This window comes from Amycolatopsis ponsaeliensis, from assembly GCF_030182635.1.
In the GTDB taxonomy this organism is placed as follows: domain Bacteria; phylum Actinomycetota; class Actinomycetes; order Mycobacteriales; family Pseudonocardiaceae; genus Amycolatopsis; species Amycolatopsis ponsaeliensis.
Genome location: NZ_JAPZLD010000048.1, coordinates 1 through 55,400 on the forward strand (window position 1 = coordinate 1; position 55,400 = coordinate 55,400).

Consider the following 55,400-nt stretch of genomic DNA (forward strand, 5'->3'; position numbering starts at 1 on the left):
GGGGGTCCGCCCGCGCGCCCCGGCCCGTACGTTCGCCGCGACCCCCGGCCCCCCCCCCCGGGCCCGGGGCCGCCCCGGCGGGACGGCGGCGCGGCCACCCCCCCCGCCCGACCTCCCAGGAGCATCCATGTCCACACCTCGCGCGATCACGGGGGCCGCCGTCTTCCTGGTCGCCTACCTGTCGGTGACCTTCGCCGGTGCGCTCGCCGACCGCAGCCTGCCCCTGCCCGACGCCCCTGCCTCCGACGTCGCCGCCTACTACAGCGCCAACCCCGCCGCCGCGCTCGTCGTCGCCGGGCTTCAGGTCGTGTCCGTTCTCGGGTTCGCCGTCTTCGCCTGGACCGTGGGGCGGAGGCCGGCGATGGTGGTCGCCGGCGTTTCCGTGCTGGCCATGGTGGTTTCGAGCGCGCTCACCGTCGCCCTGACGCTCGTCGCCGGCTCGGCGTCGCTGGACACCGTCCAGGCGTTGCGGCTGGGCAGCTTCTACGCCGGCGGGATCGTCAACGTCGTCACTCTGGGCGTCTTCGTGCTCATGACCGCGAACGGGCTCGCCCGCTGGCTCGGGTACATCGCGGGCGGCCTGGCGACGCTTTCGGTGCTGTCACTGGCCTTCTATTACGCGAGTGCGCTGCTGCCGGTGGGCCGGGTGCTGTCGATGGTGTGGACGGTCGTCGCCGCGATCGTGCTCGCCCGCACCCGGCCGACCGGACGAACCGTCAGCGGTTCATCGCACTGACCTCGTTCCGGACCCGCGTACGCAAAGCACTGTCCGACGAGAGTCGCGTTCGGACGGACGGCGTCGCGCTCCGCACCGGCCCGGTGACCGGGTACACCTGGTCCTCGCCGATCAGCGGGACGCCCGGGCACGTCGTACTGCGCGGCCGGGAATTCTTGGTGAGGAACACGTTCACGAGCCCGTCCACGCACGGGTTGCCCGCCAGTGCGTACTGGCCGTGGAACGGCGAATCGTCCACCGACACCAGCGGGACCCCGGCCGACCGCGCCGCCGCCGACGCCTGCTCGTAGCCCGTCTGCGGATCGAACTCTCCTTGCACCACAAGGATGTTCGCCGCCACCGAGGCAGGAAGCATAGGCAGTTCGTGCTGTGGCTTGTCCGACCAGAAGCCACACGTTTCACCGAGACCGTACGCCCAGCCGAACAACGGGTACCGCGGACCCTGCCGGTCGCTGAGCCGCTCGTACCAAGACGCCGAACGGGTGGGCTGGTCACCGCACGCGACGGCGTACCGGGTGCCGGGACGCTGGGTGTAGTCCGGCGCCGCGGCGGCTACCCGCTCCGGCGTAAGCGACGCGGCCGGGACGCCGAACGCCCTGCGCGACGCGGCATCCATCGACTCCGCCAGCGCCGCCGGGGGAGTGGCGGACGTCCCGTCGAGCGCCGCGGCGCCCTGGAGGAAGACCAACGCGCCGAGCAGCCACTGGATTTCGCTGCCGTTGCCGACGAAGATCCCGTCGAAGGTGTCGGGGGAGACGCCGTGAGTGCCGTAGTAGGCGCGGACGCGTTCCCACTTCGCCTGCACCTCCGCCGCCGTCCCGCCGAGCTGCGCCGCGAAGTTCCGGGCCAGCCACGGCACGTAGACGTCGTCGAACTGGCGCTGGTCGATCACCGGGAACGCCTCGAAGTCGGCCTGCAGCCGGCCTTCGAAGTTGACGCTGGAGTCGAGGATCACCCGCCCGGTGTGCTCCGGGAACAGCGACGCGTACTTCGCGCCGAGCCACGTGCCGTAGGAGTAGCCGAGGTAGTTCAGCTTCCGGTCGCCCAGCAGGGCGCGGATCAGGTCCATGTCGTGCGCGGTCTGCCAGGTGGTGACGAAGGGCGCGAGCGCGTCGCTCTGGCAGGCCTCGGCCACCGCCCGCGGCACCTGCTGGTGCGCCGCGACGCTCGCCGCCGAACGATCGCGCGCGTCGAGGGGTCCCTGCGGCAGGCGGCCGACCGGGACCTCGCACTGGAAGCCCTGGTCGTCCGTGCCCGCGTGGCCGGTGCCGCGCGGGTCCATGCCGACGAAGTCGTAGAGCTGGTGCACCGACGGCTCGAGTGCGGCGAGCGACCCGGCCAGCGGCGTGCCCTGGCCGCCCGGCCCGCCCGGGTTCAGCAGGAGCGCGCCCTGCCGCTCACCCGTCGCGGCCGCGCGGCTGATCGACACCTGGAGATCGGTGCCCGCGGCCGGGCTCGCCCAGTCCCGGGGCACGGTGACGAGCGCGCACTGCACGGGCGCGTCGCCGGTGGCCGGCTTGAACGGGCAGTCGCCCCACTGGAGCTGCTGCGTCGTGTAGGGCGTGAGCGGGTCCGCCGCCGCGGCGGGCACCGCGGCCGCGAAGAGGGCGGCCGTCGCGGCCGCCAGGCCTGTCCGGGAGATGCGCACCGAGGGTGTCCTTCCGTCGCCGGGTGAGGCACCCGAGCGTGGCCCGGTCGCGGCCGCCGGTGATCAGCCCGGGGGACGAAGTCGTGGCCCGCGGCTCGGTCCCGGGTATGAGACGGCTCAGCGCGCGCCCGGGCGCCGGGACCGAGATCATGGGCTCATGACCCGTCCGGGACTCGGCATCGTCGGGCGCCGCCTGGTGCAGTTCCTGCTGGACGAGATGCTCGTCTTCGTCCCCATGCTGCTGCTCGCGATCGCGGTGGTGTGGCTGTTCCACCCGCACGGCCCGGGGCTGCTGACGTTCCTCGAGGTCGTCCTCTACACGATGCTGGCGCTGGACTTCCTCGGTCTCGTGTTCGTCATGGTGTGGTGGCCCTACCGGCACGGCGGCCAGACCCCGGCGATGCGCTGGCTGCGCCTGCGGATCCAGACCCTCGAAGGCACGCACCCGTCGCTGGGCGCGTTCGTCGTCCGCGACCTGCTGATGCTCGTCGACGGCTTCGCGTGGGGACTCGCGGGCACCGTGGTCATGCTCGTGACGCGCCGCCGCCAGCGGTTCGGCGACGTCGTGGCGCGCACGGTCGTCGTGCGCGTACCCAAGTCAGCGGGTCAGACCGCTTTCCCAGGCCCAGATGGCGATCTCGGTGCGGTTGCGGGCGCCCAGCTTGCGCTTGACCGAGCCGATGTGGGTCTTGACCGTCGGCAGTGAAACCACCAGCGAGCGGCAGATCTCGTCGTTCGTCTCACCGCGGGCGACGGCTTTCACGACGTCGAGTTCGCGCGGGGTGAGCGGGCTTTCGGGCTCGGAGACGGTCCGGGGATCGCGGCGCGCGTAGTGCGCGAGCAGCCGCGTCGTGATCGCGGGGGAGACGAGGGCTTCGCCGTGCGCGGCCGCGTGCACGGCTTCGATGAGCAGGTTCGGCCCGGCGTCCTTGAGCAGGAACCCGCAGGCGCCGGCGCGCAGGGCCGCGTGCACGTTCTCGTCCAGCCCGAACGTCGTGACCATCACGACGTGCAGCGGGTCCGGGACACCCGGGCCGGCCAGCAGTTCCGTGGCGCGCAGCCCGTCCACGCCGGGCATCCGGATGTCCATCAGCGTGACGTCCGGACGCAGCTCGCGCGCCAGCCGCACCGCCTGGTCACCGTCGGCGGCCTCGCCGACGACCTCGATGTCCGGTTCGCCTTCGAGGATCAGCCGGAACCCCGCGCGGACCATCGCCTGGTCGTCGGCGATCAGCACTCGCGTCGGCAATCCCGTCTCCCTCGCCTCAGCCGGGTTCGAGCGGCAGCCGCGCGAGCACGCGCCAGCGCCGGCCCTCCGCCGGTCCGGCCTGCACCGTACCGCCCACCGCCGCGACCCGCTCCGCCATCCCGAGCAGGCCGTAGCCGCCCCGCCGGGCAGGCCGGGCGGCACCGTCGTTGACCACCTCGACGCGCAGTTCGCCGCGAGGTTCGTGGTGGACGAGCACCCGGACTTCGACGGCGTCGGGCGCGTGCCGGCGGACGTTCGTGAGGGACTCGGTGAGCAGCCGGTGCGCGGTGGTGACGACCTCCGGCGCGACGGCCAGGGTGGCCAGATCCGGGCTGACGTCGAGGTGGATCCGCTCGTCGTCGGGGACCGCGCGGTCCACGGCGGTGGCGAGGTCGGCGGGCGGCACGAAGAGGTCTTCGTCGCCGGTCCGCAGCGCGCCGACGAGCCGGCGCATCGCGGAAAGCGCTGTCGCGCCCGCGGTTTCGAGCTCGGCGAAGGTCGCGGTGTCGCCGCCGGAGCGCTCGGCGACGCGGTGCGCGGCCTGCACGCGCACGACGATCCCGGTGATCTGGTGGGCGACGAGGTCGTGCAGCTCGCGGGCCAGCCGGAGCCGTTCGGCGGACCGGAGTTCGAGGACGTCCACGCGGTGGCGGACCTCGGCATCGCGCAGGACCAGCCCGCCGGCCAGTGCGCCGCCCCAGACCACCGCGGCCCCGGCGGCGTAGAGCGCGGCGGGGGAGCCGGTGCCGTAGCGCAGGAGCGGGGCGAGGGTGGCGGCGGCGCCGCCGAGCACGGCCTGGACGGCGGCGGCTCGCGGGGAGAGCCGGTGGCAGCAGGCGCCGACCAGCAGCGCGATCGCGAGGGTTTCGGTCGCGCCGGGCTGCGGCGGGAGCCGCGTTCCGGCCGCCGCGAGCAGGGCCGCGATCGTCGAACCCAGCAGCGAAAGGCCCGACACAGCACTGGCGAGACCGGCGATGTGGTCGGGGAACCGGCGGCGCAGCACGGCCAGCAGCGCCACGACCGGGCCGACGCCGGGCGCGAACTCCAGGGCGATCGTGGCGAGCTGGCCTTGCCCCGGCACGGCCCGCGACGCGAGGACCATGTCGAGCACCACCAGCATGCCGAGGACGACCGCTTCGGCCACCAGCGGGCCGCGGCGGCCGGTCCACGGGATCCCCGGGTGGCGGGCGAAGGTCATCTGCCGATGGTGCCCCACCCGGCGTCCCCACGCTCCCTTCGCGGCGAGAGTTCGTACCTGGGTACGAGACGGCGGCGGAATCTCGTACCGCCGGTTGATCGCCCGCGCCGCGGTTCCCGGAAGGCTCGGAGCATGAACCGGAACGGAGAATTTCTCATGCGGGAGGCCGAACCCACGACCCGGCAGGGGAAGATCGAGGGCCTGCCGGGCTGGTACTTCGTGCTCGTCGGGCTCCTGGTGGCGAGCAACGACTTCAGCTTGCAGTTCAGTGACCGGTACTCGTGGGTCGTCTACCTGCCGCTCGCGCTCGTAGCGGTGCACCTGACACTGTGGTTCACACTGCTGTCCCGGCGCCGCAAGTACCTGCGCGCGGTGTGGCGCAGCAAGCAGGCACTCGCGCTCGTCGCCGTGCTCTTCGTGCTGCGGCTGGGCCTGCAGATCGGGCTGACGAAGCTGACCGAAAGCGCGGCGCCGCTGCACAGCTACACGCACCTGATCCTCGGCCTCGTCATGCTGGTCGTGACGACGGCAGGCGCGTGGTTCGACCAGTGGCTCATCCTGCGCGTGGTGAACCGGGACGCGTGAGCGTCAGCTGGTGCCGCGCACCACGAGCCGGTGCGGGGCGACGATCGAGCGCGGCGGCCCGGGTTCGGCGGCCAGGCAGTCCAGGGCGAGTTCGGCGATCCGGTCCTTGTCCGGGGACACCGTCGTCAGGGCCGGGACGCTGAACCGGCCGTCCTCGATGTCGTCGAACCCCACCAGCGCCAGGTCGTCCGGCACGGTCAGGCCGCGGTCGGCGGCGGCGCGCAGCGCGCCCAGCGCGAGTTCGTCGGTGAAGCAGAAGACCGCGTCTGGGGGCTCGGCCCGGTCCAGCAGCTCGAGCATCGCCCGGTGGCCGTCGGCCCGGTGCAGGCGCTGGACCGGGACCTCCAGCCGGGGCAGGTCCCCCAGGGCTTCGCGGTAGCCGGCGAGCCGCTGGCGGGCGGTCGCGTTGAGGGAGCGCGGCTGGATGCCCACCGCGGCGATGCGCCGGCGGCCGGTCGCCAGCAGGTGCCCGGTGGCCTCGCGCGCGGCGGCGACGTTGTCGATCGCGACGTGGTCGACCCCGGCGGTGCCGTCGTGCTCGCCGAGCAGCACCAGCGGGACGCTGTCGGTGCGCGCGGCCAGTTCCGCCGGGGCCACCGCCCACGGGCTGAACACGACGCCGTCGACGAGCTGGCTGCGGCGGCCGTGCAGCAGCTCCTTCTCCCGTTCGGCGTCGCCGTCGGTCTGGTCGATGAGCACGGTCAGGCCGCGGAGTCCGGCGATGCGGACCGTCCGCGCGGCGAGCTCGGCGAAGTACGGCGAGTCGATCTCCGGGACGACCAGGGCCACCAGGCCGGTCCGCCCGCGCCGCAGCGTCCGGGCGGCCATGTTCGGCCGGTAGCCCAGCGCGTCGATGCTCGCCTGCACCCGCTCCCGGGTCGCCGGGGCCACGTAGCGGAAGCCGTTGACCACGTTGGACACCGTCCGCACCGACACCCCGGCGTGCTCGGCCACGTCCCGCAACTTCGGGTTCACGTCGGCACCCTACCTCTTGCAACGTGGCATGCCACGTTGCAAACTGAAGTCGCCACGCCGTCGTGATCCCCTCGGAGGCCCGGATGACCACGAACCTGACCGCCGCCGACGTCGAGTCCCTGACCGCCCGGCTGTCCGAGGACGGCATCATCGGCCTGCCCCGGGCGTTCCCGCGCGACTGGGTGCGCCGGCTCGGCGAGGACATCGACGCGGCGTTCGCCGAGGCCCGCGCCCGGCCGGACGGCGCCGTCGGCCGCGGCCCGAACCGCTACTACGTCGAGATCCACCCCGAACAGCTGCGGGGGTTCGCCGACCTGGCCGGGCACCCGTGGATCACCGCGGTGGCCGAGGCCGTGCTGGGGCCGGACTACCGGATCGTCGAGGTCGGGTTCGACGTCCCGCTCGCCGGCGCGGTCGACCAGCCGTGGCACCGCGACTTCCCGATGCCCGCGGAGACGGCGCGCCACCGCAGGCTGACCTCGCTCGCCGTCAACGTGACCGCCGTCGACACCGAGCCGGACATGGGCCCGTTCGAGATCGCCCCCGGCACCCACCGGGACGACGGGGCCGCGTTCGAGCACGGCATGTTCCCGCCGCGCTCGGCCTACCCGCGCTACCGCTCGCTCGCGGTGCGCAAGTTCCCGCGGATGGGGGACATCTCGATCCGCTCGGCGCTGACCGTTCACCGCGGCACGGCGAACCACTCGGCGAAGTCCCGGCCGGTGCTGGTGCTGGGCCTCGACGCACCGGGCGCGGGCAACGACGAGCACCACGACATTGCCGTGACACAAGGCTTCCTGGCGTCACTGCCGGAGTCCGTGCGCGCTCACCTGCGCTGCCCGATCGTCGGCACCCTGGAGCCGATCACCCAGAAGCACACCATCGAGGGACTGGTGATGGGTGAATCCTGAACCGGATGTTTGCCGGGCCCGGTGTGCGGAAAACCTCCGGCATGGCTGATGCAGGGATCACCGAAATGTCGGGCCGGGCCGGGGTCATCGCGGGATTGCGCCGCGTGCTGCTGGCGTTCGGAGTGGGCGGCGCGCTGGCGTGCCTCGCCTGGATGGCGTTGTGGCTCGCGATGCACCTGTAGGAGCTAGAACTCGTCCGACTTCGTGAGGTCGTGCTCCAGCGAGTCCGCCCGCGCGACGACCGCCTTGAGCGGGCGCTCGAACTCGTGCTCGATGCTGAGGTCCTCCAGCGGCACGGTGTGCTTGAGCAACGCGACCCCGTCGACCACCGCCGCGCCGCCGACCGCCGACGAGCCGGCCAGGTCGAGCAGGCGCCGCAGGTCGATCTTGTCGGCCCAGCCGACCGGGGACGAGATCTCGACCCACGCTCCGCCGTGCAGCTCCTCAACGTGGTGCGCCGTCACCTGCTGCGTCCGGCCGTCCGGGCCTTCCAGGCGGAACCGGAGCCAGCCGTCGGTGTCCTCCAAGACCTCGTACCGCGTCCGGACAAAGTTGATCACATCGGTCCAGGTGGTCACCCGCTCCGCCTCTCCCTCGGGCCTGCTGCGCGGTCGCAGCATCTCACGAGCCCCTGCGTCAGATGATTCCGGCTTCGATCAGCTGTGGCCAGATTTCGCTCTGGTCGGCGACGGTCACGCCGTGCTTCTCCGCTTTCGTGAGTTTGGCGGCCCCGACGTCGGCGCCGGTGATGAGCAGGTCCGTGCTCGCCGAGACCGACGACGCGATGGTCGCGCCGGCCTTCTCGCAGAGCCGCTGGAACGTCGGACGGGGGACCTTCTCGCCCGAGCGCGGGTCGCTGATGGACCCGGTGACGACCACGGTCTTGCCGGCCAGGGGAGCACCGGCCGCGACGACCGGGGGCAGGTCCTCGTCGCGGACGTCGAGTGACACACCCCGCTCCCGCAGCCGTTCGAGCTCGGGCTGCAGCCGCGTGAGGTGCTCGATCAGCGACGCGGCGACCTTCGGCCCGATGTCCTCGACGGCGACCAGCCCGTCGGTGCCCGCCGCCGCGACGTCCTCCAGGGAACCGAACCCCGCCCGGCAGAGGCGCGCGGCGGTGCCTTCGGACGCCATCGGGATGGCGAGCCCGATCAGCGCCCGGCGCAGCCCGACCGACCGGCTGCTGTCGATCGACTCGATCATGCGGGTGGCCGAGACCTCGCCGATGCGGTCGAACTCCAGCAGCCGTTCCTTCGTCAGCCGGTAGAAGTCCGACGGGTGCTCGAGGTCGCCGGACTCGGCGAGCCGTTCGATCCAGACGCCGCCGATGGCGTCGATGTCCGCCGCGGCGCGCGACGCCCAGTGGATCAGCCGCCGCACGGTCTGGGCGGGGCAGGCGACGTTGGTGCAGAACAGTTCCCGGCTGTTGCCCTGCTCGGTCAGCGGCTGCCCGCACGACGGGCAGACCGAAGGCGGGACGATCTCCCGCTCCTCGCCGGTGCGCTTCGAGGCGTCGAGCACGCCGGCCACGAAGGGGATGACGTCCCCGGCGCGGCGGACCAGGACGGTGTCGCCGATCTTGATGCCGCGGGCCTTGATCACCTCCTGGTTGGCCAGCGTCGCGCGGGTGACGGTGGTGCCGCCGACGAACACCGGTTCCAGCCAGGCGACCGGGGCGATCTTGCCGGTCTTGCCGACGTCCCAGACGACGTCGGCCAGGACGGTGGTCTTCTCCTCGGCGGCGAACTTGAAGGCGAGCGCCCCGCGCGGCGAGCTCGACCGGGTGCCGGCGGCGGCGTAGGCGGTGCGGTCGGCGAGCCGCAGGACGGCGCCGTCGAGGTCGTAGTCCAGGTCGTTGCGCTGCTGTTCGATCTCGCCGATGACGGCCTGCGCGGCGGCCGCGTCGGCGCAGCGGCGCATGTCGGCGGCGGTGAACCCGAGCGTGTTCAGGGCGCTGCCGAGGTCGGTGTCGGCGCTGTCGGGGTCGGTGTCGAGGTCGAAGGCGAAGAAGCGCAGCCGCCGCTCGGCGACGGTGGCGGGGTCCTTGGCCCGCAGCGTGCCGGCCGCGGCGTTGCGCGGGTTGATCAGCGGCTTGTCGGGGTGCGCGACGTTGTAGGCGGCGAAGGTCGAGCGCAGCATGACGGCCTCACCCCGCACCTCGACCCGGCCCGGGGCTTTCACCCGGTCCGGGATCCCGTCGGTCAGCGCCCGGACGAGCATGGTGACGTCGTCGCCGGTCGTGCCGTCGCCCCGGGTGACGGCTCTCAGCAGCCGCCCGTCCTCGTAGACGACGGCGAGGGACAGACCGTCCAGTTTGGGCATGACGACGACCGGCTGGCCGGGGAAGCGGTCGAAGAAGGCCTCGACCTGCTCGGGTTTCGTGGCTTTCTCGAGGGAAAGCATCGGGCGCGAGTGCCGGATCGGGGCGTGCAGCACCGCGGGCGCGCCCACCTGGTCGAGCGGGTTCGGGTCCGGCGCCAGGTCCGGGTTCGCCTCGATGAGCCCGCGCAGCTCGTCTTCGACCGCGTCGTACTCGGCGTCCGCCACCAACGGCGAACCCCGGTAGTACGCGTCGCGGAGGACCACGATGCGGTCGGCCAGTTCCGTTATCCGGTCTCGAGCTTCCACGGGGGAGACGTTACCGGTCGGGTCCGACAGTTCCGCTACTTCGGGGTCGCTCGTCCGGGCGGCTCTCCGGCCCCCGGGTCCGGTGGGGCGCATCGGTTCCCGCGCGCATCTCCCTGCGTGCGGAATCGCCGCGTGATCCGCCTCAGCCGTCGCCGAACCGGTCGCCGATCTCCTCGACTTCCGGCAGCCCCACCAGCTCCGCGAAGTCCGTCAACCCAGGCAGCTCGCGAACCGCCTCGACCGGCGTCCCGTCACGCGCGATCCGGGCCAGCACCGCGCGCATCGCCTCCGTCGCCGCGAGCAGCGTCGAGATCGGGCAGATCACCAACCGGAAGCCGAGCTCGCGCAACCGCTCGCGCCCCAGCGGCGGAGTCTTGCCGCCCTCCGCCCAGTTGAACAGCAGCGGCACGTCGCGGAACGTCTCCGCCACCCGTTCGATCTCGGCTTCGGACTGCAACGCCTCCACGAACAGCATGTCCGCGCCGGCGTCCCGGTAGCGGCGGGCCCGGTCGATCGCAGCGTCGAAGCCTTCCACCGCCCGGGCGTCCGTGCGGGCGATCAGCACGAAGTCCGGGTCCGACCGGGCGGCGACCGCGGCCCGGACCCGGTCCACCATGGTCGCCGCCGGGACCACGCGCTTGCCTTCGAGGTGCCCGCAGCGCTTCGGGGCCACCTGGTCCTCCAGGTGGATCGCCGCCACTCCGGCCGCCTCGTACTCGCGGACCGTGCGGATCACGTTCAGCGCGTTGCCGTAGCCGGTGTCCGCGTCGGCGATCACCGGGACCTCCACCACCGAGCGGATCCGGCTCGCCGCCTGGACCATCTCCGTCATCGTCAGGAGACCGACGTCGGGACGGCCGAGCAGCGACGCCGTCGTGCCGAAGCCGGTCATGTAGACCGCCGGGAACCCGGCCGCCTCGACCAGCCGGGCGCTCAGCGCGTCGTACGCTCCCGGTGCGACGACGAGATCGTCGCCGGCGAGCAGCTCGCGCAGCCGCGCCGGTCCCGGGACGCGCGGACCCAGCAGATCGGCCACGTCGATCACCTCCTCGCGGGGGCGTTCCCGAGCTGTCCCGGAGCCGAACCCACCCGCTCGAACACGATCTTCTCGTACGGACCGGCCGCGCCCGTCTCGTACAGGACGCCGATCGTGGCCGGGTCGGCCTGTACCAGGTCGGAGTAGGCCGCCGGCCCGGTGGTCAGCGTGCGGCCCGCCTGCCACGTGTGCCCGCGGTCGGTGCTCAGCCGCAGCTGCAGCACCGCGCGCGTCGCGGGGTCGGCCGGCCCCGAATACAGCATCAGCCACGGGATCGTCGTCTGCAGGACGCTGCCCTCGACCTTCGTCCCGGACACCGACGGCTGCACCTGGTACGGCCGGACGAGCGTCTTGCCGCCGTCCACGCTGTAGCCGTCGACGCGGTGCTCGGCGGCGGAGCCCTGGTTGCGGCTGGAGAAGTAGAGCGTGCCGTCGGGCAGCTCGGTCGCCGACGTCTCGTTCGCCGCGACGACGCCGTCGGTCCGGTCGTCGGCGAAGCCGATGTGCCAGGTGCGGCCGTCGTCGTCGCTGTAGAGGTCGTGGCCGCCGTAGTACTTCGCCTCGGTGCCGACGTCGGGGGAGCCGGCCGGCGGGGAGCTGGAGTGGTTGGCGGGCACCACGATCCGGCCGGCGTGCGGGCCGTGCCGCAGCAGCGTGGCGTGCCCGGGGCCGGTGGCGTACCACCGCCAGCCCGGCAGCTTCGCGTCGGCGGTGATGTCCCGCGCCGGGGACCAGGTGCGGCCGTTGTCGCGGCTGCGCAGCACGAAGACGCGGCGGGTGTCCTGCGCGGACGCCTGCCCGGACATGATCTGCTTCTCCGACACGGGTCCGTTGTGGACGGTCAGCAGCACGAGCTCGCCGTCCCGCGCGAGCACCGGCGTCGGGTTGCCGGCCGTGGCGTCGCCGTTGCTGTCCACGACGGACAGCGGGCCCCAGGTGCAGCCGCCGTCGCGAGAGGTGCGCGACACCGTCTGGATGGCGCCGGAGTCCCCGGCCGAGTCACGCCGTCCTTCGGCGAACGCGACGAGCGCGCCGTTCGCGGCCCGGACCACCGCGGGGATGCGGAAGGTGTCGTAGCCCTCGGTGCCGGAGGTGAAGGCCACCGACGACGCGCATCCGTGCGCCGGGCCGGCCGTGGCCGCGGGGGTGAGGGACAGCGCGGTCGCCGTCGCCGCCAGAAGGATCGTGCTGAACCTGCGAACCACCGGTTCGACCTCCTCGTTGAGGTAGGACATGGGATGTCTGACGTCCTATGTCCCGACAACTTAAGGAGGCCGGCCGTATCAGTCAAGGACCACGCTGGGTGCCCGGATGGGCACGCGGTGGGGGCGCCGTGGGCCGAGTGGGCGCAGCCGTGGACGCGTGAAGTGTGCGAAATCGACTCTGCCACCGAATTCGGTGCCGGGAGCCCCGAAACGATCACCTGCCGGACGACCTACAGTCGGGAGGCGGGCTTCGACGGCGATTTCCCCGCGTGCCTCGGCGAGATCGACGCCGCGGGCCGGGCCTCGGGCTGGCACGAAGACCGCGGAGGGCGCCAGAGCGCGGTCGACTACTACCGGGTCACCGAGGCCCAGGCCGGCAAGGTCGACGCCGGGTCCGTGCCCGCGGTGAGCTACCTCGTGCCGGAGCCGGCGCCCGGCACGACCGGCTGTACTTCACCGGGCTACGTCGGCGAATCCTGGGTGGAGCGGACCGCTGCCGCAGGCGACGGCCACGGACCTCCTGTCCCGCCACCGGTACGTCATGGCGTTCACGCTGGGCACCGAGTGCCGGCTCAAGGTCGGCTGGCGCACGGCCCGAAGTACAGGCACTCGACGAGCGCGTGGACGTCGTGCGCCCGCGCGAGCGGCTCCAGCTCGTCGAGCATCGCCGTGAGCGTGACCAGGTCGACCCGGCCGTCGCCGGTGAGCGGGAACTGACGCTCACGCGTGTCGTGCTTCGCGCACCCGCTGCCGCGCAGGTTGCCCGCCGGGACGACCGCGAACACGACGTCGCCCTCGTCGCCGAAGGTGAAGTAGCACTGCAGGACGGCCGGGGTGGTGTCGGAGACCGGGTTGGTCCGCTCGCCGCCGAAGCTGGCCGGGTACGACCAGCCAGCGGTGGCGTCGTCGAGGAACTTGACGTCGGCGGGGCCGGTGTCCCCGTCGAGCCGCCAGCCGCGCGACAGCACGTGGTCGTGCACCTCGAGCTGGCGGGTGATGAGCAGCGTCGCGGTCATGGTCCCAGTGTGGCCCACGTCCTCGCCCACGAACGGGTGACCTACCAATGGGGCTGGCTCGCGGGCGCCGGGCCTGATAAGCCTCTGCGCGTGACGATGGACCTGCACAGCATCAACCCGTGGGAAGTGTCGTTCCTCCGCGAGGAAGTCGGCGGCTACTTCGCCCACGGCGTCGAGCTCGCCCCCGGCGCGACCGTCCTCGACGTCGGGGCCAACGTCGGCGTCTTCTCCGCGGCGGTCTACGAACGGCTCGGCGGTGACGTGCGGATCTTCGCGTTCGAGCCGTTGCCGCCGCTCTACGAGAAGCTGGAGCACAACAGCCGGGACTTCTTCGCGGGGCGGCTGAAAGCGCTGCCCTTCGGGCTCGCGGCCGGCGAGGACGAGCTCGACTTCAGCTACTTCCCGGGCGCGACGATCTTCTCGTCGTCGTGGCGGGACGAGGGGAACGTCGAGGCCGAGCGCAAGCGGGTCACCGCCAGCATCGTCGCCATGATCCGGCAGGGCGGCATGGGCCCGGCCGCGCGCCGCGTGCCGGCGCCGATCCTGCGTGGCCTGGTCGGCCGCCAGTTGAAGGTGATGCGCGACCTCGAGACGCACCGCGTCCGCGTCCGGCCGCTGTCCCCGGTGCTCGACGAGGAGGGGATCGACCGCATCGACCTGCTCAAGGTCGACGTCGAGGGCGCCGAGCACGAAGTGCTGCGGGGGATCGAAGAGCGGCACTGGCCACTGGTCCGGCAGGCGGTCGTCGAGGTCGAAGGGTGGGCGGAGAACCGCGACCGCGTCCGCGAAGTGTTCGCCACGCGCGGGTTCACGGTCGAGGCCGTGCAGGACCCGGTCCAGGAGGCCGCGGACATCGGGATGGTGTTCGCGCTCCGCTGAGCCTTGCCTTGACGTGGGCGTCACTGTTTAGCGTCGCCCGGTGTGAAGTTCGGAATCAGCTACAGCACGCCCCACTTCGGCGTCGACCCAGACAACCTCATGCGGTTCGCGCAGGACGCCGAAGACCTCGGCTTCGAATCGCTCTACGTGCCGGAGCACGTCGCCCTCCAGCCCGGCGCGAAGATCGGGCCGATGGAGCTGGACCCGGCGCTGCCCTACGGTGACCCGCTCGAGTGCCTGGCCTTCGTCGCCGCCGGCACGCGGCGGCTCCTGCTCGGTACCGGTGTCCTGCTGTTGCCCTACCACCACCCGGTGGTGCTCGCCAAGCGGCTGGCGACGGTCGACCTGCTGTCCGGCGGGCGCATGCGGCTGCTCACCATCGGCGTCGGCGCGCTGCCCGGCGAGGCCGCGGCCACCGGGGTCGACTTCGCCACCCGCGGCCGCCGGGCCGACGAGGCGATGGACGTCCTGCGGCTGCTCTGGGCCGGGGACGCGGACGGCGTCGGCCACGCGGGGGAGTTCTTCACGCTCGACGCCGTCTGCAGCTTCCCGAAGCCGGTCGGCGGTGGCCTGCCGATCCACGTCGGGGGTTCGAGCGCGGCCGCCGCGCGGCGGGCCGGGCGGCGCGGGGACGGCTTCTTCCCCGGCGGCCTGCTCGCCCCGGACGAGCGCCGCCGTCAGTTCGAGCTCGCCCGGGCGTACGCGAGCGAAACCGGCCGGGACCCGGATGCCTTGCAGTACACGCGATGGGGGTCGATCGGAATGTCCGAAGTGGACGCCGAGAACCTCGCGCGAGACGGCGTGACCCGCGTCGTCGTCAGCCCCACGGCCGCCGACCGGGACGGCCGGCGGGAGGAGATGGCGGCCTTCGCCGAGCGGTTCGCCCTCGTTCGTCCGGTTGGGGCTGTGACTTCGGGTGACTACTCCAGTCGGGTGACGGCGAAAGAGTCGTAAATTTTCTGATCGATGTCTACTTCTTGCGTGACGGCGCTCACTTGTTGCATGCTCGGGTGGCTCAGGCTCCCGTCCCCCGCCGTCTCGAAGAAGAGAAGACGCCATGACTCGTACGCGCCTGTCCCGGCTCATCGCCGGTTTCCTCGCCGTGGGGCTGTCCGTCGCCGGGCTCTCCCTCGCCTCCGCGGCGAGCGGCCCACCCGGCTCACCCGAAGCGGCGGCGGCCGCCCTCGCGGACGTGCCCCTGACCCGGACGGTGTCGGCGAGCAGCGCGCTGCCCGGCTATCCCGTCGCCAACGCCGTCGACGGGAACCAGGCCACCTACTGGGAGTCCGCGAACAACGCCTTCCCGCAGTGGATCCAGGCCGACCTCGGCTCCACCAAGTCCCTCTCGCGGATCGTGCTGAAGCTGCCCACCGGCTGGGAGGCCCGCACCCAGACCCTCGCCGTGCGCGGCAGCACCGACGGCACGAGCTTCACCGACCTCGCCGCGTCGAGCGGGTACGCCTTCGCCCCGAGCGCCAACACCGTGACCATCCCGGTGACGGCCTCGACCCGGTACGTCCGGCTGAACGTCACCGCGAACACCCAGTGGCCGGCCGCGCAGCTCTCGGAATTCGAGCTCTACGGGCCCGACACCGGCGACACGCAGGCGCCGACCGCCCCGGCGAACCTCGCGCTGACCGAGCCCGCGTCCGGCCAGGTCAAGCTGACGTGGTCGGCTTCGACCGACGACGTCGGCGTCACCGGCTACACCGTCTACCGCGACGGCACGCCCGTCACCACGGTCACCGCCACCACCTTCACCGAGACCCGGCCCGCCGGCGCCCGCGTCGAGTACTTCGTGCGGGCCAAGGACGCCGCCGGGCACGAGTCCGCCGACAGCAACCACGTCGTGCGCCAAGGCACCCAAGCCGGCCAGAACCTCGCCGCGGGCAAGCCGATCGAGGCGTCGTCGAGCGTCTTCTCCTTCGTCGCCGCCAATGCGAACGACAACGACACCGCCACCTACTGGGAAGCTTCGGGCCAGTCGAGCACGCTGACCGTGAAGCTCGGGGCGAACGCCGATCTCGACCAGGTCGTCGTGAAGCTCAACCCGGACCCGGTCTGGGGCGCGCGGACGCAGAACTTCGAGGTCCTCGGCCGCGACCAGGGCGCCACCGCGTTCAGCTCGCTCAAAGCCGGCGCCGACTACCGCTTCGACCCCGCGGCCAACCAGAACACGGTGACCATCCCGGTCAGCGGGCGGGCTGCAGATATTCGGCTGCAGTTCGCCGCCAACTCCGGCGCGCCCGGCGCGCAGGTCGCGGAGTTCCAGGTGTTCGGCACCCCGGCGCCGAACCCGGACCTCGTCGTCACCGGCACCACCTGGACCCCGGCGAACCCGACGGAGACGAGCCAGCTCGCCGTCTCCGCGACCGTGCGCAACGCGGGCACCGCCGCCGCGGCGGCCACGACCGTGAACGTGAGTCTGGGCGGGACCGTCGTCGGCACCGCGGCCGTCGGCGCCCTCGCCGCGGGCGCGTCCACGACGGTGACCGTGAACGCGGGCACCCGGCCGCAGGGCACCTACAGAGTGTCGGCCACGGTCGACCCCGCCAACACGGTCGTCGAGCAGGACGACACGAACAACACGTTCACCTCGCCGACGCCGCTCGTGATCGCGCAGGCGCCGGGTCCGGACCTCGAGGTCACCGGCATCACGTCGAACCCGCCGAACCCGGCGGCCGGCACGGCGGTGTCGTTCACCGTCGCGGTGCACAACCGCGGCACGAGCGCCTCCGGCACGTCGGTGACCCGGCTGACCGCCGGCGCCACCACGCTCACCGGCGCCACGGGCGCGATCGCGGCCGGGGCGACGGCGAACGTCGCGATCTCCGGCACGTGGACCGCCACCTCCGGCGGCGCGACCCTCACCGCGACGGCCGACTCGACGAACACCGTCGCCGAGACCAACGAGTCCAACAACGACCTCTCCCGGGCGATCGTGGTGGGCCGCGGCGCGGCGGTGCCGTACACCGAGTACGAAGCGGAATCCGCGCAGTACCAAGGCCAACTGCTCCAGACCGACCCGCTGCGCACGTTCGGCCACACGAACTTCGCGACCGAGTCCTCGGGCCGCCAGTCCGTGCGGCTGGCGAGCCAGGGCCAGTACGTCGAGGTCACGTCCACGAACCAGTCGAACTCGATCGTGGTGCGCAACTCGGTGCCCGACGCCGCGGCCGGCGGCGGGCAGGACTACACGCTCAGCCTGTACGTCAACGGCACGTTCGCGCAGAAGCTGACGCTGTCCTCGACCCACAGCTGGCTCTACGGCACCACCGACGACCCCGAGGGCCTCACCAACCGGCCCGGCGGAGACGCGCGGCGGCTGTTCGACGAGTCGCACGCCCTGCTGGCCCAGTCGTACCCGCCGGGCACGAAGTTCAAGCTGCAGCGGGACAACGGCGACAACGCGGCGTACTACGTCATCGACCTCGTCGACCTGGAGCAGGTGGCGCCCGCGCTGCCGAAGCCGGCCGAGTGCACGTCGATCACCCAGTACGGCGCGGTGCCGGACGATGGCGTCGACGACGCTCCGGCGATCCAGCGTGCGGTGACCGACGACCAGAACGGCGTCATCAGCTGCGTCTGGATCCCGGAAGGCCAGTGGCGGCAGGAGTCCAAGATCCTGACCGACGACCCGACCGTGCCCAACGGCGGCGGCCAGTACAACCAGATCGGCATCTCCAACGTGACGATCCGCGGCGCCGGCATGTGGCGGTCGCAGCTGTACTCGCTGATCCAGCCGCAGGACGCGGGCACCATCAACCACCCGCACGAAGGCAACTTCGGGTTCGACATCGACAAGAACGTCCTGCTCTCGGACATCGCGATCTTCGGGTCCGGCCGGATCCGCGGCGGGGACGGGAACGCCGAGGGCGGTGTCGGGCTCAACGGCCGCTTCGGCACCGGCACGAAGATCTCGAACGTCTGGATCGAGCACGCCAACGTCGGCGTGTGGGTCGGCCGCGACTACAGCAACAAGCCCGAGCTGTGGGGCCCGGCCGACGGCCTGGAGTTCAGCGGCATGCGGGTCCGCGACACCTACGCCGACGGCATCAACTTCACCAACGGCACGCGCAACTCGCGGGTGTTCAACTCGTCCTTCCGCACCACCGGGGACGACTCGCTCGCGGTGTGGGCCAACCAGTACGTGAAGGACCCGTCGACCGACATCGGGCACGACAACGTGTTCACCAACAACACGATCCAGCTTCCCTGGCGCGCCAACGGGATCGCGGTCTACGGCGGGTACGGGAACCGGATCGAGAACAACCTCGTCTACGACACGATGAACTACCCGGGCATCATGCTGGCGACCGACCACGACCCGCTGCCGTTCTCCGGGCAGACGACGATCGCCAACAACGCCCTCTACCGCTGCGGCGGCGTCTTCTGGGGCGAGCAGCAGCAGTTCGGCGCGATCACGTTCTTCGCGCAGGGCAAGGACATCCCGGGGGTGACGCTGCGGGACACCGAGATCCACGACTCGACCTACGACGGCATCCAGTTCAAGACCGGGGGAGGGGTCGTGACGGCGGCGGTCTCGAACGTCAAGATCGACCAGTCGAACAACGGCGCGGGGATCCTCGCGATGAGCGGCGCCCGCGGCAGCGCGACGCTGACGAACGTGACGATTTCGGGCTCGGCGAAGGGAGACGTCGTCATCGAACCGGGGTCGCAGTTCGTGATCAACGGCGCCCCGATTCCGGCGGTGGTCGCATCCGGCCGGCGTAACGGGAAGTGACGGAAGGGGGGTGCCTCGGCACCCCCCTTCTTCACGCGTCGACCAGGTGGTCCCGCAGCAGGTCCCGGCGCCGCTTGTCCGTGACCCACCACTTGCGGGCCCCGGGCTTGCGGGCCTCGTACGCCAGTTGCTTGACGGTGCTCGCGCAGACGAGCTCCTTGACCTTCGCCCCCAGCCGGCCGCCGAGGTGGAGCCGGATCGCCGTGTCGTCGCGGCGGGAGAACTGGAAGATCCCGGCGCGGCGGCCGAGACTCAGGCACTGGCCGGCGAACCCGACGTCGGCCGGGGCGGGACGCGTGCCCGCGAGCCGGCTGAGCACCGTCTCGGCGGCCTGCGGGCCGAGCTGGACCGCCGACTGGCAGCCCATCCGGTACGGCAGGTCCGACGGCGCCGCCGCGTCGCCGGCCGCCACGATCCGGTCGTCGTCCACGCTCGTCAGCGTCTCGTCCGTGCGCAGGCGGCCCAGGGCGTCGGTGCTCAACCCGCTGCGCGCGGCCAGGTCCGGTACGCCGAAGCCGGCCGTCCAGACCGTCACCGCGCTGGGCAGCTCGCGGCCGTCGGCCAGCCGCACGGCGTCGCGGGTCACCTCGCTGACCACCGCGTCGGCGAGCACGGTCACGCCCAGCTTCGCCAGCCGCGCGGCCACCACGTGCCGGCCCTTCGGGTGCAGGTACGGCCCGAGCTCACCGCCGCAGATGAGCGTCACCGCGCGGCCCGCTTCCGCCAGCTCGGCCGCGGTCTCGATCCCGGCCGGGCCGGCGCCGACGACCGTCACGGCGGACGCGGCGTCGAGGACCGGCCGCAGCTGCCGGGCCTCCTCGAAAGTCGTGACGGGATAGGCGAATTCGGGGACCTTCGCGCCGGCGCTGCCCACGGCGTAGATCAGGTAGTCGTAGCCGAGGGTGCCCCCGTCCGCCAGCGTCACGTGGCGTTCGGCCGCGTCGATCCCGGTCACGCTGTCCACGACCAGCCGGACGCGCTCGGCCAGGACGTCGTGGTAGGCCACCGCCGCGTCGCCGGAGCCGGCGGCGAGCTGGTGCAGCCGGATCCGCTCGACGAAGTGCGGGCGCGGGTTGACCAGGGTGACGGCAACGTCGTCGCGCCGGGTCAGACGGTTTGCGGCCATGACGCCGGCGTATCCGCCGCCGATCACGACGACCTCGGTGAGCTCGTTCATGGTGTCTCCTTCGATGCCGGGTTCGGCATGAAGACACCGGGTGGCCGGGTCCTGTGACACAACCGCACGGTGACAGCTGTGGTTCAGCTCACGCGCCGGTCGGGGACTTCGTCCACTGCAGAGCCGCGTGCCAGGCGGCGATGAGCGCCTCGTCGTCGGCGTAGCTCGGGCAGGTCCCGACCGGGACCCACGCCTGCTCGACCGGCTCGCCGTCTTCGACGCGCAGGACGGTCACCCCGGCGTATTCCAGCACTTCGCGGCCGTGCCCGGCGGGGACCGAGACCGCGCGGGTGCCCAACCGCAGCCGCACCTGTCGTTCGCCCGTCATCGACCCCCGCTCTCCCCGTGATGCTCGACGGTGGTGTCGCGCAGCGGCCGTGATCTGTAACAGCCCGGCCCCCGCGTGCGGTAAACGGCAGGAATGACCCGGCCAATGGCAGCGGTGTGGCGAACGGGTGCGTCCGTTCGCGCTAATCCGGGTGTAAAGATCTCCCGGGCCGGTCATCCCAGGTCGCGGGGGGAATCGTTCTGGGGGAGGTGCCGAAGACATGACGCGGGAAAGTTTCGAGTTCGAGGCGGATCCGGCGCAGATCAGGCTGGTGCGGTCCTGGGTGCGCGAACAGCTGGCCGTAAGTGACGTGCCGGCCGAGGTGGCGGCGGACGTCGTGCTGATCACCGGCGAGCTGGCGACGAACGCCGTCCGGCACGCCGCCGGGCCCCTGCGGGCCCTGCTGATCTGCGCGGACGCCGCGGTGTGGGTCGGGGTGGAGGACGCCGGCGGGTCCGCGTGGTTCGACCCGGTCGTGCCCGACGCCGCGCCGGCGGGCACCGGGCTCACCCTGGTGGCCGCGTGTTCCGACCGGCGCGGGCACTTCCACCGCCGCGACGGCGGCAAGACCGTGTGGGCGGAGATCCCGTTGGCGTCGTGAGCCGGGCCTGACCCCGGTCAGCCGGTCTGCTCGCGGATCCAGTTCGCGACCACGTCGACCCGGGCGATCGTCTCCGCGCCCGGCTGGGGGCACGGCGGCCCGGTGTTCACGATGGCGATCAGGCGCGCGGTGCGGTCGTTGTCGTCCGAGACGAAGAACGGGCCGCCGGAGTCCTCCGGGCAGGGGCCGTTGTCGACCGTGCGCGTGCCGATCGGCAGGGCTTCCAGGGTCGAGGAGGCGATGCCCGAAACCCGGAACCGCCCGCGCTTGAGGTGGTCGGACGGGCCGAGCACGGTCGCCGAGTGCGAGCCCCAGCCCGCGAACTGCAGCTCCTCGCCGACCGACGGGCGCTTCGTGGCCAGCTCCACCGGGGTGATGTCGTCCACCGGCGCGCTGAGCTTCGCCACCGCCAGGTCGTTGACCGGCGACTGGCGGACGTCGACGACCACCGCCGTGTGCCCGCCCGGGTCGCTGTCCTTGAGCCTCCCGATCGTGACGGTCATCGTGTACGGCGGCCGGCCGCCGATCCGCGCGTCCTTGATGTCGTGGAAGCAGTGCCCGGCCGTGACGACCCACTGCGGGGCCACCAGCGAGCCGCTGCAGGCGCCGTCGCGCACGCCGCCGCCCTCGACCGGAATGTCGTCCGACGTCAGTTTCGCGTTGAACGGCAGGATCGGGTTCGGCGCGGGCTTCGTCGACGTCGGTGGCGCGGGCGCCGGGTCACGGCCCAAAGCGGTGGTGTCGGGCAGGCTGTGCCCGCCGAGCGCCGCGGCCAGCGCGGGCCCGGCCGGCGCGCCGATGGCGGCGTTGGCGAACGCGATACCGGCCCCCACCAGCACCGCGACGGCCACGGCACGCGCGCGGAAGCGCCGCCGTCGATCCGGAATCGTCCTCACACTCTTAATGCACGGATGAGAGCCCGGTTTGGTTGTGAGGAGTCGGTCATGTCACCGCCGTTTGCGGGACGCCTTCGCCGTCGCGATCGCCGGCCACAGCACCGAAACGACCGCTTCGGGGATTTCGTCCCGGCTTTCGCCCCGGTAGAAGGCGGCGAAGTAGCTGCCGAAGCACATCGTCGCGATGGTGTGCTTGTCGATGTCGTCCTGGACGGCGCCGCGTTCCTGCAGCTGGGTCAGCACGTTCTCGACCAGCGTGACCCGCGGTTCGACCGCGTGCTCGCGCAGGATCCCGAGCAGCTCCGGCGTGCGGATCGCCTCGCCGGCGAAGTTGCCCATGAGGACCATGGCGTCCGGGTTGAAGTAGGTGGGGTCCAGCCGGCGGACGGCTTCGGTGAACGCTGCCCGCGGCGCCAGGTTGCTCAGGTCGACCGCGTAGCTGTCCCGCTGCTTGCGGAAGCCGTAGTCCAGCGCGTCGACGACCAGCTCGAACTTCGTGCTCCACCGCCGGTAGAGCGTCGGGCGGCTGACCTTCGCGTCCGTGGCGATGTCGCCGATGGTCATGAGCGAGTAGCCGTCGCGGACGAGGCGGTCCCGGGTGGCCAGGATGATCGCTTCGTCGAGCGCGGCGTCGCGGGGGCGGCCGCCGGGCCGCGGTGCGGCTTCCTCGGGAGTGGGCGCCATGGGCCGAGCCTAGCGGATACGTTACGACCAGTCGCTGTTAAGTTACGATACTTGACTGTAACGAAACATCGGCTTACCGTCGGACCACCGGCCGAAAGGAGCCCCCGATGACCACCGCCCAGCAGCTGATCGACCGCAGTGTCCCGTTCCTCGACGACGTCAAGAACCGGACCGCGGGCGGGGAGCTGGAGACCTGGCTCAACGAGCACCACGGTCCCGGCAGCCCGCTCTACGACGACCTCGCGCGCATGATCACCGACGGCGTCCGCGCCGGCTGGGCGGCGAACATCGAGGTCGACGGCCCGAAGTACCGCCGCTCCCGGATCGCCGACCCGCAGGACGTGCTCAACTACTTCAGCGTCACCGCCGTCTACATGGACAGCGTCGAGCCCTACCGCGGGCAGTACCACCAGCACCCGTACGGCGAGCTCAACCTCGTGGTGCCACTCGACGCCGGCGCGAAGCTGATGGGCCCGCGCGGCTGGAGCGGCCCGGGCTGGACCGCGCCGGGCCCGGGCAGCCACCACTACCCGGAGGTCAAGGGCGGCGCGCTGATCGCCCTCTTCTACCTGCCGGCGGGCCGGATCTCCTACGACATCACCCCGCCGGCCGAGTGAGCACCACCGTCGAGGAGGCGCTGCTGACGCGCCGCAGCTGCCGGGCGTTCCGGCCGGATCCGGTGCCGCGCGCGGAGGTCGAGCGGCTGCTGGCCCTGGCGGCCCGGTCGGCCAGCAACTCCAACTGCCAGCCGTGGCGGGTGCACGTGCTGACCGGCGCGGCGAAGCGGGCGCTGAGCGCGGACCTGCTGCGTGCGCACGACGAAGGCCGCCGCTCGGCGGGGGAGTTCGCCTACCAGCCCGGCGCGGACCAGTGGCGCGAGCCGTTCCGCTCGCGCCGCCGCCGCTTCGGCGAAGGGCTCTACCGCGACGCACTCGGCATCGAGGCCGGTGACACGGCCGGCCGCCTCGGCCACCACCGGCGCAACTACGACTTCTTCGGAGCACCGGTCGGCCTGGTCCTGACGGTCAGCCGGCTGCCCCTGCAGGGTGCGCTGATCGACGCGGGCCTGTTCCTGCAGGCGCTGATGCTGGCGGCGCGCGGAGCCGGCCTGCACACGTGCGCCCAGGCGTCGCTGATCGACTACCACCCGGTCCTGCGCCGCCACGTGGACGTGCCCGGCGACCACGTGATCGTGTGCGGGGTGGCGCTCGGGTACGCCGACGAAAGCCACCCGCTCGCCGGTCACCGCACGACCCGCGAGCCGGTCCCGGCGTTCGCGACCTTCCACGATGGCCTCCCAGGCCCGGGCTGAGCTCAGGGGCGTTGCCCCACCTCGTCGACGTAGGTCTTCACCATCACGGCGCTGTCCTCGGTACCCAGGAACTGGTACGTCGTGGCGTCGAAAACCAGCACGATCGGCTGCGCCTTCGGCGAGGAGCCCGGGGGCACCGGAAACCTGATCCCGACGCCCGGACGGCCGGCGCCGTCGGTGACGTGGTCCAGGGCCGTCAGGCCCGGCACCTTCGCCGCCGCCTCGAACAGCGCCGCGTAGGACGCCGGCTGGAGGACCTGCTCGTAGGCGAGGGTGTAGATGGCCTTGCCGATGTAGGTGGCTCGGCCGTTGCGATCGGCCTCCTTTTCGTAGAGGTAGGCCAGCATCGCGTCGGCCGTCGTCGGCAGGTCCGTCCGGTAGACCGACTTGGGTGCGCAGTCCTGGAGCGTCCCTTCCGCGCGCGGGTCGTTCGTGCCGTACATCGGCGCCTTGCCGTTGCGGCAGCCACCTTCCTTGGCGCTGCCGATCAGGCTGTCCCGGGTGCCGTCGACCGAGAGCCAGACCTCGCGGTCGGGGGGAATGGCGTATTCGGTCTTCACGTACAGGAACTGGTCCGGACGCGGCGGCTTGGCCGGCTCCTTCAGGGCGGTGCTCGCCGCTTCGGTCAGCACCTTGACCGGATCGGCGTGCGCGACGCCGGGGCCGATGCCCACCTGCTCGGCCGGGGCGAGCGCCACGACCGCGGTGATCGCCGCGGCCAGGCCGATCGAGGCGCCGGCGGCCCAGAACAGGCGCCGGGACCGGTGCGGCCGTTCACCGCGGGCCGCGGCCAGCAGCCGCTCCCGGGCCGGGGTGAGGTGCTCCGCCGGTGCGAAGCCGACGGCCTCCGCGCGGTCGCGGATCAGGTCGAGCTCATCCATGGCTGAAGGTCTCCTTCGTGAGGTCGAGGGCGCCGAGTTCGGCGCGGACGCGGGTGCGGGCGCGGTTCAGCCGCGATTTCACGGTGCCGACGGGGATGCCCAGTGCTTCGGCGACCTCCTGGTAGCCCAGCCCTTCCGCGGCGACGAGCAGCAGGACGTCCCGCTCGCGTGGGCGCAGTGCGGCCAGCGCCCGGTCGAGGTCCGGCCCCAGCGCCTGGGCACTGACCCGGTCGGCGACCCGGTCGGCGTGGCCGTCGTCCACCGCGGGCGGCCCGACGGCCAGGCGGAGCTTGAGTTCGCGCACTTCGGCCCGCCACCGGCGCGAGACGAGGTTGGTGGCGATGCCGTAGAGCCAGGGCCGGGCGTCCGGCCGCGCCAGGTCGAACTTCGCGCGCTTGCCGAACGCGATGAGGAACGTGTCCGCGAGGACGTCGTCCGCCGCGGTCGGGCCCAGCCGCCGGACCAGGTAGCGGTGGATGTGCCGGGCATGGCGGTCGAAGATGACCGCGAACAGGCTCGGCTCCTGCCGCGACCGCGCGATCACGCTCGCGTCGTCGTCGGCTTCGGTGTCTTCCGGGGTCATCGCCCGCCTCTCGCTGCGCAGAGTGTCATCTGCTGTTCTCACCGGCGCGGGAACGGGTTCCGGAGAGAGCGGTGAAAGTGACCCAGGCCACATGGGCGGGCCGACGCTCGGTATTTGGAAGGTTACTTTACTAAGTGGCGGTCGCGTTGTATGTTCGGTTGACCGCCGCCTTCAAGCAGTCCTGGTGAAAACCAGTCAGCTACGGAGGAGCTCTTGATCAGACAGTCGATCGCCTTTCCCGGCGCCGTCTAGCATTCCCGCGTTCACGGCCCGCGTCCGGCCGTAGTCCTCGCCGGACGGTCTCGCCGGCGGCCTGCCGCACCCGCCGGCCCTTCCTGTCACGCCCGAGCCGACCACGGCCCGGCGTTTCACCGACCCCATTTTCCGGAGGTTTCCTTGTCACGCAAGACAACCGTCGCGATCGTGGCCGTCGCCGCGTGCGCCGCGGCCGGCTTCGGCGGCCTGAGTCCGTCAGCCGCGGCCCCCGGCCCCGGCGCCCTCACCACGCTCGACACGTCGGCGGGCAACCGCGCGGCCCCGGTCCCCGGCCTCTACGACTGGAGCAAGGCCGGCTTCCGCGGCGGGCAGAACCTGCCCGGCGCCGACGCGGTCAACCCGAGTGCGAGCTGCCGGATCACCGCGGCGCAGCTCGCGAGCACGTACCAGGTCAAGCCGGACGACGGCGTCGACGACACCGCCGGCATCCAGTCGGCCATCGACAAGATCCACGCGTCGTGCTCGCCCTCGGCGAGCTACACCAAGCTGAGCCTGATCACCTTCCCGGCCGGCACGCTGAACGTCACCCACGAGATCCACGTCGACGCGAACTACCTGATCCTGCGCGGCGCCGGCATGGACAAGACGAAGTTCGTCTTCAAACCGGACAAGAACACCGAGTACGACGTCGTGACACCGGACGGCGACCAGTGGGACCAGCACGAGATGACTTACGAGGACGGCTCCGGCGGCTGGCTCTGGCCGGGCCGTGGCCTGTTCCGCGTGCAGTCGCGCGGCGTCGACCCCAGCTACGCCAGTCAGTACGCGAGCGCGCCGGCCAACCGCAAGGACATCTTCGAAGGCACGATCAACGTGCACTGGAAGGCGGGTGCGAAGCTGCGTGAGAAGCCCGGCGACCAGGGTTTCGCGGCGCGTACCGGTGACAAGACCGTCTACCTGGCCACCAGTGCCAAGACCACGACCATGAAGGTCGGCGGGTTCATCACCATCCGGGCCGCCAACACCATGAAGTTCTACCAGTCGATGAACGCCGTGCCGACGACCTGGCCGCTGCAGAACCTGCACATGCGCCAGCAGTGGTTCACCATCACCGCGGTCGACACCAAGAACCACACGGTGTCGGTCGACAAGCCGCTCGAGTACGACGTGCCCGTCGACTCCACTTCGGACGGTTCGGCGCCGATCGACGGCACGACGTACGCGTCCAAGGCGTCGCCGATCGTGGACCCGATCGTGGGCGTCGGCTTCGAGGACTTCTCCTTCACCCAGGACGCTCCGCCCGGGGTCACCCAGGAGCAGGCGAAGGACAACTACGGCAACCTCGCGCCGTCGCTGGCCATGCAGGGCATCGTGTTCAAGTGGGCCGCCGACTCCTGGGTCCGCGGTATCCACTCGATCATGACCGGGTCGCATCCGATCGTGACCGAGGAAGCCAAGAACCTGCAGATCGTGAACAACGAGCTGGACGGCTCCTGGAACAAGGGCAAGGGCGGCAACGGCTACTTCCGCGGGTCCCGCGTGTGGGACTCGCTCTACGCCGGCAACACGACCCGCGACCTGCGGCACTTCACGTTCCAGTGGTCGGCCTCGGGCAACGTGGTGATCGGCAACGACATCGACTCGGACTTCAACATCCACGGCGGCTACGAACGCAACAACCTGTTCGAGCTGAACACGAACCGGGTCTCCTTCGCCCACCGCTCGGGCAACTGCACGGCGCACTGCGGCGACGAAGGCGGCGACGCCCCGGACGACTCGACGTGGTTCCCGATCTACTGGTCGACCGGCCAGAAGGCGGTCAAGTGGGCCGGCTCTTCGGGTCCGCGCAACGTCTTCTTCGACAACACGATGACCAAGCAGGTCACCGCCGGTGCGGCGGACACGCCGTACTACCCGGACCACACGAGGATCTACCAGTTCGGCTGGGACGGAACCGCCTTCCACCACCTGGACGTCGGCGGCAAGCCGATCGCGGACTGGGCCCGCAACGAGCAGCAGGACTACACCGGCGGCCACGGCGTCGACGCGTCGAAGACCAGCACGGCGAAGTCGCTGTTCCTGAAGAACGTGAGCTGACGACCGCCCCGCCGTCCTCCGCACCGGGCGGGGGACGGCGGGGCGCTCACCATGTGGAACGCGCCCACGTCCGGGAATAGCTCCGCGAAGATCCGGTTGACCAGGTACGGACCACGCGCGAGCCCGGACAGCACGGAGCCACCCCATGAGATTCCAGGTTCTGGACATCCTGCCCCACCTGACCAACCCGGTGACCGGTCGCCGGGTCCGCACCGACGAGCGCTTCGCGCAGGCGCTGACCTCGGCGCGCTATGCGGAGGAGTTCGGGTTCGACGCCGTCGCGCTCGGGGAACGTCACGCCGGCCACTTCCTGAGCAGTGGCGTCACCGTGCTGCTCGGCGCCATCGCCGCGACGACCAGCCGGGTCCGGATCCAGACCGGTGTGTCCGTCCTGTCCGTCCACGACCCGCTGCGGGTGGCCGAGGACTACGCCACCGTCGACCAGCTCTCGCGCGGCCGGCTGGAGCTGGTGATCGGCAAGGGCAACGAGCTGCGCCAGCTGCCGATGTTCGGCATCGAGAACGGCGACCAGTGGGACGCGCTCGCCGAGAAGTACGAGCTGCTGCGCCGGCTCTGGCGCGAGGAGGACGTCACCTGGGAGGGACGTTTCCGCGGCCCGCTGACCGAAGTGACCAGCTTGCCGCGCCCGTTCGCCGGCGCCCCGCGGATCTGGCACGGCTCGGCGACCACGCTGACCTCGGCCGAGCTCGCGGCCCAGTGGGGTGACCCGCTCTTCTCGGCCAACGCGATCCAGCCGCGTGACAACTACACCGTGCTGATCGAGCACTACCGCAAGCAGTACGCCGAGCACGGCCACGACCCGCGGTTCGCCTTCGTCGGCGCCGGGGCGGGCTTCCTGTACCTGGCCGACACGACGCAGGAGGCGCGCGAGGCGTTCGGCCCGACCTACGAGAAGATCGTCGAGTTCTTCAACCAGCCTGGGAACCACACGCCGGGCAACGCGATGGAGTTCCCGACCATCGACGACGCGATCGCGCGCGGGCCGGTGCTCGTCGGCAGCCCTCAGCAGATCGCCGAGAAGATCCTCTGGTGGCACGAGGCGTTCGGGCACGACCTGCAGTCGTTCAGCCTGCCCACGATGATCCCGCACGAGCAGCAGCTCGCCATGCTCGAACGCTTCGCCGCCGAAGTCGTGCCCGTGGTGCGCGCGGCCGCGCCCACGGCACTCTGGACCGACCAGGACCCCTACGGCGGCCGCCCCGCCGTCCACGGCCGCACCGCCGCCGACGCGGCGGGCACCATCGAAGGAGCCGCGCTGTGACCGCAGATTCCCTGCACTTCAACGCCTTCATCTGGCCGAACGGCTACCACGAGTCCGCGTGGCGGGTCGTCGACGACGACGTCCGCGGGGTGCTCGGGCTGCCGTACTACGCGAACATCGCGCGCACCGCCGAGCGCGGCCTGATGGACTCGATCTTCCTCGCCGACAACATCGCCATCGCCGAATACCGCGCCACCCACCTGCCGCAGACCCAGTTCGACCCGATCTCGGTGCTGTCGGCACTGGCCGCGGTCACCGAGAAGATCGGCCTGATCGGGACCGGGTCGACGACCTACAACAAGCCGTGGGAGCTCGCCCGCCGGTTCGCCACGCTGGACCACCTCAGCGGCGGGCGCGCCGGCTGGAACATCGTCACCACCATCACCCCGCTCGCCGCGGCGAACTTCGGCGAGAAGGCCCACCCCGACCACGCGGACCGGTATGAGCGCGCCCACGAGTTCGTCGACGTCGTCACCCGGGCGTGGGACAGCTGGGACGAGGACGCGATCGTCGGCGACCGCGAGAACGGTGTCTGGGCCGACCGGGCCAAGCTGCACGCGCCGCGGTTCCACGGCCGGTTCTACGACGCCGAAGGCGTGCTGCCGTTCCCGCGGTCGCCGCAGGGGCGCCCGGTACTCGTCCAGGCGGGACAGTCGGCCGCCGGCATCGGGCTCGCCGCCCGGTACGCGGAGCTGGTGTTCTCCGGCCCGCCGTCGCTGGAGGCGGCGGTGAAGTTCCGCGCGGAGCTGGACGCCCAGGTCGTCGCGGCCGGCCGGGACCCGAAGCACGTGCGCGTCCTGCCCGCCCTGATGGTCACCCTCGGCGGCACCGAGGCCGAGGCGAAGGCCCGGGCGCAGCGGCTCGAAGACCTGGCCAGCCCGGAGTTCCGCTGGCAGAACGCGCTGTACACCGCCGGCCTCGACCCGGACGCGTTCGACCCGGACGCCCCGTTGCCCGCGGAGCTGACGGCCGAAGGCGGATCCAGCCGTCTGCAGCAGCTGGCCGCGGCCGCGCGGGAGCGTCCGGATGCCCCACTGCGCGAGATCGCCGCGGCGATCACCGGGGGAGCGGGGCAGGTCCACTTCGTGGGCACTCCGGAGCAGCTGGCCGACCACGTGCTCACCTGGCAGGACGCCGGCGCCGTCGACGGGTTCACCATCATGGGCTCGACGCTGCCCTACGAGCTGACCGCGTTCGTCGACCACGTCGTGCCGATCCTGCAGCGCAAGGGCCGGTACCGCACCGAGTACAGCGGCTCGACGCTGCGTGAGCACCTCGCCCCGTGAATCTCACCATGTGGTTTTTGTCGGTGGGGCTGGTTAGGGTCCTGACCGTCCGATCTTGACGACAGGAGTGTGGGACGTGGGCTGGACCCGGAACATCCGAGTGGCCGCGCTGGTGGCGGTGGCCGCTCTGGGCCTGACGGCGTGCGGCGGCGGGGACGACAAGCCCGCCGCGGCGGGCAAGGGCGGGGCGCCGATCGTCGTCGCGTCCTTCAACTTCACCGACAGCCAGATCCTCGCCGAGATCTACGCGCAGGCGCTGGAAGCCAAGGGCTACCCGGTGACGCGCAAGCTGAACCTGGGCTCGCGGGAGCTGATCTACCCGTCGCTGAAGTCCGGTGAGCTGCAGTTCATCCCGGAGTACCAGGGCTCGGCGATCGCCGCCGGGTTCGGCGCGGACCCGGTGAAGGACGCCAAGGGCGAGCACGAGCAGCTGGCCAAGCTGCTCGAGCCCAGCGGGGTGTCCTTGCTGGACTACGCGGCGGCGGAAGACAAGAACACCTACATCGTCAAGGCCGACCTCGCGCAGTCGAAGGGCCTCGCGAGCATCAGCGACCTCAAGAAGCTCGACAAGGTCGTCCTGGCCGGCGGCCCGGAGTGCGAGAAGCGGCTGACGTGCTTCAAGGGCCTCACGGACGTGTACAAGCTGACGAACGCGACGTTCCAGACCGTCCAGGAGCTCGGGCCGCGGGTGCAGCAGCTCGACTCCGGGGCCGTCACGGTCATCCCGGTCGACTCGGTGAGCCCGCAGGCCGGCGACTCGAAGTACGTCGCGCTGAAGGACGACTTGGCCATGGTGCCGACCGAGAACGTGGTCCCGGCGGTGACCAAGAAGGTCCTCGACGAGCGCGGCGCGGACTTCGCCGCCGCCGTCAACGCGGTGAGCGCGAAGCTCACCACGGAAGGGATGCGCGACCTGAACAAGCGCGTCGACTCCGACGGTGAGAAGGCCGCGGACGTGGCGAAGGACTGGCTGTCGCAGCAGGGCCTGGTCTGACGCGGGGCCCGGCGCCGGCCGGTGGCTCCCCACCAGCCCGGGCGCCGCCGCCGGGCGCGTGACGGGGGGGGGGCGCCCACCCCGCGTACTGCTCGGCGCGCATCCGCGCGAGCTCCTGCACCATGTCGAACGACGCGCCGCCGACGACGAGCCGGCGTGGCGGATCGTCCATGGCCGCCACTCGCAGCACGACCGGCGCCGCCGTCTCGGGTGCGGGACCGGCGTCGTCACCCCACATCTCCTCGAGCTCCTTGCGCAGCTCCCGGTAGGCGGGGTCGGGGGTGGTGAGCGTCGTGCCGGTGGTGAAGAGGCCGGTGGCGTAGCCGCCCATCTGCAGGTTCGTCACGTGCACGCCGAACCGCTCGACCTCCATCGCCAGTGCGTCGGTCAGGGCGTCGAGCGCCGCCTTGCCGGCGCCGTAGAACCCGACGGACGCCATCCCGCCGCCGCTGCCCATGGACGTGACCTGCAGCAGCCTGCCGCCGCCCTTCAGGTGGGGGAGCACGGCCTGGGCGACCCAGAGCGCGCCGAAGAAGTTGACGTCGAAGTGCGCGCGGACCTGCGCTTCGGTGGCCTCTTCGACCATCCCATAGAGCATCACCCCGGCGTTGTTGACGACGACGTCCAGACCGCCGAAGACGCCCGCCGCGCGCTCCACGGCCTCGAACACGGCGTCGCGGTCGGTCACGTCCAGCGGGATGTGGACGAACCGGCCCGGATAGGCGTCGGCGAGGGTGCCTTCGGTGCGCGACGCGGCGACCACACGGTGCCCGGCTTCGAGCGCGGCTTCGGTGATCGCCCGGCCCAGGCCGCGCGAAGCCCCGGTGACGAACCAGACCGGAACTTCGGTAGCCGTCATGGCAAACCCCCTCTGGTAGCTCGCGAGACGAATCGTCTCGTCTTGTCCGAGTTTGCGCGTCGTTGCTCGACGTGTCAAGACGGAACGGTTCGTCTCGCCGGGCGCTAGGCTGTCGCCATGGTCACCAGGAAGCCTGACGCCACCCGGCGCAGCGAGCGGTCCCGCCAGGCGATCCTCGCGGCGACCCGCGAGCTGATCGTCGAGCTCGGCTACGCCAAGGTGTCGATCGACGCGATCGCCGCCCGCGCCGGCGTCGGCAAGCAGACGATCTACCGGTGGTGGCCGGCCAAGGGCGCGGTCGTGTTCGACTCGGTCCTGGAGCTGAGCGCCGACCCGTCCGGCGAGGTCGCCGCGCTGCCCGACACGGGCGACCTGGAAGCCGACCTGCGCCTGGTCATGCGCGCGACGGTCGCCGAGTTCGCCGACCCGGTGTTCGAGGCGCCGATCCGGGCGCTCAACACGGAGATCGCGAACGATCCGGACCTGGCCGCGCTCTACCGCGAACGGCTGGCCGCCCCGATGGACGAGGCGAAGAAGGCCCGGCTGCGCAGTGCCCAGCGGGCTGGCCAGCTCGCGGCCGACGCCGATTTGGATCTGGTGCTCGAAGTGCTCTACGCGCCGCTGTACCAGCGCTGGCTGCTGCGCACGGGCCCGCTGACCGAAAGCTACGCGGACGCCCTGGTGGCGGCGGCGCTGAGGGCGTTCCGCCCGTAGGCGAGCGAAACCGCCTCCGGCCGGGCGAAGCCGCGTGGGTGCCTCGGTCGCCGTGTGCTGAAGCGCTCGACCGGCGGCCCCGCTCTCAGCGGAAGTCGACCCGGCCCATCAGTTCGTCGACGACGTCGGGCAGTGAGCGTTCCGCCGAGTCCTCCAGCCACAGCACGCTCGCGGTCCGCACCGCCGCGAGGAACGTCGCCGTCATGAGGCGTGCCAAGGGTTCGTCGAGGTCGTGGCCCCGGGCGAGCAGCACCGCGGCCAGGTCGCGCTCCAGGGTGATCTGGTCGCCGGCCTGCTGCGCGAGCAGCGACGGGTGCCGCCGCAGCAGGCGCAGCTGCGCCACCCACTCGCGGTCCGGGACCGCCCGCCCGTGGTACAGCTCGCGGCTGGCCGTGCGCAGCGCCTGCCACGGCTTCTCCTCGGCCGGCCGGCCGGAAACCAGCGACACGAGCACGCCCGTCCGCTCGCGGTCGGCGTGCAGGATCGCGTCTTCCTTGTTCGTGAAGTAGTTGGAGAACGTCCGGCGGGACACGCCCACCGCGTCGGCGATGTCCTCGACCGTCACGCCGTCCAGCCCGCGCTCCACCGCCAGGCGCAGCGCGGCCTCGTGCAACGACTGCCGCGTCGCCGCCTTCTTGCGGGTGCGGAGCGTGTCGAGGGTGTCCATGGGGTCAGCGTAGCGGCGGACTGTAATTGCTCATTGTGCAAGTTTGCCCATTGCGCAATGATGGTCCGGAACGTGCGAAGGGATCCCATGAAGTCCGAAAGAACCGGCTCGTCCGAGTCGATGCGGCACCGCGAGGTGCTCGAGTCGCTGTCCGGGCTGCTGCTCGCGCTGTTCGTGGCCATGATCAGCTCGACCGTCGTCTCGACGTCGCTGCCGCTGATCATCGGCTCGCTGAACGGCACCCAGACGCAGTACACCTGGGTCGTCACGGCCACGCTGCTGGCCGCCACGGCCACCACCCCGATCTGGGGCAAGCTCGCCGACCTGTTCAACAAGAAGACGCTGGTCCAGGTCGCGATCGTGATCTTCGTGGCCGGGTCGATGATCAGCGGGTTCAGCCAGGACACCGGGCAGCTGATCGCCGCGCGGGCGTTCCAGGGCATCGGCGTCGGCGGCCTGCAGGCGCTGGTCCAGGTCGTGATCGCCGCGATCATCCCGCCGCGGGAGCGCGGCCGGTACAACGGCTACCTCGGCGCCGTCATGGCCGTGGCGACCGTCGGCGGCCCGCTGCTGGGCGGCCTGATCGTGGACGTGCCGTGGCTGGGCTGGCGGTGGTGCTTCTTCGTCGGCGTGCCGATCGCGGTGCTCGCGTTCGTCGTGCTGCAGCGCACGCTGAAGCTGGAGACCGTGCGCCGCGACGACGTCCGGGTCGACTACCTCGGCGCCGGCCTGATCGCCGCCGGCGTGAGCGTCCTGCTGATCTGGGTGTCGTTCGTCGGCAACGCGTTCGGCTGGCTGTCGTGGCAGACCGCCGTCATGGTCGCGGCCGGGCTCGTGCTGCTCGTGATCGCCGTGGTGGTGGAGAAGAAGGTTCGCGAACCGGTGGTGCCGCTGCAGATCGTCGTGCAGCGGACGCCCGCGCTCGCGATCATCGCGAGCCTCGCGGTGGGCATGGCGATGTTCGGCGGCGCGGTGTTCCTCGGCCAGTACTTCCAGATCGGCCGCGGCTACACACCCACCGAAGCCGGCCTGCTGACCATGCCGCTGATGGCGGGCGTGCTGGTGTCCTCGACGGTGTCCGGACGGCTGATCAGCCGCAGCGGCAAGATCAAGCCGTACATCGTTTCCGGCGCGGCGATCCTGGTGCTCGGCTTCCTCGGGCTCGGCACGGTCGACCACGCCACTCCACTGTGGATCATCGGCATCGCGATGGCCGTCGTCGGCATCGGGGTCGGCATGACGATGCAGAACCTCGTGCTCGCGGTCCAGAACGACGTGCCGCTGCGGGACCTCGGCGCGGCGAGCGCGTCGGTGACGTTCTTCCGGTCGCTCGGCGGCACCATCGGCGTCTCGGTGCTCGGGGCGGTCCTGGCGAACCGCGTCTCGGCCGACCTGGCCGCGGCGCTGCACGTACCGGCGGGGCAGGCGTCGACGGGCGGGGTCAGCGCGCTGAACCTCAAGGCGCTGCCGCCGCAGGTGCAGGCCGTCGTGCACACTGTCTACGGCGACGCGACCGCGCACATCTTCCTGATCTCCGCGGCGGTGGCTGTGGTCGGCGTGCTCGCGGCGCTGCTGCTCAAGCCGATCACGTTGCGCACCACCATCGACGTCGCGGAGAAGGCGGACGAACCGGCTTCGGACGCGGTGGTGGGGTAGGGGGAGACAGCGATGGGCGGGCCCGGTGCCTTCGAGTCCACTGTGGAGCGGTTCGGCCCGCGCCGCGAGGTCGCGGCGCGGGCCATCCTGGCCGGGATCGACGGCACGGACACGGCCATGCGCGCGGCGGCGTTCGCGTTCGGCATGGCCCGTCGTCAGGGCAGCCGGCTCATCGTCGTGTTCGTGGCGTGCCCGGCACCGCTGGCCCCGCTCCGCCCGGCGGTGGCCACGGTGCTGGAACACGACACGGCAACGCACCTGTACGCCGAGCTGCGGGACCAGATGCGCGACGCGGCGGAGGAACTGCGGGTGCCGGTGACGCTGGTCAAGACGTACGGCGACCCGTACACGGCGTTGCGCGACACGGCCGACCGCTGCCAGGCCGACACGGTGGTGGTCGGCGCGTCCCAGAAGGCGGGCCACCGGTTCGCGGGCTCGGTGGCGACGAAGCTCATCAGGGCGGGCCACTGGCCGGTGCTGGTGGTTCCCTGACGAGAAAGAACCGTTCGAGTGACAGGGAAAGGCGAGCTCCGGCGCTAGCCTCGAAGCATGAAACGATCTTGGGTCGTCCTGGTCGTCGCCTTGCTCGCGCTCGTGTCGTCGTCGGTCCCGGCCGCCGCGTCCACCCGTTCGGACGTCTTCTGCCGCGGCAACGCGGTGGGCTTCCCCGGGAAGTGGGGCGCGGTGTCCAAGCCGTGCAGCTTCACCAGCCCGCCGCAGTGGCGCGGGTACCTCGAGGTCACCTGGTTCGTGGAGGCGGGCACGCAGCAGCGCGGCTGCGTCGACGGCCGGATGGCCAGCGTGCGCCAGCCGCGTCCGTGGGAGTCCCTGGGCTGCGGCAAGGGGGCCACGGGGCGGGTGAGCTGGCCCGCGAACACGTTGTCGCTCCTGGAGATCCGGGTCAAGAGCGTCAACGTCGGGCTCGCGATGGTCACCTACGAGATCTGACCGGCCCGGTACCGTCCGGCGAGTTCCGTGCTCTGGCCTCCGAAAGCGGCCAGGTCGGCCCGGAACACGGCGTCCAGCAGGCTGGTGTCCTCGACCCCGGGAGCGCAGACGACTTCGCCGAGCTCCAATCCGCGCAGCGAGGCGGACACGACGTCGGCCGCACTCATCCTCGGGATCGCGCTGAGGTCCAGGCCCTGGCGCTCGTGGAACTCCGTCGCGACCACGCCGGGGCACACGACCTGGACCCGGACACCGGTGCCTTCGAGCTCGGCGCTCAGCGTCTGCGAAAGCGTGACCAGGTGGGCGAGGGAGCCCGCGTAGACAGCGCGTCGCGGCATCTGCGAGTGGGGCGCCGGCCCGCTGAACGCGATCATGCCGGCCACGTTGACGATGGTGCCGCGGCCGCGTTCCTGCATGCCGGCGACGGCCGCGCGGGCGAGCATCGTCGGGGCCAGCACCTTGACCTTGACCAGTTCGCGGGCCTGGGCGGCGGGCAGGTCGGCCAGCGGCATGTAGTGCGCGACGCCCGCGTTGTTCACCAGCAGGTCCAGGGGTTCGGTGGCGGCGATCTCCGCGACGGCGTCGATGCCTTCGTCGGTGGAGAGGTCGGCGGCCACGACCCGGACCTTGACTTCGGTGTGGGCGGCGGCGAATTCGTCGAGGCGCTCCTGGCGCCGGCCGACGATCACCAGGTCGTGGCCGTCGGCGGCGAGGCGTTCGGCGAACGCCTGCCCGATGCCGGAGGTGGCGCCGGTGACGAGGGCGAGCTTGCTCATGCGTGGTTGTCCTGTTCGGTAGTGGTGCGGGCAGTGGCCGGAGGCAGGGCCGCGGAGCCCAGGAGAGCCAGCTTGTCGGCGGCGTCCGTGCCGGGATCGGGGTGGTAGACGGCGAGCACGAGCCCCGGCGCCTCGCTGATGAGGAGCTTTTCCCGGTTCAGCACCAGTTCGCCGACCACCGGGTGGTCGAACCGCACGGTCGCACCCCGCCGGTTCGCGACGTCGTGGCGGGCCCACAGTTCGCGGAACCGGGGGCTGGCCAGCGATAGCTCGCCGACGAGCTCGATGAACCGGGGATCATCGGTCTCGGTCCCGACGGACTGCCGGAAGCCGGCGACCAGCCCTCGAGTGGCGAGTTCCCAGTCCGGGAAGAGCTCTCGTTCGGCCGGGTCGAGGAAGACGTCCCGCAGCCGGTTCGCACCGGGCACGAGCCGAGGCGAGATCGCGGCGGCGAGCGGGTTGGCCGCCAGCACATCGAGGTAGCGGCCCTCGACGAAGGCGGGCAGCGCCAGCGCGGCGAGGAACTTGACGGTACTCGGCGGGACGGTCTCCTTGCGCCGCCGCCGTCGCGCGCGGCGAGGTTTCGCCTCGGCGAGGCCGATGAGGTAGGCGGTGGTGTCGTCGTCGAGCTGCAGAACGCGCGCGAGGGATTCGAGGACCGAGCGCGACGGGTTGCGGTCGCGGCCCTGTTCCAGGCGAAGGTAGTAGTCGGCACTGATACCGGCGAGCATCGCGACCTCTTCACGGCGCAGGCCGGGGACGCGACGGACGCCGGTGACCGGGAGGCCGGCTTGCGCGGGGGTGAGCAGCTCACGGCGGGCGCGGAGGTGGTCGCCCAGGAGGTTCGGCTCGTCGGTCATGGTTTCGACTGTAGGTCGCTGGGGGTTTGGTTGCCTGGTCCTGTCACTCCCAGGAGTGCTGGTCTTTTCAAGATGCGGCTTCGCCGGGGCGTGGAAATCGGCGCTTCGTGTCGTTGCTTCCTGCTCGGTGCGGGAGCGCCGATTCCCCACGCAACGGTGCCCCTGCCGCGGTCTCGCTTGATCATCCTTTCGAGTGATGACATGTGTTCGAATGTTGGTAATCTTGTTGTGTGGACAGTGAAGCGGTGTGGAAAGCGGATGCGGTGGCCCTGGCCGACCGCATCTCCGCCCTGCTCACTTCCATGCGCTCCTTGGATGCCGAGATCGGCTCGCTGCTGGTGGAAATCGAGTCCCGCGGTGTGATGGAACTCTTCGGCTACCGTTCTGCCGCAAGGCTCTTCGAACACCTCGCCGACATCCCCAAGTCCGCCGCCGAGACCATCGTCAAGCGAGCCCGAGCCCTCACTTCCACTCACACTCTCGACGGCACTCCCATCCCCGCTGTCGCTCCCGCCACCGGTCTTGCTGCCTCGGATGGCCGGCTAAGCACCCCGATGATCGACACGATCGTCGGCGTAATGACCCAGATCCCACCCGAGCACCGCGACGAAGCCGAGCAGCACCTGCTGACGTTCGCCTCCGAGGCCGGACACAAGCAGGTCGCAGCGCTGGGCGCCCGCATCGTGGCTCACCTGGATCCCGACGGAGCCGAGCCCGACGAGACCGAACCGGCCACACCCAGCCGCGAGTTGTCGTTGCGGCGCAAGAGAACGGGGTTCTGGGAGCTGAACGGCCGTTTCGACGACGAAACTGGCGCCCGAGCCAGCGCCCTGCTGGACTCCCTGGCGCAACGCCGCACGACCGACGAAGGCCCAGACTTGCGTTCGCCGTTGGAACGCTACGGCGACGCCTTCTCCGACGCCATCGACCTGGCCCTCAACTCCCCTGAGTTGCCGCTGCAGGCCGGCGAGCGGGCGCATGTGATGATCGCGGTGTCGTTGGCGGACTTGAAGTCCGGCCTCGCCACAACAATCCTCGGCAGCACCATGCCCAAGCCTGCTACCGGCCCAGCCACCTTCGCCGATACCGGCACCATGCCCAAGGCCGGCATCGGCACGGCAACCCTCGGCGCCATGTCCGCTGCCGGTCAGGCCACACTCGGCGAATCCGGCGCTATGCCCAAGCCCGCCTCCGCCCGAGCCATGCCCGGCAACACCGGCACCGCACCCAAGCCCGGAGCTGGTCCAGCCATCCCCGGCGCCACCGGCACCGCCCCCAAGGTAGGCCTCGGCCGGGCCACCCTCGGCGACCTCGGCACCATCTCCGCAGCCGAAGCCCGCATCCACGCCTGCGACTGCATGCTCATCCCCGCAGTCCTCGGCACCAACAGCGAACCCCTCGACCTCGGCCGCCAGCGTCGGCTGATTTCAACCCCACTCCGCCGAGCGCTCTACCTCCGCGATCGCGGCTGCGCATTCCCCGGCTGCCACCGCCCACCCCGGCACTGTCACGGCCACCACGTCCGCCACTGGGCCGATGGCGGCCCGACCGAGCTGGGCAACCTGGTCCTGATGTGCGCTCACCACCACCGGCTCCTGCATCGCTCCGGCTGGCAAGTGCGCATCGCGGCCGACGGGTTGCCCGAGTTCCTGCCACCGGCATTCCTGGACAAACGCCGAAGACCCAGGCGCAACAACCTCCACCAACCACTGCCATTCGCAGCATGAACGGGAAAGGCCCGCAGCCAACCGGCTACGGGCCTACACCCACGCCCAGGCCACGGCAGAGCGCTATCACCATCCCCGACGAGCCCGCAGCGCCCCATTCAACCCGGACCGCCGCGCCCGGCCTTGCGAACCGAGCGAACTGATCCCTGGCAGTGACAGCCACAGCCACGACCGCATCGAACCCAAGCACGACAGCATCCGAGCGAGGCAGTCTCCGGAATCGGCTGGCTGCGAACCTATGTCCATACCTGGGACCGGTTGAGCCGGTGACAACCCGCAGTCCGCCGCACCTCAGCGGGAGTGTCACCCTGCCCGCGCCCGGTGTCGACTGTCCGAGCGAGAGGTGAGTTCCGCGCCTGCTGACTTCAAGCCTGTACCCACACCTGGGAAATCGCGGAGCGGACGGTCGTCTCAGCAGCACGCGCCCGGCTCTGCCCAGCGCGGAAATTCTGGCCCGGCGCCGGCAGCCGCTCACACGAAAGGCAACCCCGAAATCACCCGAGCGACCCACCAAAGTCCTCGGAATCCTGCATACGACGATTGACCTCCTCAAGCCCCTCAGTCACCGCCCGCAGCTGCTCCCGGGTCAAAACGTCCACCAGCAACTCCCGTACCAGATCACCATGCCCCGGCTCCGCCCGCGCCAGCCGGTCCGCACCCTCCTCGGTCAAGACCGCATACACCGCCCGCACGTCACCCGGACACGTCCGCCGCCGGACCGAGCCCGTCTGCTCCAGCCGGTCGATCTGGTACGTCAACCCGCTCTTGGAACCGGCCACCGCGCACGCCAGCTCGGCCATGCGCAACTCGCGCTCCGGGGCCGCCGACAACCGGGACAAGATCTCGTACTGCAGGTGCGACAAGCCCGCGTCGCGCTTGAGCTGCTGGTCCATGCGCTGGTGCAGCAGGACATAGGTCGTCCGGAGCGCCATCCATGCTCGCTGCTCGTCCGTGCTCGACCCGCCCATGTCCTCGACCCTAGTTCAAATTCGAACCTGCCGAAGAAGCGATTTCAGTGTCGACACGTCGGTATTCGGCCGGAACCCACCGTGGAGTCGTGTGTCCGAGGTGTTGACCTTCGATCCCGGGGCGGCTGTCGCAGTGTGGCGACGCTGGCCCGCGGACTCAGCGTCGTGACGCGGCGGTCGCCAGCTCTTCGCTGATCTGCTGGAGCAGTTCGGAGGCCGCGTCGCCGAGCGCCTCGAGGTCGGCCAGCGTCGTCTCTTGGTTGTTCACAGTTCGTCCTCGAAGGCTTCGTGGCGGGCGATGACGGCTTCGGCGAAGGCGGCGTGCACCCGGAGGTAGTCCTCGAGGCCCACCGCGGTCTCGGCCCACGCGTGCCACCGGACGTGCGCCTCGGCGACGTCGGTCTTCGCGGCGGCAGCCACCGTCGCGGGGCTGGTGCCGGCGAGGATCGCGTGGTGCATGAGCGAGGGCGACGCATTCCGGGCGAGCTCGGCCAGCGCGGCGAGGCGGGCGAGTTCGGCGAGTGCGTCGGGCGCGACCGGACGGCGGCGCGGGACCGGGACGGGGTGGGCGTTCTGGAGAACGCTGGTCATCGAAAGACTCCTGGGCGGCAGCAGCTGAGGAACCTGAACTGCCGTCGTTTACCCGGCCTCGAACCGGATAAACGCGGCCGCTCGTGATCTCCATCTCACCGGTTCGGGTGGCAGAATCGGTGCCCTGATGACGAACGACGACCTCGCGGCCCACGCCCGCGCCCTGATCTCGGCGAACGCCTACCTCACCCTGAGCACGACCGACGCGGACGGCGCCCCCTGGACGTGCCCGGTCTACTTCGCCCCGGAAGACGATCACACGTTCGTGTGGGTCTCGGAGACCGGTGCCCGCCACTCGCGCAACCTCGCCGCGCGCCCGCGGGTGAGCCTGGTCGTCTTCGACTCCACGGTCGCGCCGTACCACGGGCGGGCCGTGTACGCGGTGGGCGAGGCGCGGGAGCTGTCGGGTGAGGCGCTCGGCCGCGCCTTGGCGAGCTATCCCCGTGGTGACGGCGACGGCGCTTCGGAGGTGACGCTCGACGACGTGTCCGGGACGTCGCCCTACCGGATGTACTCGATGGTCGCGGCGGAGCGGTGGGTGCTGTGCCCGCGGGATCCCGGGCAGCCGTGTCCATTGCACGGCGAAGCCCGGGACCACCGGGTTCAGCTGTAGCGGACCTTCCCGCGACACTGCGGGACGCGCTCCGGCCGCACGCTCTCCAGCGTCGGCGTCACCGGGACGATCGTGCCGTCGCGGCGGAAGGTCAGCTTGTCGATCGTCGTCTCGCGGTGGGTGCCGTCGCCGCCCGGGATGCCGAAGCGGTGGTAGGCGAGGTACCAGTCGTCCGTGCCCGGGACCTGCAGCATCGAGCTGTGCCCGGTGCCGAGGATGCCCAGGTGGGCGTCCTTGCTCAAGATCAGCCCGTGGTTGGTGAACGGCCCGGTCGGCGACGGCGCTGTCGCGTAGCCGACGCGGTAGTCCTCGCTGCGGGTGTCGTCGATCGACCAGCTCAGGTAGTACGTGCCCTTCCGCTCCGCCATGAACAGGCCCTCGCGGAAGCCGTCCAGCCCGGTCAGGCGGGTGATCTTCGCCGGGTCGAAGGAGACCATGTCCTCGTTCAGCGGCACGACGTACGCGTTGCCGTTGCCCCAGTACAGGTACGGCTGCCCGGTGTGGTCGACGAACACCGCCGGGTCGATCGCCTGGCCGCCGTCCGGGTTCGCCGCGATCAACGGCTTGCCGGAGTCGACGAACGGGCCGGTCGGCGAGTCGCTCACCGCCACGCCGATCTTGGCCTCCGCGCAGAAGTAGAAGTAGTACTTGCCGTTGCGCTGCGCGATCGTCGGCGCCCAGGCGTTCTTGTCCGCCCAGCTCACGTCCGGTCCGAGGTCGAGGATGACACCCTGGTCCGTCCAGTCCACGAGGTTCTTCGACGACCACGCCGAGAACTTCGTGCCGCTCCAGCCGTCGAAGCCGTCCGTCGTCGGGTACAGGTAGTACGTGTCGCCGAACGCGACGATGTTCGGGTCGGCGTTGAAGCCCGGCAGGACCGGGCTGCGCGTCTCGTGCGCCTCGACCGTCCACACGCGACGATCGCCACCGGCCCCGGTCACCGTGAACTTCCGCGGCTGGCTCAAGTCCACTGTCCGCGTGTCCGGCTTGATCGTGGCTCCCGGCGCCAGCCCGAACTTCGGCGACAGCCGGCGCAGGTCGGTCCCCGGCTTCACGGGCAGCACCACAGTCGACGCGCCGGAGTCGATGACAGCCGGTGTCTTCAGTGAAGGCAGCTCGACAGAGCGGATCGTCGTGCTGTTGAAGGGAAGTGCCGACACCTGGAGCCCCGTGAGCGCCCGGTTGTAGAGCCGCACGTCCTTCATCTTGCCGTGGAAGTACTTGTCGCTCGCGTACAGCGAGCGGCCGAGGTAGTTCGCCGCTGTGACGCCGCCGCCGAGGTCCGACGGCTTGATCGTGGCGTTCGCGTTGCGGCCGACTTCGACGCCGTCGAGGTACAGCACCGCCACCCCGTTGCCGACGGTCAGCGTCAGGTTCTTCCAGACCCCGCGTGGCAGCCCGCCACTCGAGGCCACCTGCTGCTCGGTCGTCCAGTTCCCGGTCGCGATCGCGCCGCGCAGGCCGCCGCTCGCGGTGCCGCCGGTGGTGAACAGGTAGCCGTCGCCCGCCCCCGAAGGCGCGGTGTTGCCGAAGCCCCACAGGAAGTACGGCGTCTGCTGGGCCGGGTCGACCAGGATGTCGGCGGACACGGTCGCCGCGGCGGCGCCGGTGAGCAGGTTGTTCGGCAGCTGGACGTGCCCGTTCGTACCGCCGAAGCTCAGCGAGCCGTCGGCCCAGGAGACGTCGCCGGCGAGGGCGCCGTCGTAGCCGTGACCGGTGGTGTCGGTCGCGACTTGCCCCGACTTCGCGTCCAGCGGCCAGTGCGCGACGAGGCCGTTCGCGTCGGCCCGCACCGGCGCCGGGGGAGCGCTCAGCCGGGCCATTTCCGCCTGCGTGACCGGCAGGACGGTGCCGTGCCGCGGTGACGCGGGCAGGTGCGCGCCGGTGGACATGGTCCACTTGCCCGAGTTCAGGTCGGTGGACTCGAACGGGACGTAGCCGCGGCCGCCGAACTCGTCGATGAACAGGTACCACTTGTTCCCGGTGTTGGACTTGAACCCGGTGGGTCCTTCGCCCGCGGAGAGCCCGGGACTGGTCGCCGTCGCCTTGCCGATGCAGTCGGCGACGAAGCCGTAGTGCGGGTCGAGCAGGTCGGCGGACTTCTCCTCGGTGATGAACTTGCTGCACGGCGTCGAGGACGTGTTGTTGCGTTCGTCCTTCGTGAAGCGGTAGTAGGTGTCCTGGTCCTTGATGATCGTCGAGTCGATCACCGAATAGCCCGGGTCGTTCCACACCTGCGGCGCGCTGAAGGTGACGAAGTCGCGCGTGGTCGCGTACATCATCCGGTTGTAGCTGTCACCCGTGTGGTTCGGGTCGTTCTCGGCGTACAGTTTCGACGCCCAGTACACGACGTACGTCCCGCGCTCGGCGTCCCACGAGGCTTCCGGCGCCCACGTGTTGCCCGCGGTCGGCGGGGACACCTGGACGCTGCGCTGGCGCGACCAGTGCGCCAGGTCGGTGGACTCCCAGACCATGATCGACCGGCTGCCGGAGCGCTGGGCGGCGTCCCAGCCGCGGCCGGCGTAGATCCGCAGGTCGGTCGCCAGCAGGTAGAACTTGTCGCCGTCGGGCGAGCGCAGGATGAACGGGTCGCGCACGCCCAGCTCGCCGAGGCTCGACTTGAGCACCGGCCGCCCGTTGTTCAGCTCGGTCCAGTTCAGCGGGTCGTTGCCCTTGCTCAGCGCCGAGTAGATCTGCTCGCCGTCGGACGTGCCTTCGCCGGTGAAGTAGAAGAAGCTGTAGCCCGCCAAAGGTTCCTGCGCCGGCTTCGGGATGACGGTCGCGGTGAACCGTCGCGTGGTGCTCTCGCGGCCGAGGCTGACCTTCGCGGTCAGGACGACGTTCGCGGGCTTGGCGCCGGTCGGCGGCCGGGTGACCTCGCCGGTCGGGGTGATCACGGCGGGCGCGGACGACGTCCAGGCCACGCTCGTGCCGCCCGCGCCCGCCGTCGGCAGCGTGAGGTTGCCGCGGACGTCGTCGATGCCGGGCACCGACAGGGCGCTCGCGGCGGCGCGGGTGGTGTCGGGCGGGGGAGCGGCGCCGGCACCGGCGGTGCCCAGGGGGACGAGTGCGGCCACGACGGCCAGCACGACGCCGAAACGGCGCGGGGAGAACAACTTCATCGTTGTCGATCCTTCGGGGCGCGTCGGGACCAAAGTGATGTTAGCGTTAACATCAGGTGGGGCACGCTGACTTTATGGCCGGCGTGTCCGGTGGTCAAGGGGTCGGCGCCGGTCAGTCGAGGCCGGCGAACGCCGGCGCGAGCCGTTCCAGTACCGCGACGTCGGCGGTGAAGTCGTCCGTCGTCGGGGGCATGAGCAGGACGTGGTCCGCGCCCGCGGCGAGGTGTTCGCGGACCTTGGCCGCGATGGCGTCCGGGCTGCCGTAGGCCACGACCGCGTCCGCGATCCCGGCGAGATCGTCGAGCGCGAAACCCAAGCGGCGCAAGGCGTTCGAGAACGTCGGGAGGTTCACCGTCCCCGAGACCTTCTCGATCGCCGCCGCCTTCGCACGGTCGGCGTCAAGGTCGGGGACCACGGCCAGGCCGACGACCAGCAGCTTGTCCGGGCCGAGCACCGACCGGGCCTCGGCGGTGAAGGCCGGCGGCAGGTTGGCCGGGTACGCGCCGTCCGCGATCTCCCCCGCCAGGGCGAGCATCTTCGGCCCGTTCGCGCCGAGGATCCGCGGGTACTTCGCCTCCGGTGCCGGCGGCCAAGTCTCCGCGTCCATCCGCCCGACGTAGTCGCGCAGGGTGGCCAGCGGGCTGCCGAAGTCCCGGCCGGTGGTCTCGGCCTGCTGCGGGTAGCCGACGCCGATGCCGAGCGCCAGCCGGTTCGGATAGGCGTCGGCGAGGAAGGCCGCCGCGGCGTGCAGGGTCTGCGGTTCGCGGGCCCAGATGTTCGCGATGCCGGTGCCGAACGTCAGCCGCTCGGTCGCGGCCAGCAGCACGGCCAGCTGGACGAGCGCGTCCTTGCCGCCGACGACCTCGTTGGTCCAGACGGTCCGGTACCCGGCGCGCTCCAGCCGTCGCACGGCCTCGCGCTGGCTCTCGGCTGGCGGGATGCGGGTGAACGAAATCGGCAGGTAGACGCCGACGGGCCCCAAGGTCGCCATGGAACTCCCTCTCAGACGGTGTGGTCCTTCCACCGTGGGGTCACCGAGCGGACCAGGTCCAATGAATGTTTCGCGAAGCGCGATGCGATCTGTGCATCACCGCAGCTCATGCAGCTACGCTGGAACCATGTCCGACCTCGATCTGCGGCTGGTGCGTGCCTTCGCCGTCGTCGCCGAGCACCGCCACTTCGGCCGGGCCGCCGCCGAACTGCACGTCACGCAGTCGTCGCTGAGCCGGCAGGTCGTGCGGCTGGAGCAGCAGGTCGGCGCCCGCCTGCTCGACCGCACCCCACAGGGCACGCGGCTCACCGAAGCCGGTGAGGCGTTCCTCCCGCTCGCCACGGACCTGCTGCGGGCGGCCGCGCACGCGACGGCCCACGCGCGGGCGGTCGCGCGGCCCAGTCGGATCACCGTCGGCTACACCGGGAACCTGATCGTCACCCCGGCGGTGCGCGACCTGCGCCGCCACCCCGACGCCGAGGTGCGCACCCAGCATCTCGCCTGGGACGACGCCCGGGCGGCGCTGCTGGAGCACCGCGTCGACGTGGCGGTCGTCCGGCTGCCGCTGCGGGCGGCGGGGCTGCACGTGACGGTCCTCTACGACGAACCGCGCGTGCTCCTGCTGCCGAGCGACCACCGGTTGGCTGGCAAGGAATCCGTGACGCTCGACGACATCGCGGACGAGCCGCTGCCGCGCGCCCTCGACCCGGAGTGGGACGCGTTCTGGCGCGTCGACCCGCGTCCGGACGGCCGCCCGGCGCCCGGTGGCCCGCTCATCGACGCGATCGAGGACAAGATCGAGCTCGTCGCGAGCGGGCAGGCGGTGGCGATCATCCCGGCGCCGCCGGGGAACGTCACCGGCTTCCGCCCGGACCTGACGACCGTCCCGCTGGCGGACGTCGAGCCGGCCCAGGTGGCGGTGGCGACGCGGGCGGGCGAGCGCAACCGGCTCGTCGCGGCGTTCCGCAAAGGCGCTGAGGCACTGCTGACCCGGCCGGAATGACAGATGCCGCGGAGCCTCGACCGGGCACCGCGGCATCCTTTGTGGACAGTCTGTCAGCGGGGCGTGGCGGACGTCCCGGCCGGCGTTCGCGAGGCCTGCTGGGCCCGCTTGCGCTGGATCGCTTCCTGTTCGCGCTGCAGTTTGGCGTGCCAGGCTCCTGAGTCGTTGGTCATGGCGTTCTCCGGTGGACGGGCGAAGGTGCGTGACGGTGCCGTGCCGGGGCGGACCCGGTCACGGGCGGAGGGCGCGGCCCGGTGCGGAGAAGACCTGGATCCGGGCGCCGGTGCCGTGCTCCGGAAGTACCCAGGCGTTCCGGCGGTCAATCACTTTTCTGGCGTCCGACCTGCGGGTCTTCGGTCCGGGAAAGCGCGTTCACGCGTTCGGAGCAAGCGAGGCCGTCGAGGAACACCCGCACCAGGCGCTCCGCCGGTTCCACCGGTTCCCGGGGCGCGAGCCCCGACACGAGCGCCGCCTCGTGCATCTCGAAGAGCAGCCCCAGATCCGCGGGCTCGAGGTCCGCGCGCACGCTGCCTTCGCGCTGTGCCTCCTCGAAAGCCGGGCGCAGCAAGGAAACCAGGGCGTGGGTGTACTGCCGCTGGCTGCGCTCCGGCAGCTCGCGGAACAGCCGGACGAGCGGGCGCCGCCGCGCCTGCATCGCCAGCACCGCCCGCAGCAGTTCGCGGAAGGACTCCTTGCCCCGCACCTGGATCTTGAACGCTGCCAGGTGGTGGGCCGCGACGGCGAGCGCGAGCGCCGTGCGGTCGGGGAAGTGCCGGTAGACCGTCGCCCGCCCGAGGCCGGCGCGGCGGGCCACCTCGTCCAGCACCACGTCGGCGTCTTCGCTGAAGGCTTCGTCGGCCGCGCGCAGGATCGCCTCGCGGTTGCGGCGGGCGTCGACGCGCCGGGGCACGGCCGCGGACGGTCGCACAGCGCGCATGGCCGAGGACATTACTCGCGAGTAGTGAGACCGGCAATCCGTTCCATCTCTCGGTTCGGATTCGTAGATTCACCGTCGGTCACCGCCGACGTCGAAGGAGCCGCGCATGCGCAGCCTGAACCGCCGCACCGTCCTGCAAGGCGCGGCCGCCGTCGCGGGCGTCGCGGCCTTCGGTGCGGGCCGGGTGCGGGTCACGCGGGAGGAGCACCGGGTCGTGATCATCGGCTCGGGGTTCGGCGGCGGGGTCACGGCGTTGCGGCTCGCGCAGGCCGGTGTGCCGGTGCTGGTGCTCGAACGCGGCCGCCGCTGGCCGACCGGACCGGACGCCGAGACGTTCCCGCACCCGACGTCGGCACCCGACAAGCGGATCTTCTGGCTCGGCTCGGCGCCCTCGCTGCCCGGCCTGCCGTCGCTGCCGCCGTTCGAGCGCTACACCGGCCTGCTCGAACAGGTCACCGGCCAGGGCATGAGCATGATGTGCGCGGTCGGCGCCGGCGGCGGCTCGCTGGTCTACCAGGGCATGACCCTGCAGCCGACGGCCGAACTCTTCCACGCCTGCTTCCCCGAGCAACTCGACTACGCGCGACTGGACGCCGAGTACTACCCGCGCGTCGCCGCCATGCTCGGCATCGCCACCGCGCCGGACGCCCTCGTCGAGAGCAAGCCGTACCGGGCCTCGCGGATCTTCGCCCGCAACGCGCGCAACGCGGGCTACGCCGTCGAGAAGATCCCGATGCCGATCGACTGGGACTACGCCCTGCGCGAACTCGACGGCGAGATGAAACCGTCCTACACCAACGGCGACTGCGCGCTCGGCGTCAACAACGGCGGCAAGCACTCGGTCGACGTCACCTACCTCGCGGCCGCCGAAGCCACCGGCCGCTGCACCGTCGCGACCCTGCACCACGTCACCGATGTCGCGCTCGCGCCCGATGGCCGCTGGGAGATCCGCGTCGACCGCATCGACACCTCCGGGACCGTGCTGGAGAAGCAGGTCCTCACCGCGAACGCGCTGGTCATGGCGGCCGGCACCGCGAACACCACGCGGCTGCTGATGCGCGCGGGCGCGAAGGGCGACATCCCCGACCTGCCCGACGCGCTCGGCGCCGGCTGGGGCACCAACGGCGACCGCATCTACACCTGGACCAGCCTCGCCGACGACTTCGGCGCGCCGCAGGGCGGCCCGGTCGTCTACGGCAGCAAGGAGTGGGACGACCCCGCGACGGCCAACACCGTCATCCAGGCGTCGCTGCCGCCGCTGCCGGACCTGCGGACCACGATGCTCGTCGGGTACGGCATCAGCGCCGGCCGCGGCCGGTTCGTCTACGACGCCGCGAAGGACGAGGCCGTCCTGCACTGGCCGTCGAACGCCGATGCGCCGCTCAGCGCCCGCATCCACGAACGCATCTCCCGCATCGCGGGCCCGCTCGGCGTGCTGCTCGACACGACCGCCGTCGTGCCCAGCACCTGGCACCCGCTCGGCGGCGCCGCGATGGGGTCGGTGTGCGACCTCGAAGGCCGCGTGCTCGGCCACCGCGGCCTCTACGTGCTCGACGGTGCCCTGATGCCCGGGACGACCGCCGCCTGCAACCCGTCGATGACCATCGCCGCCGTCGCCGAGCGGGCGCTGGACCACCTGATCGCCGAAGACGTCGGCTCTGTCTTCTGAAAACTGTTTTCCGACACACTTCCGGACTCGACGAGGAGTTCTCATGCGTCGCTTGTGGACGGTCCTGCTGGCCGTCGTCCTGGTGGTCACCACGGCCGGACCGGCGGCCGCGGATCCGCCGCAGGGGCCCGCCGGTGACGCCTTCTACACGCCACCCAGTCGGCTGCCGGACGGCGCCGACGGCGACGTCGTCTGGTGGCGGCCGCTGCCGGATTCCGCCGGTAGCAAGGGTTATCTGGTGCTGTACCGGTCGCGGTCGGCAACGGACACGCCGATCGCGGTGTCGGGCCGCGTCCTGGTGCCGTCGACGCCGTGGACCGGCGCCGGCCCGCGCCCGATCGTCTCGGTGGCCAGCGGCACCCGCGGCATCGGCGACCGCTGCGCGCCGTCGAAGTTCCAACCGGACTACGAAAAGCCGCTGTTCGTCGACGCGATGCTGAGCCGCGGCTGGGCCGTGGCGATCACCGACTACGAAGGCCTCGGGACACCCGGCCTGCACACCTACGTCGTCGGCCGGTCCGAGGGCCACACGGTGATCGACGCCGTCCGCGCGGCCACCCGGCTGCCGGCCGCGGGCCTGGCCGCCGGCGGGCCGGTCGCGTTCTCCGGCTATTCCCAAGGCGGTGGGGGAGCGGCGTGGGCGGGCGAGCTGGCGCCGTCGTACGCCCCGGAGCTGAAGGTCGCGGGCATCACGGCCGGCGGGACGCCCGCGGACCTGAACGTCGTGGCGAAGAGTCTCGAAGGCGGGATCGGCTTCGGCTTCCTGCTGTTCTCGGCGCTGGGGTTGGACGCGGCGTACCCGGAGCTGGACCTGCCCGCCTACCTCAACGAGCGTGGTCGCACCCTGTACGCGACGCAGCAGGACGCGTGCGTCGACGCCGTGTTCGGCTACGCCTTCGGGCACATCGCCGACTACACGACGTCGAACCCGCTGACCACCCCGAAGTGGCAGGCCCGGCTGGCGGAGAACGAGCTGGGCGCCCGCCCGCCGAAGGCGCCGATCTTCCTGTTCCACGGCAGCCTCGACGAGATCATCCCGCTGTCCCAGGCGCAGACGCTGCGGCGCGAGTACTGCGCGGCCGGGGTGGACGTCACATGGGGCACGTACCTCGGCGAACACGTGACGACACTGGCGTTCTCCGCCGGCGACGTCGTGAACTACCTGGGCGACCGGTTCGCGGGCAAGCCGGCGCGCTCCAATTGCTGAGCGACGCTCACGGGCGAACCACTGTGAGGGCGAACCGCGTCCGGCCGCTCGCCGCGTGGTCGAGGGCGCCGCCGATGTCGTCGAGACCGAACTCCGTGACGGCGAACTGGCCGAGGTCCAGCAACCCGGACCGAGCCAGGGCGATCATGCTCGCGTTCGCCGTCCGCGGCTGCATCCACTGGCCGCGCACCGTGACGCTGTTGCGCATGAGCCACGGGTAGGGCAGCGCGAGGTCGTCGCCGCCGAGCATGCCGACCCCGCCCATCAGCACGATCCGGCCGTACTCGCGGACCGCCATCGCCGCGGCGCGCACGGGCGCGGTGCTCGCCGACGGCGGCAGCAGGTCGAGGACGACGTCGATCGGGCCGGGAGCGGTGGCGCGCAGGCGGTCCGTGTCGCCGTCGCCGGTGAGCCGCACCGTGCGGACCCGGCTGCCGAACCGGCGTTCGAGGTCGTCCAGCGCCGCCTCGTTCCGGCCCGGCGCCACGACGCACGCCGCGCCCATGGCGAGCGCGACCGCGACCCCGGCGCTGCCGAAGTTCCCGGTGGCGCCGCTGACCAGGACGGTCTCGCCGGGACGCAGCCCGGCCGCGAGCAGGCCGCCGTAGGGCACGAGACACAGCGTGAGCGCGGTCCACCGGCCGGCGTCGGCCGGGTCGATCGGTCCGAGGGGGATCGCGTTCTCGGTCGGGACGCGGAGTTGTTCGGCGTACGCGCCGTGGCCGAAGTGGCGCTGGAGGAACAGGCCGCCCTCGCCCCGCCCGCTCAGCCCTTGCAGCGTGATGTCCGGGGTGAGCGTGTCGTCGCGGGAGCGGATCACCGGATCGCACAGCACCCAGTCGCCGGGGGCCAGGCGAGTCGCGTCCGGGCCGGTCTCGCGCACCCGGCCGATCGCGCCGGCGCCGGGCACGACCGGCAGCGTCAGCTGGTAGTTCCGCTCGCCGCGGAACACCTCGGCCGCGTAGGGCAGCACGGGCGCGGCGACGACGTCGACCAGCACTTCGCCGGTGCCGAGCGTCGGCGCGGGGATTTCGTGCACAGCCAGCGGTTTGCCGAATTCTTCGAGGACAGCGGCTTTCATGTCCCCATCGTCGGGAAGATCGAGAGCGACATCCAGGCCTGGTATCATCCTGGGACTGCCGAGTGCCACCCGGAGGTCGTCATGCCCGAAGCGGCCCGCGCCGGACTGGGGGAGTTCCTGCGGTCGCGGCGCGAGCGGCTGAGCCCGGCGGCGCTCGGGCTGCCGGACCGCCGTCGGCGCCGGACGCCCGGGCTGCGTCGCGAAGAGGTCGCCGAGCTGGCCGGCATCGGCGTCGACTGGTACGTCCGGCTCGAGCAGGGCCGCACGGTCAGCCCGTCGTCCGCGACGGTCGAGGCGCTCGCGGGCGCCCTGCGGCTGGACGACGCCGAGCGCGCCCACCTGCGGGCCCTGGCCCGGAACCCGGCGCGGACCCCGTTCGGCCGTGAGCGGGTGCCCGAAGCCACCCGCCGGCTCGTCGAGGGCCTGAGCGAGCCCGCGTACGTGACGGGCCGCCGCTGGGACGTGCTGGCCTGGAACCGTGCGGCGGCCGAGCTGTTCACCGACTTCGGCGAGCTGCCGGAAGCGGACCGGAACGTCCTGGTCTTCCTGCTGCTCGGCGAGCCTGGCCGGCGGCTGTTCGGCGCGGGCTGGGCCGCGCAGGCCGAGCACGCGGTGGCGCAGTTCCGCGCCGCGCACGACCTGTGGGCCGGCGACCCGGCGTTCACCGGGCTGGCGGCGCGGCTGCGGTCGGGCTGCCCCGAGTTCGCGACGTGGTGGGACCGGCACGACGTCGGCCGGAACGGACCCGGCCGGAAGACGTTGTTCCTGCCGGGGCCGGTGGAGTTCGACTACGCGACCTTCCAGGCCGTCGAAGGCCCGGGGCTGCGCCTGACGATCTACGCGCCCACCAGCGGCAAGTAGACCTCGTCGACGATCTCCACGAGCGCGGCGTCGTCCACTGTGGTCAGTCCGCGCGTGAGGAGTTCGTTGCGCAGCAGCACGAGCGCCACGGTGGCGACGCGCGGGTGCCGGGCACCCGGGCGCGCTTCGCCGCGTGCGACGGCCCTCTCGACGATCTCGAGCCAGGTCTTCGCGCCACCCTCGGCGGCCTGTTCGTACAACTGTTCCCGCAGCTCCGGCTCGTCGCCGACGCCGGTCAGGAGGCCGCGCAGGATCCGGGCGGCGGGGGAGGACTGGCCGCAGTTGATCGCGCGCAACACGGCCAGCGCGTCTTCGCGGAGATCGCCGGTGTCGGGTGGCTTGAGGGTGTCCTCGGCCAGGTGGCGGTAGGCGGCGACGCCGAGCGCGGCGCGGTTCGGCCAGCGGCGGTAGATCGCGTTCTTGTTGGTGCCGGCCCGCTGCGCGACCCGTTCCATGGTGAGGCCGGGGTAGCCGGCCTCGGCGAGCTCCTCCGCGGCGGCGCGCAGGATCGCGTCTTCCAGCTCGGCACCGCGGCGGCGGGTCTTCTCGGGCATGTGCCGCAGTGTACCGCTTTAGGGTACGGTACGGACCGTACCCTAATTTCTGGAGGAACCGTGCGAGCCAAGGGCATCGGCTACGACACCGGGTTCGAGCGCGACGGGCGGTTCAACCGTCCCTTCGACCCGGACCTGGTCCGCCGCGAGCTGACGATCATCCGCGACGACCTGCACTGCACGGCGGTGCGGCTGATCGGCACCGACCTGGACCGGCTCGAGCACGCGGCCCGGGAGGCGGCCGCGCTCGGGCTGGAGGTGTGGTTCTCGCCGTTCCCCTGGGATCGCACCCAGGAGGAGATCCTCTCGCTGCTCGCCGACGGCGCGTCGCGAGCCGAACGGCTCCGGCTGGCGGGGGCCGAGATCGTGTTCGTGACCGGCGCCGAGCTGAGCCTGTTCAACCACGGCTTCCTGCCGGGGGACGGGATCGAGGAACGGCTGGCCGGGCTGCTGGCGTCCCGGGAGCTCATTTCGGGGCTGTCGAAGGAAGTCAACGCGTTCCTGGCCCAGGCGGTCGCGGCGGTCCGCGAGCGGTTCGGCGGCCGCGTGACGTACGCGGCGATTCCGCTGGAGCGGGTGGACTGGGAGCCGTTCGACATCATCTCGGTGGACGCGCACCGCTCGAAGGAGGTCGCGCACATCTACCGCGAGGGCGTCCGCACGCTGGTGGCGTCGGGCAAACCGGTGGCGATCACGGAGTTCGGCGTGACGCCGTATCAAGGTGCGGGTGACCTTGGCGCCCGCTGCGGCGAGATCCTGGAGTACGAGGGCGAGATTCCGGTGCGGCTGAAGGGCGAGTACGTCCGCGACGAGGAGGAGCAGGCGCGGTACTTCCGCGAGCTGCTGGAGATCTTCACGACGGAGGGCGTCGACGCGGCCTTCGCGTGCACGTTCGTTTGCTACGGGCTGGTGCACCGGGCCGATCCGCGGGCGGACCTGGACATGGCGAGCTGGGGCGTGGTGAAGGTGCTGGAGGAGGGGCCGGGCAAGACATATGGGGACGTGCCCTGGGAACCGAAGGCGGCGTTCGGCGCCCTGGCGGACTGCTACGCCTGAGCCAGGAACTCCACCATCGCCGCGGTCAGTTCCGGGCTCGACATCGCCGTGAAGTGGGTGCCCGGGACCCGCTCGAAGCGGCCGTCCGGCAGGGCGGCGGCCAGCGCGTCCGCCGTCGCGTGGCCGTCGTCCTCGGTGCCGATGAGCACCAGCGTCGGTGTGGCAATCCGGTCCAGGTCGCCGGTCGGGACGTGCGTGCCGAGCACGTGCCGCAACGCGACCGGATCCCCGCCCGCCTGCCGGAGCCAGTACGCCGGCGACCCGGGCTCGACGGGCTCGCCGTCGATCAAGGTGGTCAGCGCGCGGTGGTAGGCGCCCGTTCGGGACGTCGCGCGCTGCACGGCGTCGAGGCCCTGGCCCGCCACGACCGCGCGGCCCGGGCGGGCGCCGCGGGCCAGGAGGCGCAGCACCACCCGGCCGCCGTACGAGTAGCCGCCGAGGTCGTAGTCGTCGAGGCCGAGGTGCTCGAGCAACGCGAGACCGTCGTCGGCGAGGATGTCGGGAGGGTAGGCCGCCGGGTCGTGGGGGCTGGCGCTCTCCCCGTGGCCGCGCAGGTCCGGGATGATCACCCGGTGCCCGTGGGCGGCGAGCGTGGACGCCGGGCCGAGCCAGTCGCGGCCGGTGCCGGTGAAGCCGTGGAACAGCACCAGCGGCCGGCCCTCGCCGAGTTCGCGGTAGGCGAGCTCCCAGCCGTCGTGACTCCGGAAGTGCGGCATGGACCCAGCTTAACCATCAGATGAATCATCGACCAAGTAGGCAGACATCTTGCCAATCGGCCCCGGAAAGCGCTAACTTCGTCGAGCCAGACATCGGATGTCCAGCCCGAATCCCCGGGTCCGTCCGCCGACCGATGTGCACCCCTGCCGAACTGATCGTCAGGAAGGACACACCGACGATGCCGAAATTCTCCCGCCGGATGGCCCTCGCTCTCGCCGTCCCGCTCATGCTGTGCACCGCGCTGCCCGCCCAGGCGGCTCCGCTGTGGCACCCCGACCCCGCCACCGACGGCCTCAAGGCCTTCGAGGGCATCGAAGCCGACCGCGGCAACCACCACCCGGACCGCAAGTACGTCGTGGTCGAAGGCGACCACTACCGCTTCAACATCTGGAAGGACGACCGCGACACCACCGGCGGCGGCGACCGCCAGCGCACCGAGTCCAAGGGCATGGTCCAGGGCGGCACGGCGCTCAAGATGCACGACGGCGAGACCTGGACGCTCTCCTACGAGATGTACATCCCGGGCACGCTGCACGGCACCAGCAAGTTCACCCACATCTTCCAGACCAAGACCCCGTCCACCAACGGCGGCCCGTGGGTGACGCTCGACCTGACCCGCAGCGGCGGCAAGGAGATGCTCAACGCCCGCGCGTACGCCAACTCGGGCTCGCCCAGC

At 71.6% G+C, this 55,400-nt stretch carries 54 protein-coding genes (1 of these 54 running past the window's edge); 27 read left to right on the forward strand and 27 right to left on the reverse strand.

Annotated features, from left to right (window positions below; translation table 11 throughout):
• The first annotated feature begins 127 nt into the window (after positions 1-127).
• Positions 128-736 carry a hypothetical protein gene (locus tag QQ657_RS45345; RefSeq protein ID WP_284748593.1) on the forward strand — a complete coding sequence of 203 codons (609 nt, stop codon included), beginning with the start codon at positions 128-130 and terminating at the stop codon, positions 734-736.
• Here the strand turns inward: QQ657_RS45345 and QQ657_RS45350 are convergent.
• A complete protein-coding gene (locus QQ657_RS45350) occupies positions 717-2,384 on the reverse strand; it encodes an alpha/beta hydrolase (RefSeq protein ID WP_284748594.1) in 1,668 nt (555 codons plus the stop codon). The two genes, QQ657_RS45345 and QQ657_RS45350, sit on opposite strands and share 20 nt — an antisense overlap.
• 157 nt (positions 2,385-2,541) lie before the next feature.
• Between QQ657_RS45350 and QQ657_RS45355 the strand changes: the two genes are divergently transcribed.
• Positions 2,542-3,090, forward strand: a complete 549-nt coding sequence (locus QQ657_RS45355) for an RDD family protein (protein WP_284748595.1) — start codon at positions 2,542-2,544, stop codon at positions 3,088-3,090.
• Here the strand turns inward: QQ657_RS45355 and QQ657_RS45360 are convergent.
• A complete protein-coding gene (locus QQ657_RS45360; RefSeq protein ID WP_434056844.1) occupies positions 2,983-3,621 on the reverse strand; it encodes a response regulator in 639 nt (212 codons plus the stop codon). The two genes, QQ657_RS45355 and QQ657_RS45360, sit on opposite strands and share 108 nt — an antisense overlap.
• A 28-nt stretch (positions 3,622-3,649) precedes the next feature.
• Entirely contained in the window at positions 3,650-4,831 is a 1,182-nt protein-coding gene (locus QQ657_RS45365; RefSeq protein ID WP_284748597.1) for a sensor histidine kinase, read from the reverse strand.
• A gap of 156 nt (positions 4,832-4,987) precedes the next feature.
• Between QQ657_RS45365 and QQ657_RS45370 the strand changes: the two genes are divergently transcribed.
• Positions 4,988-5,416, forward strand: coding sequence for a hypothetical protein (locus QQ657_RS45370; RefSeq protein WP_284748598.1), 429 nt, complete (start codon positions 4,988-4,990; stop codon positions 5,414-5,416).
• 3 nt (positions 5,417-5,419) lie between these two features.
• Here the strand turns inward: QQ657_RS45370 and QQ657_RS45375 are convergent, their stop codons facing one another.
• Positions 5,420-6,391 carry a LacI family DNA-binding transcriptional regulator gene (locus QQ657_RS45375; protein ID WP_284748599.1) on the reverse strand — a complete coding sequence of 324 codons (972 nt, stop codon included), beginning with the start codon at positions 6,389-6,391 and terminating at the stop codon, positions 5,420-5,422.
• Between the two features lie 83 nt (positions 6,392-6,474).
• Here QQ657_RS45375 and QQ657_RS45380 point away from each other — a divergent pair, with 83 nt between their 5' ends.
• Both QQ657_RS45380 and QQ657_RS45385 read left to right on the forward strand, forming a co-directional pair.
• Positions 6,475-7,302 (forward strand): phytanoyl-CoA dioxygenase family protein, encoded by an 828-nt coding sequence (locus QQ657_RS45380; RefSeq protein ID WP_284748600.1) that lies wholly within the window; start codon positions 6,475-6,477, stop codon positions 7,300-7,302.
• 41 nt (positions 7,303-7,343) lie between these two features.
• On the forward strand, positions 7,344-7,484 hold the full coding sequence (locus QQ657_RS45385; RefSeq protein WP_284748601.1) for a hypothetical protein: 141 nt from the start codon (positions 7,344-7,346) through the stop codon (positions 7,482-7,484).
• Positions 7,485-7,487: 3 nt separating this feature from the next.
• Here QQ657_RS45385 and QQ657_RS45390 read toward each other — a convergent pair whose 3' ends face one another.
• From QQ657_RS45390 to QQ657_RS45410, 5 genes are all read right to left on the reverse strand, one after another.
• On the reverse strand, positions 7,488-7,880 hold the full coding sequence (locus QQ657_RS45390) for a hypothetical protein (RefSeq protein ID WP_284748602.1): 393 nt from the start codon (positions 7,878-7,880) through the stop codon (positions 7,488-7,490).
• Between the two features lie 58 nt (positions 7,881-7,938).
• Positions 7,939-9,930, reverse strand: coding sequence for an NAD-dependent DNA ligase LigA (ligA, locus tag QQ657_RS45395; protein WP_284748603.1), 1,992 nt, complete (start codon positions 9,928-9,930; stop codon positions 7,939-7,941).
• Positions 9,931-10,072: 142 nt separating this feature from the next.
• Positions 10,073-10,966 carry an isocitrate lyase/PEP mutase family protein gene (locus tag QQ657_RS45400; RefSeq protein ID WP_284748604.1) on the reverse strand — a complete coding sequence of 298 codons (894 nt, stop codon included), beginning with the start codon at positions 10,964-10,966 and terminating at the stop codon, positions 10,073-10,075.
• Positions 10,967-10,971: 5 nt separating this feature from the next.
• The gene (locus QQ657_RS45405) at positions 10,972-12,171 is read right to left on the reverse strand and encodes a sialidase family protein (protein WP_284748605.1); all 1,200 of its coding nucleotides are present in this window, start codon (positions 12,169-12,171) and stop codon (positions 10,972-10,974) included.
• A 572-nt stretch (positions 12,172-12,743) separates the two neighbouring features.
• Entirely contained in the window at positions 12,744-13,187 is a 444-nt protein-coding gene (locus QQ657_RS45410; RefSeq protein WP_284748606.1) for a hypothetical protein, read from the reverse strand.
• A gap of 9 nt (positions 13,188-13,196) precedes the next feature.
• Between QQ657_RS45410 and QQ657_RS45415 the strand changes: the two genes are divergently transcribed.
• The 3 genes from QQ657_RS45415 (at position 13,197) to QQ657_RS45425 (ending at position 18,810) form a co-directional block, all read left to right on the forward strand.
• Positions 13,197-14,066, forward strand: coding sequence for an FkbM family methyltransferase (locus QQ657_RS45415; RefSeq protein WP_284748607.1), 870 nt, complete (start codon positions 13,197-13,199; stop codon positions 14,064-14,066).
• A gap of 42 nt (positions 14,067-14,108) precedes the next feature.
• Entirely contained in the window at positions 14,109-15,020 is a 912-nt protein-coding gene (locus QQ657_RS45420) for a TIGR03619 family F420-dependent LLM class oxidoreductase (protein WP_284748608.1), read from the forward strand.
• Between the two features lie 103 nt (positions 15,021-15,123).
• Positions 15,124-18,810 (forward strand): CARDB domain-containing protein, encoded by a 3,687-nt coding sequence (locus QQ657_RS45425; RefSeq protein ID WP_284748609.1) that lies wholly within the window; start codon positions 15,124-15,126, stop codon positions 18,808-18,810.
• Between the two features lie 31 nt (positions 18,811-18,841).
• Here the strand turns inward: QQ657_RS45425 and QQ657_RS45430 are convergent, their stop codons facing one another.
• On the reverse strand, positions 18,842-19,987 hold the full coding sequence (locus tag QQ657_RS45430; protein WP_284748610.1) for an NAD(P)/FAD-dependent oxidoreductase: 1,146 nt from the start codon (positions 19,985-19,987) through the stop codon (positions 18,842-18,844).
• Positions 19,988-20,075: 88 nt separating this feature from the next.
• Entirely contained in the window at positions 20,076-20,315 is a 240-nt protein-coding gene (locus QQ657_RS45435) for a hypothetical protein (RefSeq protein ID WP_284748611.1), read from the reverse strand.
• Positions 20,316-20,535: 220 nt separating this feature from the next.
• Here QQ657_RS45435 and QQ657_RS45440 point away from each other — a divergent pair, with 220 nt between their 5' ends.
• Positions 20,536-20,916, forward strand: coding sequence for an ATP-binding protein (locus tag QQ657_RS45440; RefSeq protein WP_284748612.1), 381 nt, complete (start codon positions 20,536-20,538; stop codon positions 20,914-20,916).
• A gap of 17 nt (positions 20,917-20,933) precedes the next feature.
• Here QQ657_RS45440 and QQ657_RS45445 read toward each other — a convergent pair whose 3' ends face one another.
• Together QQ657_RS45445 and QQ657_RS45450 are read right to left on the reverse strand one after the other, a co-directional pair.
• Positions 20,934-21,812 (reverse strand): S1 family peptidase, encoded by an 879-nt coding sequence (locus tag QQ657_RS45445; protein ID WP_284748613.1) that lies wholly within the window; start codon positions 21,810-21,812, stop codon positions 20,934-20,936.
• Positions 21,813-21,863: 51 nt separating this feature from the next.
• A complete protein-coding gene (locus QQ657_RS45450; protein WP_284748614.1) occupies positions 21,864-22,496 on the reverse strand; it encodes a TetR/AcrR family transcriptional regulator in 633 nt (210 codons plus the stop codon).
• 107 nt (positions 22,497-22,603) lie between these two features.
• Between QQ657_RS45450 and QQ657_RS45455 the strand changes: the two genes are divergently transcribed.
• Both QQ657_RS45455 and QQ657_RS45460 read left to right on the forward strand, forming a co-directional pair.
• The gene (locus QQ657_RS45455) at positions 22,604-23,113 is read left to right on the forward strand and encodes a DUF4863 family protein (protein ID WP_284748615.1); all 510 of its coding nucleotides are present in this window, start codon (positions 22,604-22,606) and stop codon (positions 23,111-23,113) included.
• Positions 23,110-23,808: a nitroreductase gene (locus QQ657_RS45460; RefSeq protein ID WP_284748616.1), complete on the forward strand. Its 699-nt coding sequence runs from the start codon at positions 23,110-23,112 to the stop codon at positions 23,806-23,808. Before QQ657_RS45455 ends, QQ657_RS45460 begins: the two co-directional genes overlap by 4 nt.
• Before the next feature lie 2 nt (positions 23,809-23,810).
• Here the strand turns inward: QQ657_RS45460 and QQ657_RS45465 are convergent, their stop codons facing one another.
• Positions 23,811-24,689 (reverse strand): CU044_5270 family protein, encoded by an 879-nt coding sequence (locus QQ657_RS45465; RefSeq protein WP_284748617.1) that lies wholly within the window; start codon positions 24,687-24,689, stop codon positions 23,811-23,813.
• A complete protein-coding gene (locus tag QQ657_RS45470; RefSeq protein ID WP_284748618.1) occupies positions 24,682-25,272 on the reverse strand; it encodes an RNA polymerase sigma factor in 591 nt (196 codons plus the stop codon). Before QQ657_RS45470 ends, QQ657_RS45465 begins: the two co-directional genes overlap by 8 nt.
• A 396-nt stretch (positions 25,273-25,668) precedes the next feature.
• Between QQ657_RS45470 and QQ657_RS45475 the strand changes: the two genes are divergently transcribed.
• From QQ657_RS45475 to QQ657_RS45490, 4 genes are all read left to right on the forward strand, one after another.
• The gene (locus tag QQ657_RS45475) at positions 25,669-27,585 is read left to right on the forward strand and encodes a hypothetical protein (RefSeq protein ID WP_284748619.1); all 1,917 of its coding nucleotides are present in this window, start codon (positions 25,669-25,671) and stop codon (positions 27,583-27,585) included.
• 145 nt (positions 27,586-27,730) lie between these two features.
• Positions 27,731-28,867 (forward strand): LLM class flavin-dependent oxidoreductase, encoded by a 1,137-nt coding sequence (locus QQ657_RS45480; RefSeq protein ID WP_284748620.1) that lies wholly within the window; start codon positions 27,731-27,733, stop codon positions 28,865-28,867.
• Positions 28,864-30,153, forward strand: coding sequence for an LLM class flavin-dependent oxidoreductase (locus tag QQ657_RS45485; RefSeq protein WP_284748621.1), 1,290 nt, complete (start codon positions 28,864-28,866; stop codon positions 30,151-30,153). The genes QQ657_RS45480 and QQ657_RS45485 overlap by 4 nt, the downstream gene beginning before the upstream one ends.
• Before the next feature lie 76 nt (positions 30,154-30,229).
• Entirely contained in the window at positions 30,230-31,147 is a 918-nt protein-coding gene (locus QQ657_RS45490) for an ABC transporter substrate-binding protein (RefSeq protein ID WP_434056845.1), read from the forward strand.
• Here the strand turns inward: QQ657_RS45490 and QQ657_RS45495 are convergent.
• On the reverse strand, positions 31,044-32,006 hold the full coding sequence (locus QQ657_RS45495) for an SDR family NAD(P)-dependent oxidoreductase (protein WP_284748622.1): 963 nt from the start codon (positions 32,004-32,006) through the stop codon (positions 31,044-31,046). The two genes, QQ657_RS45490 and QQ657_RS45495, sit on opposite strands and share 104 nt — an antisense overlap.
• A 117-nt stretch (positions 32,007-32,123) precedes the next feature.
• On the opposite strand from QQ657_RS45495, the gene QQ657_RS45500 reads away from it, so the two are divergent.
• Complete coding sequence (locus QQ657_RS45500; RefSeq protein ID WP_284748623.1) at positions 32,124-32,720, forward strand: TetR/AcrR family transcriptional regulator; 597 nt, start codon at positions 32,124-32,126, stop codon at positions 32,718-32,720.
• An 85-nt stretch (positions 32,721-32,805) separates the two neighbouring features.
• Here the strand turns inward: QQ657_RS45500 and QQ657_RS45505 are convergent, their stop codons facing one another.
• Positions 32,806-33,387, reverse strand: a complete 582-nt coding sequence (locus QQ657_RS45505) for a TetR/AcrR family transcriptional regulator (protein ID WP_284748624.1) — start codon at positions 33,385-33,387, stop codon at positions 32,806-32,808.
• 87 nt (positions 33,388-33,474) lie between these two features.
• Between QQ657_RS45505 and QQ657_RS45510 the strand changes: the two genes are divergently transcribed.
• From QQ657_RS45510 to QQ657_RS45520, 3 genes are read left to right on the forward strand one after another with little or no spacing between them, the layout of a single operon-like run.
• Positions 33,475-35,043: an MDR family MFS transporter gene (locus tag QQ657_RS45510; protein ID WP_284748625.1), complete on the forward strand. Its 1,569-nt coding sequence runs from the start codon at positions 33,475-33,477 to the stop codon at positions 35,041-35,043.
• A 12-nt stretch (positions 35,044-35,055) separates the two neighbouring features.
• Positions 35,056-35,535 carry a universal stress protein gene (locus QQ657_RS45515; RefSeq protein WP_284748626.1) on the forward strand — a complete coding sequence of 160 codons (480 nt, stop codon included), beginning with the start codon at positions 35,056-35,058 and terminating at the stop codon, positions 35,533-35,535.
• A gap of 57 nt (positions 35,536-35,592) precedes the next feature.
• Entirely contained in the window at positions 35,593-35,991 is a 399-nt protein-coding gene (locus QQ657_RS45520) for a hypothetical protein (protein WP_284748627.1), read from the forward strand.
• On the opposite strand, the gene QQ657_RS45525 is transcribed toward QQ657_RS45520, so the two are convergent.
• Complete coding sequence (locus QQ657_RS45525) at positions 35,979-36,767, reverse strand: SDR family NAD(P)-dependent oxidoreductase (protein ID WP_284748628.1); 789 nt, start codon at positions 36,765-36,767, stop codon at positions 35,979-35,981. The two genes, QQ657_RS45520 and QQ657_RS45525, sit on opposite strands and share 13 nt — an antisense overlap.
• Positions 36,764-37,627, reverse strand: coding sequence for a helix-turn-helix domain-containing protein (locus tag QQ657_RS45530; protein ID WP_284748629.1), 864 nt, complete (start codon positions 37,625-37,627; stop codon positions 36,764-36,766). Before QQ657_RS45530 ends, QQ657_RS45525 begins: the two co-directional genes overlap by 4 nt.
• A gap of 230 nt (positions 37,628-37,857) precedes the next feature.
• On the opposite strand from QQ657_RS45530, the gene QQ657_RS45535 reads away from it, so the two are divergent.
• Positions 37,858-39,354 (forward strand): HNH endonuclease signature motif containing protein, encoded by a 1,497-nt coding sequence (locus QQ657_RS45535; RefSeq protein ID WP_284748630.1) that lies wholly within the window; start codon positions 37,858-37,860, stop codon positions 39,352-39,354.
• A gap of 494 nt (positions 39,355-39,848) precedes the next feature.
• Here the strand turns inward: QQ657_RS45535 and QQ657_RS45540 are convergent, their stop codons facing one another.
• Both QQ657_RS45540 and QQ657_RS45545 read right to left on the reverse strand, forming a co-directional pair.
• Positions 39,849-40,322: a MarR family winged helix-turn-helix transcriptional regulator gene (locus QQ657_RS45540; protein WP_284748631.1), complete on the reverse strand. Its 474-nt coding sequence runs from the start codon at positions 40,320-40,322 to the stop codon at positions 39,849-39,851.
• Positions 40,323-40,586: 264 nt separating this feature from the next.
• A complete protein-coding gene (locus QQ657_RS45545) occupies positions 40,587-40,913 on the reverse strand; it encodes a hypothetical protein (protein ID WP_284748632.1) in 327 nt (108 codons plus the stop codon).
• A 127-nt stretch (positions 40,914-41,040) separates the two neighbouring features.
• Here QQ657_RS45545 and QQ657_RS45550 point away from each other — a divergent pair, with 127 nt between their 5' ends.
• On the forward strand, positions 41,041-41,526 hold the full coding sequence (locus QQ657_RS45550) for a pyridoxamine 5'-phosphate oxidase family protein (RefSeq protein WP_284748633.1): 486 nt from the start codon (positions 41,041-41,043) through the stop codon (positions 41,524-41,526).
• Here the strand turns inward: QQ657_RS45550 and QQ657_RS45555 are convergent.
• Both QQ657_RS45555 and QQ657_RS45560 read right to left on the reverse strand, forming a co-directional pair.
• The gene (locus tag QQ657_RS45555; protein ID WP_284748634.1) at positions 41,517-44,648 is read right to left on the reverse strand and encodes a family 43 glycosylhydrolase; all 3,132 of its coding nucleotides are present in this window, start codon (positions 44,646-44,648) and stop codon (positions 41,517-41,519) included. The genes QQ657_RS45550 and QQ657_RS45555 overlap by 10 nt on opposite strands.
• Before the next feature lie 112 nt (positions 44,649-44,760).
• Positions 44,761-45,639 (reverse strand): TIGR03620 family F420-dependent LLM class oxidoreductase, encoded by an 879-nt coding sequence (locus QQ657_RS45560; RefSeq protein WP_284748635.1) that lies wholly within the window; start codon positions 45,637-45,639, stop codon positions 44,761-44,763.
• A gap of 127 nt (positions 45,640-45,766) precedes the next feature.
• Between QQ657_RS45560 and QQ657_RS45565 the strand changes: the two genes are divergently transcribed.
• A complete protein-coding gene (locus QQ657_RS45565) occupies positions 45,767-46,642 on the forward strand; it encodes a LysR family transcriptional regulator (RefSeq protein WP_284748636.1) in 876 nt (291 codons plus the stop codon).
• 319 nt (positions 46,643-46,961) lie between these two features.
• Here the strand turns inward: QQ657_RS45565 and QQ657_RS45570 are convergent, their stop codons facing one another.
• Positions 46,962-47,579 carry a TetR/AcrR family transcriptional regulator gene (locus QQ657_RS45570; protein WP_284748637.1) on the reverse strand — a complete coding sequence of 206 codons (618 nt, stop codon included), beginning with the start codon at positions 47,577-47,579 and terminating at the stop codon, positions 46,962-46,964.
• A 106-nt stretch (positions 47,580-47,685) separates the two neighbouring features.
• On the opposite strand from QQ657_RS45570, the gene QQ657_RS45575 reads away from it, so the two are divergent.
• Together QQ657_RS45575 and QQ657_RS45580 are read left to right on the forward strand one after the other, a co-directional pair.
• A complete protein-coding gene (locus QQ657_RS45575; protein WP_284748638.1) occupies positions 47,686-49,248 on the forward strand; it encodes a GMC oxidoreductase in 1,563 nt (520 codons plus the stop codon).
• Between the two features lie 43 nt (positions 49,249-49,291).
• Positions 49,292-50,455 carry a lipase family protein gene (locus QQ657_RS45580; protein WP_284748639.1) on the forward strand — a complete coding sequence of 388 codons (1,164 nt, stop codon included), beginning with the start codon at positions 49,292-49,294 and terminating at the stop codon, positions 50,453-50,455.
• 7 nt (positions 50,456-50,462) lie between these two features.
• Here the strand turns inward: QQ657_RS45580 and QQ657_RS45585 are convergent, their stop codons facing one another.
• On the reverse strand, positions 50,463-51,536 hold the full coding sequence (locus tag QQ657_RS45585) for an alcohol dehydrogenase catalytic domain-containing protein (protein WP_284748640.1): 1,074 nt from the start codon (positions 51,534-51,536) through the stop codon (positions 50,463-50,465).
• A gap of 81 nt (positions 51,537-51,617) precedes the next feature.
• Between QQ657_RS45585 and QQ657_RS45590 the strand changes: the two genes are divergently transcribed.
• Positions 51,618-52,397 (forward strand): helix-turn-helix transcriptional regulator, encoded by a 780-nt coding sequence (locus tag QQ657_RS45590; RefSeq protein WP_284748641.1) that lies wholly within the window; start codon positions 51,618-51,620, stop codon positions 52,395-52,397.
• Here the strand turns inward: QQ657_RS45590 and QQ657_RS45595 are convergent.
• Positions 52,373-52,951, reverse strand: a complete 579-nt coding sequence (locus tag QQ657_RS45595) for a TetR/AcrR family transcriptional regulator (RefSeq protein ID WP_284748642.1) — start codon at positions 52,949-52,951, stop codon at positions 52,373-52,375. The genes QQ657_RS45590 and QQ657_RS45595 overlap by 25 nt on opposite strands.
• A gap of 60 nt (positions 52,952-53,011) precedes the next feature.
• On the opposite strand from QQ657_RS45595, the gene QQ657_RS45600 reads away from it, so the two are divergent.
• Positions 53,012-54,007 carry a glycoside hydrolase family 113 protein gene (locus QQ657_RS45600; protein ID WP_284748643.1) on the forward strand — a complete coding sequence of 332 codons (996 nt, stop codon included), beginning with the start codon at positions 53,012-53,014 and terminating at the stop codon, positions 54,005-54,007.
• On the opposite strand, the gene QQ657_RS45605 is transcribed toward QQ657_RS45600, so the two are convergent.
• A complete protein-coding gene (locus QQ657_RS45605; RefSeq protein ID WP_284748644.1) occupies positions 53,998-54,723 on the reverse strand; it encodes an alpha/beta fold hydrolase in 726 nt (241 codons plus the stop codon). The genes QQ657_RS45600 and QQ657_RS45605 overlap by 10 nt on opposite strands.
• A 179-nt stretch (positions 54,724-54,902) precedes the next feature.
• Between QQ657_RS45605 and QQ657_RS45610 the strand changes: the two genes are divergently transcribed.
• A protein-coding gene (locus QQ657_RS45610; protein ID WP_284748645.1) for a hypothetical protein crosses the window boundary here: on the forward strand, positions 54,903-55,400 show its 5' portion. The gene runs 279 nt beyond the window's last position; 498 of the gene's 777 nt are visible here — the first part of the coding sequence; the start codon lies at positions 54,903-54,905; the stop codon falls past the right edge of the window.

Excerpts from the sequence above, each read along its gene's own strand:
- QQ657_RS45500 (WP_284748623.1), top strand. The coding sequence starts at position 32,124 with ATGGTCACCAGGAAGCCTGACGCCACCCGGCGCAGCGAGCGGTCCCGC.
- QQ657_RS45585 (WP_284748640.1), bottom strand. The coding sequence starts at position 51,536 with ATGAAAGCCGCTGTCCTCGAAGAATTCGGCAAACCGCTGGCTGTGCAC.
- QQ657_RS45555 (WP_284748634.1), bottom strand. The coding sequence starts at position 44,648 with ATGAAGTTGTTCTCCCCGCGCCGTTTCGGCGTCGTGCTGGCCGTCGTG.
- QQ657_RS45370 (WP_284748598.1), top strand. The coding sequence starts at position 4,988 with ATGCGGGAGGCCGAACCCACGACCCGGCAGGGGAAGATCGAGGGCCTG.
- QQ657_RS45545 (WP_284748632.1), bottom strand. The coding sequence starts at position 40,913 with ATGACCAGCGTTCTCCAGAACGCCCACCCCGTCCCGGTCCCGCGCCGC.
- QQ657_RS45345 (WP_284748593.1), top strand. The coding sequence starts at position 128 with ATGTCCACACCTCGCGCGATCACGGGGGCCGCCGTCTTCCTGGTCGCC.
- QQ657_RS45510 (WP_284748625.1), top strand. The coding sequence starts at position 33,475 with ATGAAGTCCGAAAGAACCGGCTCGTCCGAGTCGATGCGGCACCGCGAG.
- QQ657_RS45480 (WP_284748620.1), top strand. The coding sequence starts at position 27,731 with ATGAGATTCCAGGTTCTGGACATCCTGCCCCACCTGACCAACCCGGTG.
- QQ657_RS45435 (WP_284748611.1), bottom strand. The coding sequence starts at position 20,315 with ATGACGGGCGAACGACAGGTGCGGCTGCGGTTGGGCACCCGCGCGGTC.
- QQ657_RS45580 (WP_284748639.1), top strand. The coding sequence starts at position 49,292 with ATGCGTCGCTTGTGGACGGTCCTGCTGGCCGTCGTCCTGGTGGTCACC.
- QQ657_RS45505 (WP_284748624.1), bottom strand. The coding sequence starts at position 33,387 with ATGGACACCCTCGACACGCTCCGCACCCGCAAGAAGGCGGCGACGCGG.
- QQ657_RS45470 (WP_284748618.1), bottom strand. The coding sequence starts at position 25,272 with ATGACCCCGGAAGACACCGAAGCCGACGACGACGCGAGCGTGATCGCG.
- QQ657_RS45495 (WP_284748622.1), bottom strand. The coding sequence starts at position 32,006 with ATGACGGCTACCGAAGTTCCGGTCTGGTTCGTCACCGGGGCTTCGCGC.
- QQ657_RS45425 (WP_284748609.1), top strand. The coding sequence starts at position 15,124 with ATGACTCGTACGCGCCTGTCCCGGCTCATCGCCGGTTTCCTCGCCGTG.
- QQ657_RS45575 (WP_284748638.1), top strand. The coding sequence starts at position 47,686 with ATGCGCAGCCTGAACCGCCGCACCGTCCTGCAAGGCGCGGCCGCCGTC.
- QQ657_RS45525 (WP_284748628.1), bottom strand. The coding sequence starts at position 36,767 with ATGAGCAAGCTCGCCCTCGTCACCGGCGCCACCTCCGGCATCGGGCAG.
- QQ657_RS45570 (WP_284748637.1), bottom strand. The coding sequence starts at position 47,579 with ATGCGCGCTGTGCGACCGTCCGCGGCCGTGCCCCGGCGCGTCGACGCC.
- QQ657_RS45385 (WP_284748601.1), top strand. The coding sequence starts at position 7,344 with ATGGCTGATGCAGGGATCACCGAAATGTCGGGCCGGGCCGGGGTCATC.
- QQ657_RS45365 (WP_284748597.1), bottom strand. The coding sequence starts at position 4,831 with ATGACCTTCGCCCGCCACCCGGGGATCCCGTGGACCGGCCGCCGCGGC.
- QQ657_RS45550 (WP_284748633.1), top strand. The coding sequence starts at position 41,041 with ATGACGAACGACGACCTCGCGGCCCACGCCCGCGCCCTGATCTCGGCG.
- QQ657_RS45465 (WP_284748617.1), bottom strand. The coding sequence starts at position 24,689 with ATGGATGAGCTCGACCTGATCCGCGACCGCGCGGAGGCCGTCGGCTTC.
- QQ657_RS45515 (WP_284748626.1), top strand. The coding sequence starts at position 35,056 with ATGGGCGGGCCCGGTGCCTTCGAGTCCACTGTGGAGCGGTTCGGCCCG.
- QQ657_RS45440 (WP_284748612.1), top strand. The coding sequence starts at position 20,536 with ATGACGCGGGAAAGTTTCGAGTTCGAGGCGGATCCGGCGCAGATCAGG.
- QQ657_RS45540 (WP_284748631.1), bottom strand. The coding sequence starts at position 40,322 with ATGGGCGGGTCGAGCACGGACGAGCAGCGAGCATGGATGGCGCTCCGG.
- QQ657_RS45590 (WP_284748641.1), top strand. The coding sequence starts at position 51,618 with ATGCCCGAAGCGGCCCGCGCCGGACTGGGGGAGTTCCTGCGGTCGCGG.
- QQ657_RS45355 (WP_284748595.1), top strand. The coding sequence starts at position 2,542 with ATGACCCGTCCGGGACTCGGCATCGTCGGGCGCCGCCTGGTGCAGTTC.
- QQ657_RS45450 (WP_284748614.1), bottom strand. The coding sequence starts at position 22,496 with ATGGCGCCCACTCCCGAGGAAGCCGCACCGCGGCCCGGCGGCCGCCCC.
- QQ657_RS45520 (WP_284748627.1), top strand. The coding sequence starts at position 35,593 with ATGAAACGATCTTGGGTCGTCCTGGTCGTCGCCTTGCTCGCGCTCGTG.
- QQ657_RS45595 (WP_284748642.1), bottom strand. The coding sequence starts at position 52,951 with ATGCCCGAGAAGACCCGCCGCCGCGGTGCCGAGCTGGAAGACGCGATC.
- QQ657_RS45565 (WP_284748636.1), top strand. The coding sequence starts at position 45,767 with ATGTCCGACCTCGATCTGCGGCTGGTGCGTGCCTTCGCCGTCGTCGCC.
- QQ657_RS45380 (WP_284748600.1), top strand. The coding sequence starts at position 6,475 with ATGACCACGAACCTGACCGCCGCCGACGTCGAGTCCCTGACCGCCCGG.
- QQ657_RS45530 (WP_284748629.1), bottom strand. The coding sequence starts at position 37,627 with ATGACCGACGAGCCGAACCTCCTGGGCGACCACCTCCGCGCCCGCCGT.
- QQ657_RS45605 (WP_284748644.1), bottom strand. The coding sequence starts at position 54,723 with ATGCCGCACTTCCGGAGTCACGACGGCTGGGAGCTCGCCTACCGCGAA.
- QQ657_RS45410 (WP_284748606.1), bottom strand. The coding sequence starts at position 13,187 with ATGACCGCGACGCTGCTCATCACCCGCCAGCTCGAGGTGCACGACCAC.
- QQ657_RS45430 (WP_284748610.1), bottom strand. The coding sequence starts at position 19,987 with ATGAACGAGCTCACCGAGGTCGTCGTGATCGGCGGCGGATACGCCGGC.
- QQ657_RS45560 (WP_284748635.1), bottom strand. The coding sequence starts at position 45,639 with ATGGCGACCTTGGGGCCCGTCGGCGTCTACCTGCCGATTTCGTTCACC.
- QQ657_RS45455 (WP_284748615.1), top strand. The coding sequence starts at position 22,604 with ATGACCACCGCCCAGCAGCTGATCGACCGCAGTGTCCCGTTCCTCGAC.